Consider the following 56,333-nt stretch of genomic DNA (forward strand, 5'->3'; position numbering starts at 1 on the left):
GGATGCCGTTTCGAGGTAGAACGGATCGCCGTCCGGGTCGTACCAGTCGCCGAGCACCTGTGTGGAGACGCGTCCCCCCGCGGCAACAGTGGCTTTCGTGGAGCGCGCCTGAACCGGGGGCGAGTTCTCGTCGGGCTGACGGACCGTGACGGTAACGTGCGCCTCGGCCTGCCCGCCGCGCCCGTCGCTCACCGTGTAGTCGAACTCGATCTGGCCCTGAGCGTCGGCGGGCAACGTGATCTGCAGTGCCTGGTCGTCCGAGGTTCGTTGCACCTTCGCCGTCGCCTGGGGTACCGGCGTCACCGAGTCGATGACGAGTACGTCGCCGTTCGGGTCGAAATCGTTCAGCAGGACCGGCAACGGACTGGTCACACCCGGTCGTGCGCCGAACTTGTCGTCGACGGCGACGGGTGGCACCTGCGTCTTCTCGTAGGTCGGCGGCTTGTCCTCGGTGTTCTCCTCGGTCTGTTGCCGTTCGTCGTTCGGTTTCGCGAAGTCTGACCAGTTGTCGATCACGCCATTGCCGCGCTGCACCGACCACGAGGTGCCGTGGTTCGTGTCATTCAACACGACGGTGTCGCCGTTGACGCGGAAGGCGAGTTCGGCACCGGCATGAACACCCGCAAGACTCCCGGAGCGTCCGGCCGCACCATTCGTGCATGAGCGCCAAGTCTGGCCGGTGTTCCAAGCGGCGTACAGGCATCCGTCGACCCACACCGGCGAAGCCGCGCTCCCGAACCCGCCCTGCTTCGCCTTGCGAAGGTCACCGCTTGCGCCTGGCACGAGAAAGACACCGGACTCCGACGCGATGGCGAGGTCCACATCGGCATCGGATGCCTGCGCGAGCACGGCCTGATTCCCCACCTCGGCGGGCAGCGTGCGCGAGCCATCCTCGGTGCGCAGCACACGGGATCCGGAGTCGTAGAGCGCCCAGTGCCCGCCGTTGGACGTCAGCTGCACGTCGCCTGCCGACTCATGTCTGGCAAGGGCGCCCACGTGCCACGTGGATTCCACACTGTCGCCCTTGGCGGCATCGATGCGGTAGACGGCGCCGGCCTGCCGGGAATACGCGAACAGTGTGCCGTCGGGCGCGAGGGAGGTGATGACGCGGCTGCCAAGGTCGATCGTCGGGGTGGATGCCGAGGTGAACGACTGCAGATCGGTGAGCGGCACAAGCCAGACGCGCCCATTCGCCAGCGATTCGATGACCGCCCGCGAACCGGCGATGCCGACCTCGGGATCCTTCGGCGGAAGTGCGACGGGCTTGCCCGCGGTGACGGTGGCCGGGTCCACCTTGGACACCGTGTTGTTGCTGTGGTCGACGAGCAGCACCGACTTGCCGCGCTGGGCCACGTCGACGGACTCGTCTGCAGCCGTCACGGCGGAGTTGAGGGCATTCACCTGCGTGTTGGCTCGACCAAGGAGCTGTTTCGACGAGTTCGTGACCCACACCGCTGCGTCGCCGAGCACCATGCGTTGCTGCACGAATCCGCCTGAGGCGATCGCGACGGTGGCGACCAGCGCGACAACGACCACGCCGATGGCCACTGTCAGTGCGACAGAGCGATGAGCTGCGACGAACGAACGGATCACGGTGACCCCACCGGGTCGACGCATTTGGCGGCGCTCGTCTCACCCGTGCGTCCCGACCGGTTCACCGTCACGGTGAGGCACACCCGCTTGTCTGCGGCGTCGACCGTGAACGAGGTGCTGCGCTGCAGGCTGGAGGACACTCCGTCCACGCTCACCTGATATTCGTCGCCCGTGGCGAGGCCCGGGTCCTGCCAGCTGAACTCGACGGATCCGCCGGCCACACGTCCCTGGATGTCATGCACGACAGGGATGTCGGGCGGCGCTGCAATGCGCACGACCACGAACGACAGCGTGCTGATGAAGGCGACGCCGAAAACCACGCAGACGGCGATCAGCCACCTGGCCCCCGTGCTGAGCCCGGCCGGTCGCTGGTGCGTCTGCGCGGCACTCTCCCGCGATGCGCTGTGATCGCCTGTGGTGTCGCCCTCCCGCCTGCGTCTTCTGCGCTGCGTCGGAGTCACCGACTGAACCGCCTTCACCCTTGTGCGGTCTTCGTCGTCGATCGATGCCACAGCAACCCATTGGTCGGCGGCGACGTCGGCGGGAGTTGGGGTGAACCCGAGTTCCGCCTCGACGGACTGCAGGTCGCGGATCAGTTCGAGCACACTGTGCTGCCGCAGCTCTGGGCGCTTCGACATGGATCGCCTGAGCACGGCCTCCAGACTGGCGGGCACGTCGTCGCGGCCGATCGGCTCCGGTCGTGCGCGCTGGATGCGCGCGATCAGTTGCGCCGAGGAGTTGTCCGTGCCCTGCACCTCGAACGGGGAGCGCCCCGCGATCAAGGAATAGATGGTGGCGCCGAGGGCCCACACCTCGCTGGCCACGGTCCCCGTCGTCTCGTCGGTGACCACTTCGGGAGCCGACCAGGGCACCGAAAGGCCAACGGCATCCTTCAATTCGGCGTCGCCGATCGTGGCCGCTATACCGAAATCGGAGAGCACCGGATGCCCGTACGCGGTCGTGAGGATGTTCGACGGCTTCACATCACGATGCAGCACCCCTGCCCTGTGCGCAGTCTCGACGGCCCCGGCCACCTTGATCCCCACCGCGAGCGCCTCGGGCACGTTGAGCGGATCCGTTCGGTACCGCCTGTTCAGCACGGGCGAACACAGCTCCATCACGAGGTACGGACGGCCATCGGATGCCACGCTCGCCTGATACACGGTCAGCACGGCCGGGTGCGCACTCAGTTGCGCCATCAGGTTGGCCTCAGCCTGGAACATGGCACGAACGCTCGACGTCACCACCTCGGCCAGGAGCACCTTCACTGCGACCTGTCTTCTCGGCATGTTCTGCTCGTAGAGGAAGACGTCGGCGAAGCCGCCCGAACCGAGAGCGCGGACATAGGTGAAACCGGGCAGGGTGGGCGGCGCGGAGGGCAGTCTGGTGGCCATGCGCGCCTCCTGTTCTCGCGGTCGTCGAACGTCCCCGGCCAGGGAAACGTGCCCCCATTGTAGGCGGGCAATACGTGCCATCCCGGGCGGGCTCGAGCCGGATCGGTGCCCGTGAAACCCCCTGCGCCGACGCTATCCCGCCACGTGGGCCGGCTCAGTGCCGACGTGCGGCGCGGCGGCCAGGAAGCGGCGACTCCGGCGTCTCGAGCACGTCGACGACCACAACCGAGACGTTGTCGCGGCCGCCGTTGCCCAGTGCGGCGTCCATCAGCTGTCCTGCCGCGTCCAGGGGGCTGGTGCCGACCGTGAGGAAGTGGCGGATGCCGTGTTCGGTCAGTTCCTTGGTGAGGCCGTCCGAGCAGGCCAGCAACCGCGTGCCCGCCACGACGGGAACGAGGCTGAAGTCGGGTACCGGCTCTTCGTTGAATCCGACGGCTCTGGTGATGACGTTGGAATGCGGATGCACCTCGGCCTCCGACGGCGTGATGGCGCCGGCATCCAGGAGTTCCTGCACGATCGAATGGTCGACGGTGAGCTGCCTCAGTTCGCCGTCTTCGAGCTCGTACACCCGGGAGTCGCCGATGTTGAACACGAGCCAGCTCGGCTCCCCCTCGGCCAGCGTGAGTGCGAACCCGGTGACCGTCGTCCCTGTACCCAGGTCGGTCCGACCTGCGCCCTTGTCCATGTCTCCGACAGCTTCGCGCAGCGACGAGTCGATGGCCTTCTCGTCCACGAACGGTGTGGCGACCCGCTCGGCCAGCCGGTTCACGACCGCGGCGCTCGCGATGTCCCCTGCGCTGTGTCCGCCCATCCCGTCGGCGACGGCGAAGATCGGCGGCTTGGCGATCAGGCTGTCTTCGTTGACGGCACGGCGGTAGCCCTTGTCGGTGAGCGCAGCCCAGGTGATGGTGATGCGGGCGCCGTCTCGGCCGGGAACAACGATGTGGTGCCTCTTGTTGCTCCGCCCGATCTGTGTCATGCGGCATCCTCTCGGGTGGTCGGCATGACGGCGATCGTCGGGGTCGCCGCCTCGGTGCGCGGGAGCTCACCGTGCGAGGGTGGGCCGACGACGACACCTGTGCCGATCACGACAGCCACCCTACGGGGGTGATGTCGATGATAGTCCCGTCGCCGATCTCGACCGACGCGGCACCGGGAACCGCGAACGCCTCGCCAGGGCGAAGTCGTCGCGGCCTGTGACCCTCGAGGCTCACGGTCGTGCCGTTTCGCGATCTGAGGTCGGTCACGACCACCACGCGTCCCGTCCGCTCGATGCGCACGTGTGACGCCGAGATCTCCCCCGCAGGCGACGGTACGGTCACGAGCACCGGCTCGACAGCGGAACGCCGTGCAGCGCTCGGGCGACGGCCGTAGACGACGGGAGCATCGAGCGGTGCCCGCTCCTGACCACGGATGCCCACGAAGACGCGCATCGGCGCCTCATCGGGATCCTGGTTCTGTGACCGCGCACCTTCACCGCTTGGCCCCTCCCTGTCCGGGCCACGAACGACGGAGCCACGGTTTCCACTGGCGTCATCGGCAGTCAGCGCCGGGGCAGCCGAACCGATGGGCTCTCGCTCTTTTTGAAGACGGATCGGCGAGGATGCCCGTTCCACTGTGCGTTCGTCCGCCTCGCTACCGAGGTCGCGCGCGGCTGGCAGGTGTCGCCGTTCGACCGTCTCCTCGTCGAAGCCCTGCGGATGCCCGTCGTCCGCACGAAGGCGCCGCGACTGCTCCCCCGGTTCGTCGGCCGCGAGCGAGGAACCGATCACGGGACCGCCGGGCTGCTCACCGATGAGAACGGTGTCGTCGTCAAGCGCCGCGGGCGGTCTGACGTACATGTCTTGGCCTTCGGCGACGGCATCCTGCCGGTTCGTCGTCCACAACAGAGAACCGACGCGGCCCGAGCCCGTCTCGACCTGCAGCGCTCCAGGGCTGCGCCGTGCGACCGCCTCGAAACGCCTCGCCGGACCGCCGAGTTCGACGCCGACCACATCACGAAAGGTGGCGATCAACCACGGCTGCACGCCGGATGAGGAGAACCGTCTAGCGCCGCCGACCGAGTAGATGTCGGCGACCGCACGCCCCTTGGCAACCGCCGTCACCTGCCAGCCGCCGTCGACTCTGCCGTCGACGTGCACGACGGTGAAGGAGTCGACGCCGAGTTCACCTGCGGGAATCGCGGAAACGATGGCTTCCAGACGACTATGCCGTTCACCCCCGGACGGTGCGCCGGTTTCCTCACCTGGGTCGGCGCTCGGGCCCGCGACGCTGCGGGCGCTTCCGACAGGAGTCGCCGACGTGCCGACCGCGGCATGGTCCGCTTCGGCAAGCTCCGCGAGAGCGTCCAGACCGGCATCGCCAGCTCCGGGCTCGAGAAGTACGACGAAAGACTCGGCGACGACGGCGATCCAGTCATCCTCAGGCGGTCTCGGCGGAGCCGCGTACACGAACCCCATACGACGTCGTGACGAGTGCGCCTCGGCCAATCAAGCCTCCCTGCCGTCGTCGATGCGTTCGCCGCATCCCGATGCGGCACTTGCGAGAGTACTGCGACCGCACGGAACATCATCGCGCTCGACGCCGGCTCGCCCTGTCAATGGTGCCAGCCGAGCCCACGCTGCCGGCCCGGAATGCCCAGTCCGGAAGCAATCCTCGCTCGAGCATCGTTTCCATGAGTTCCGCGAACCCGTATTCGCCGTCGGCCTTGCGCGCGCGCCGCACGAGTTCTCCGGCCACGGAGCTGCGGCCGAGCGCCCAGTTGAGCCACGCCACCGCCGTGAGGCACGGTGCCCTCTCCGTCTCGTGCAGCCTCGCGGCCACCTGGCGGAGCAGCGCGATGCCCTGCTCGAGTCGCTCAGGAGAAGGACGCGGCATCTCGCCGAGTCCAGCAAGTGCCATCGCGATCTGCTCGTCTCGTGCAGGCTCTCCGCGGCTGAACTGCTCCTGGAACCGAAGCGCCCTCCTTCCAGCAGACGCTCCCCATGCCCACGTTAAGAGCAGCACGTCTCTCGCCCAAGGACGGCTCACCAGGTCAGCGGCCAGAGCCGCCGAGACGGGGCCGATCTGGCCTGGATCCCACTGAGCGGCGTACTCGGCGAACCATACAGGGTCGACGCCCGGCTCCTCGGCCTGCAGAGACGCGAGAGCGGACATCGTTCGCTCCATCTGACCGGCCCCGACCTCTGGAAGACTCGCTTCCTGTTCCGGCGACTGACGCACGCGACGGCTGTCCGGGTCGAGCCTTCTCAACCGCCACGCAGCATCCAGCTCTTCTCGCGGACCGCCCACGCCGGAATCCCGGCCCCAGCCGTCCGGCGCCACGAACAGCGCGTCGTGCACGGCGAATCCGGCAGCGGAGGCCGCAGTCCGCAACGCCGCGAAGAGGGCCGCGTGCGGCGGGCCGGACGCACAGGATTCGTCGGTGAACAGAATGGGAATCAGCGCATCGGCGCCACGCACCTTGCACGCGATTCCCACGACCGCGCGAGCGAAATCCACCCGATCCGTTGCGGCATGCCCGCCGTCCGGCAGGTCGACACGCAGCGTCCCACCCGTCGTGTTGCCGCAGAGCGTGACGAGCACGAGACTCCGCCGCGGTTCGAAGCCGACCAGCTCCGGAACGTAGGTGAGCAGGTCGAGCGGGCTGGAGGCGACGATCGAGAACGGCATGCCGATCACGCTCTCGCGCAACGGATGCCCGCGGGCGCGCCCGACGGGCATCCGTGCGTTCGTGCGATCTGTCGATGGTTGTGGACGGGAAGACGGCCGGGCTCAGACCTCGTCCGAGACCGCTCCGGCGAACTGCGCGTTGTACAGCGTGTAGTAGGCGCCGCCGGCAGCCAGCAGCTGAGAATGAGTTCCCTGTTCGACGATGCGCCCCGCCTCCATCACGAGGATGAGGTCGGCATCCCGGATGGTGGAGAGCCGGTGAGCGATCACAAAGCTCGTGCGTCCCTCACGCAACGCACTCATGGCCTTCTGCACCAGCAGCTCGGTACGCGTGTCCACCGAGCTGGTCGCCTCGTCGAGAATGAGCAGGCTCGGCCTGGCGAGAAACGCCCTTGCGATCGTGATCAACTGCTTTTCGCCGGCGCTGATGTTCGACCCCTCGTCGTCGAGCACCGTGTCGTAGCCGTCGGGCAGGGAGCGCACGAACCGGTCGGCGTAGCTCGCCGTCGCCGCCTCGACGATCTCCTCCTCGGTCGCATCGGGGCGTCCGTACGCGATGTTGTCGCGGATGGTTCCGCCGAACAGCCAGGTGTCTTGCAGCACCATTCCGATCCTGCTGCGCAGCTCCCGCCGCGTCAGCCGGGTGATGTCGGTGCCGTCCAGTGTGATCCTGCCCGAGTCGACCTCGTAGAACCGCATGATGAGATTCACGAGCGTGGTCTTGCCTGCGCCAGTCGGGCCGACGATCGCGACGGTCTGGCCGGGTTCGGCCACCAGCGAGAGGTCTTCGATCAGGGGCTTCTCGTCGACGTAGCGGAACGAGACATGGTCGAACTCCAGTCGCCCCTTCGTCTCGCCTGCGGAGTCGGGTGCATGCGGATCCGACGACTGCTCGTCGGCATCCAGCAGCTGGAAGACGCGCTCGGCGGATGCAACCCCCGACTGCAGCAGGTTCGCCATCGATCCGAGCTGGGCCAACGGCTGGGTGAACTGACGCGAGTACTGGATGAATGCCTGCACGTCGCCGATCTGGATGGTTCCGCTCGCCACCTGAAGGCCGCCGACGACCGCAATCCCCACGTAGACGAGATTCCCGACGAACTGCATCGAAGGCATGATGATGCCCGAGACGAACTGCGCGCCGAAGCTGGCCTGGTAGAGCTCATCATTCTTCGCGATGAACTTCTCGTTGACCTCGCGCTGCCTGCCGAACACCTTCACGATGGCGTGACCCGTGTAGGTCTCCTCGATCTGCGCGTTGAGCGCACCGGTGTTGCGCCATTGCGCGACGAACATCTTCTGCGACCGTTTCGCGATGACCATCGTGACGAAGACCGTGAGCGGAATCGACACCAGGGCGATCAGGGCGAGAACCGGTGAGATCACGAACATGATCACGAGCACGCCGACGACGGTCAGCAGCGAGGTGACCACCTGACTCATGGTCTGCTGAAGGCTCTGCTGAACGTTGTCGATGTCGTTCGTGACCCGGCTCAGCAGCTCGCCCCTCGGCATGGTGTCGAAGTACTTGAGCGGCAGGCGGTGAATCTTCTCCTCCACCTCCTTGCGAAGGCGATACACGGTGCGCATCGTGATGCCGTTGAGGATGTATGCCTGCAGCCAGCTGAACACGGACGCGAACACATACAGCGCGAGAACGATCATCAGCACGTGGGACAGCGCCGTGAAGTCGATGCCGTGCCCAGGCGTGAGGTTCATGCCGCTGAGCATGTCGGCGACCTGCCCCTGCCCGCTCTTGCGCATGCCCTCGAGCACCTGGGCTTTCGTGGCGCCCGCCGGGAGGCTCTTCGAGATGAAACCCGCGACGATGATGTTCGTGCCCTCGCCGAGCAGCTTCGGGCCGAGAACGCTGAACGTCACGCTCGCGACTGTGAGCAGCGTCATGACCACAAGGCCCACCGCCTCGGGACGCAGCCGCCCGAGCAGACGCTTCGCCGTCGGACCGAAGTTCATCGCCTTCTCGGCGGGCATGCCGGCACCACCGAACGGTCCCCCGCCACCTGGCCCGCGCCTGGGTGCAGGCATCCGCGCCGGCGTCTTCGTTTCACTCATGCCGCTTCCTCCGCAGTGAGCTGAGACGACACGATCTCCCCGTACGTCTCGGATGTCTCGAGCAGCTCCTCGTGCGTGCCCGCGCCGACGATGCGGCCGTTCTCCAGCACCACGATCTGGTCCGCGTCGGTGATCGTCGTGACGCGCTGCGCGACGATCACGAACGTTGCACCCGCCTCCTTCTCACGCAGTGCCCGCCGCAGACGGGCATCCGTGGCAAGGTCGAGCGCGGAGAACGAGTCGTCGAACACGTAGATCTCTGGCCGCTTCACGAGAGCCCGGGCGATCGCGAGCCGCTGCCGCTGACCTCCCGACACGTTCGTTCCACCCTGAGCTATCTCGGCCTCGAGGCCGCCCTCCATGGCCTGCACGAAGTCCTTCGCCTGAGCGATCTCCAGCGCACGCCACAGTTCGTCGTCTGTGGCGTCGGGCTTGCCGTACCGCAAGTTGGATGCCACGGTGCCCGAGAACAGGTAGGGCTTCTGCGGCACCAGGCCGATGCGCTCCCACAGCACCTCAGGGTCGAGCTCCGCTACGTCGGCGCCATCGATCAGAACGGAGCCACTCGTCGCGTCGAAAAGCCGCGGCAGCAGGTTGATGAGAGTTGTCTTTCCTGCGCCGGTCGACCCGATGATCGCCACAGTCTGGCCGCGCTCGACGCGCAGATTGATGTCGCTGAGAACAGGGTCCTCAGCACCCGGGTAGGCGAACCCGACCTCGAACAGCTCGACCGTGCCGCGCTCCTTGACCTCCCGGATCGCGTTTTCGGATGCCTTGACGCTCGATTCCGTGTCCAGCACCTCGCCGATGCGTTCGGCGCAGACCGCTGCGCGCGGCACCATGACGAACATGAACGTCGCCATCATCACGCCCATCAGGATCTGCATGAGGTAACTGAGGAACGCCGTCAGCGTGCCGACCTGGAGGGATCCGTCGTCGATGCGGAACGCGCCGAACCAGATTACGGCGACGCTGGAGAGGTTCAGCACCAGCATCACGGTCGGGAACATCAGCGCCATCAGGCGCCCGGCTTTCAGTGCGGTCTCGGTGACCTCCTCGTTCGCCGTATTGAACCTGCCGCGTTCGATGTCTTCGCGCACGAACGCCCGAACGACGCGGATGCCCGTCAGCTGCTCGCGCAGCACCCGATTCACCTGGTCGATGCGCTTCTGCATCTTGCGGAACTGCGGCACCATGCGGGAGATGATCAGCACGACGCAGACCAGCAGCACCGGCACACTGACGGCGATGAGCCAGGACATCCCGAGGTCCTGTTGAATGGCGAGCACGATGCCGCCGATGCAGAGGATGGGCGCAGAGACGAGCATCGTGCAGCTCATCAGCACGAGCATCTGAACCTGTTGCACGTCGTTCGTGTTGCGGGTGATCAACGACGGCGCCCCGAACTTTGTGACCTCTCGCTCCGAGAACGCGCCGACATGCGAGAAGACCCGCACGCGAAGATCCCGGCCGAGCCGCATCGAGGCCTTCGCGCCGAAGTAGACGGCGAGGATGTTGCAGGCCACCTGCCCGAGCGTGACGAGCAGCATGAATCCGCCGGTGCCGATGATGTATCCGGTGTCGCCTTTGATCACGCCCTTGTCGATGAGGTCGGCATTGAGCGTCGGCAGGTACAGCGAGGCGAATGACTGCAGCAGCTGAAACACGAGAACGCCGACGAGCAAGGACCAGTGCGGTTTGAGGTATCGCACGAGCAACCGCATCAGCATGCGATCACCTCCCGGTTCATGGCTGCGCGCCGCGGCCGTGAGATTTCAGGCATGGGTCTTCACACTTTCGTCGATTCTGGGTTCGTCTCTGTGTTCGTCGGAGCCCGATCCGGTAGCGCCCGCCTCGTCGAGTCCGTCGCACGCGTACCCCTCGGCCTGGCGCTCTCCGAGGCGGGCCTCCGATGTCCGGTTGTCTGCGGCCAGCGCGTGCGCGGCCCGCTTTCCTACGGCATCCTCGTGGCCGGCCGTCATGTCTCCGGCGATGCCGTAGACGATGAGCCGGGTCAATGTCTCGTCATCGAGCGAGGTCTCGACGGTGAAGCCCGGGATGGCCAGTGCGAACGCGATGAGCCGGATGAACGGTGCGACGTGTTCGGCCGGCACGTTGAGTCGCTCCAGTTCGGGTTCCACCAGGCGGGCGACGATCGAGGCGTATTCCCATTTCTGCCCCGGAGCCGGCGTACGGGCCGGGGGCTCTCCTCCGGTGTATCCGATTGCGGACATGATGCTGATCACGCCGTGGAATCGCTGCCTCAGCACTGCCAGGATGCGCGCCACCTTGTCCTCGAGAGGAAGGCTCGGGTCGATCTCGGCCAGGCTGGTTCGCACTGGCGACGGGTCAAGGTACGCGTCGGCCGCCTCGCGCAGCAGGGTGTCCTTGTCGCCGAAGACCCGGAAGATCGTTCCCTCTGCAACGCCGGCCGCCTCCGCGATCTGACGGGAGGTGAGCGAGGCACCGTGCTCGATCATCACGGGGATCACGGCCTGGATGATCGCTGCTCTGCGCTCTTCCGGGGGCAACGGGCTGGCGCGATTCGGGATGCGTGGCACGCAGGAATGCTAACTGAGTGTGCGCTCACTCCGCAACCATGGCGTCTCGTTCTGCTCCCCGTTTCGCTGTCAGAGGATTCCGCGACGGCGCGCTCGATCTCCTTCCGGTCAAACGGCATGGCGAATGGACCCTACCGGTCCACGTTCAAGCGTTGGGACGCGGCATGGGCGAAGCCGCACGATGCCCGACGCCCCAAGGATGCGCGTGGTGGCGCGAGGCGGTTGCCGCGAGGCCTCGGGGCGCGGCGAGGCGGTCGCCGGGAGACCTCGGGGCGCGGCGAGGCGGTCGCCGCGAGACCTCCAGGCGCGCCGCGGGGCGGTCAGGATGCGGCGAGAACGGTGAATTCGCGCGAGAACGCCGGGGAATCCGCCCCCTCGCGCCACGTCACCCTGATGCGCGGTGGCGGCCCGCCGCGCGCCGCCATCACCCGGAACTGCAGCACGTCGTCGCGCTCGACGTCACGCGGGATCACCTCGTCTGGACGCACGAACTTCGGCGGAACGGTGGCGTCCGAAAGCAGGGCGCCATGCGCCTTCGCCAACCCCGTGTTGCGCAACGCCCAGGTCGAATTGCGCACCTGCTCCAACCGCCACGACACCTGCACGACGCGTTCGGTGTCGCCGCTGTCGCCGTCGGCGACCTCGTGTGCTTCAGCCCGCTGCACGCTCGCCAAGGCCGGGGCATCGGCGGAGGCCGGTGCCGACGCACCCACGAGTTCCGCCTTCGTCGCGCCCGCGCGAGCCGCCTCGGCTCGCGCCACTCGATCGGACACCGCCTCGGCCTCCTGCCTGCTCGCCACCGCGGCCGCCTGAGCCGACGCGGCCGCTTGCGCGGCGCGAGCTGCTTGCTGCGCGGAGTTCGCCGCATCCTGGCGGGCTTGCGATGCCTTCGCCTCCAACTGCTCGAGTCCGGCAACGGCCGCCTGGGCGCTGCTTTCCGCCCTCGCGACTCCGGATGCCGCTGCCTCCGCCCGCTCTTCAGCCGCCCGGGAGCGCACCAGTGCGATCACCCCGAACGCGACGGCGACCAGCGCAACGATGAGACAGATGACATCAAGGAGAACCACGGCGAAATTCTAGGGTCCATGGCGCGTCCTCTTCCTCCCCAGGCTCTTGAATCACCGATGTATCCACTTCGGGATCAGTGCCGCATCCGGTGTCGGATGCCGGCCGTACTGTCGACTCATGAACGGATACCTGCTTCGGCTGCCGAGCCCGATCGGAAGACTCGAGCTCGTCTCAGACGGCGACGCCGTCACGTCCCTCACCATCGAGCGCGACGGCATGCTGCCGCACGACGGCCAACCGGACCGTCCGGACGACGTGGTGCTCAAGGCCGCCCGCCAACTCGATGAGTACTTCGGGGGCGAGCGTCGCTTATTCGACGTTCCCCTCGCGCCAGCGGGCACGCCCTTCCGGCGCGCGGTCTGGGAGCAACTTCGTCACGTCGGCTGGGGTGAGCACACCACGTACGGTGAACTCGGCATGGCCGTCGGCAAGCCGACCGCCGGGCGTGCGGTAGGAGGTGCGATCGGCTCCAACCCCATCCCGCTCTTCATCGGATGCCATCGCGTGCTCGGATCGAACGGCGCCGTCACCGGCTACAGCGGGGGCCAAGGCATTCCGACCAAGCTATGGCTTCTGGAGCATGAAGGGATCACGCTGGCGGCATGAGCGACGTGCAGACGGCAGGCGACGCGGCCGCGGCCGCCCGAGACCAGCGGCGGCCCGACATTCTGGTCGGCGACGACGGAACGGCGCGTTGCGCCTGGGTGGGCAATGACGAGGAGTACCAGCGTTACCACGACGAAGAATGGGGAACTCCGCTCCACGACGACCGCGCGCTGTTCGAGAAGATCTGCCTCGAGGGATTCCAGGCTGGTCTGTCGTGGCGAACAATCCTGCTGAGGCGGCCTGCCTTCAGGGAGGCGTTCCATGGTTTCGAGGTGGAGCGCGTCGCCGCCATGACCGAAGACGATGTCGAGCGGCTCTTGCTCAACGCCGCGATCATCCGCCATCGCGGCAAGATCCAGGCAACCATTGCGAACGCGCGCGCCACCACCGCTCTCGATCAGCCGCTCGGCGAAGTCATCTGGTCGTTTGCCCCAGAAGGCGCCCGCGACCGTGCGCCGGCCTCACTGGCCGACATTCCCGCGGTCACCACCGAGTCCACGGCTCTCAGCCGCCGACTACGCGGCCTCGGCTTCAGGTTCGTCGGACCGACGACCATGTACGCGCTCATGCAGTCGGCGGGGCTCGTCGACGATCACGTTGCGGGATGCTGGCGAGCAGCGAATGCGGCTGCCTGACTTGCGGGAACAAGGCCGGGTCGGCGGGATCCGGTGATCCTGACGGTGTGCCTCGTGAAGACCGGTATCGCACTTGCCCGACCGCAGGCGATCAGAAATCCGGTCATCGCACCGCGAACGATCACTCTGACGCGCGGAGGGGACGCGCGCCGACCTTTCTTCGCCGACCCGACTGTATTGCGTTCGCCCGCTGGAGCAAAGACGCGAGCGCCCTGATTGTGGCCACTTCAAAACTGTCTATGGCGTTAGCAGCTGCGAAACCGAACTTGCCGGCTGCTGTAAGTGATCTTATCTCAGCTCACCACGAGCCGGACCTCATGATCTGCTGCTGATTCCATACGGAAGCCAGCCGATCGAGCCCATTGCACGAAGCCGTCAAGCGAGCGCACGCGGGGCCGTTGGAGCGCGAAAGCGCGCACGAGCATCCCTTTCGCGTGCTTATTGAAGTGGTTGAGCGCACGCTGGATGCCGTCCGGCGTCTCGGATACGACGCGCACGAACACCGCATCGGGCCGTGAGCGCAGTGGCCCCAGTGCCACGTAGCCTTCCGATCGCAGGTCGATGACCGGACCCTGCACGGAGCCGAGAGCCGAGGTCACAGCCGGAGCCCAGAGGGAGCGGAGCCGGATGCCCGGAATGCGCGAGGTGGCCGACATGCGGTAGTCGGGAATGCGGTCAAGCGCGCCGACGGGTCCGAACACTGCGGAGTGGATGGCTACCGTTCGTGCAAGATGCCGGCGTGCCTCGGCAGGGAGAGTGGCGGCATCCAATGCGTCGTAAAGCACGCCTGTGTACCGGTCGATCGCCGGCATGACGGGCGACTCGAAAAGCAGGGCGTCACTCTGCAACTCACCGGCGAGAGTGCGCGGAATACCGAGCGCCTTGGCAGCAGCTTCCGGGTCGCTCCCACGGGCGAGTTCGACAAGAGCATGAGCCGTCTGCTCCCGCTGCTCCAACAACTCGGGAAACCGAAGGGAGTCGAGCCGCAGCCGTGCGCTGCCGCGCCCACCTGCGCGCTTCGACTCCGACGGAGGTAGGAGGATCAGCACGCGATGCCTCGAAACGAGCCGGCGCACTCCGCGACACCGTGCTCGGAGCCGTCATCGGGCGCCATCACGGCGCGATGAAGCGGATGGCTGCCTCGACGTTCTGTCCCAGAGAATTGGCGGTGTCGAGGGTGATGCGCGGCATCGACGCGCACTCCCCCTTCCACGGCTGATAGTCCTCGAGGCTCTGTTCGACCGCACGCCATGATGGCTCATCGAAATGAGGAAGGTTGCGCACGCGCTTCTCGAGCCGTTGGCGATGCAACTCGGGATCGGAGCATTCAACCTCGATGACTCGCAATGGCACGTTCAGGCGCAGCGCAAGGTCCCGCCACTGCAATCTGGCCGGTTCAACGGCGTTGACGGCATCGACGATCACGCTATGCCCCGACGAAAGCACCTGCTCAGCGAGGGTCTCCGCAACGAGGTACGCCGCTAGCCCGGTGGGCTGGTCCGCCTCGATACCCGCGTGCAGAATCGCCGACTCGATCGGGTCGACCGAAACGATCGTGCCGCTCAATCGTGCGCCTATCACTTCGGCGATCGTCGACTTGCCCGCGCCGGGCAGTCCCGCCATGGCGACGAGAACCGGAATGCGGATATCGCCGAACTGCCGGTCCACCGTGGTCTGCGCCACCTGAGATCCTCCCCGCTGAGCCGAGCCCGGCCCCGAGTCGATTAGACCAAGAAGCCGTGCTCCGCGCCACTAGCGCCGCTCGCGTCGACCCTACTGACCGATTCGCCGGCACCCGTTCTCCCGGCGGCAGCGGCGGTAAATCGACCCCGACTTTCGCTGACGCTGCCGACCTCATCGGTCGGCAGCGTCACCGCGAGTCGGCCGACATCACACCAGCGCGGCTTTGCCCGCCAGCACTGTGAGTTCGTTGTTCTCGAATGAGACGAATCCGTCGGCTGCGTTTGCGACGAGCCGCTCACCACCCGGCAGAGTGATGCGCACCTCTCCTTCGGCAAGCGTTCCAAGGAGCGGCGTATGCCCGGGCAGGATGCCTATCTCGCCGATGGTTGTACGCGCCACGACCATCGAAGCATCGCCCGACCAGATCTCACGATCCGCAGAGACCACGCTGACCTTGATGGTCGCCATGGTCAGCCGTTCTCCTTCTGGATCTTCGCCCACTTCTCTTCAACGTCGGAGATCGGTCCGACATTGAAGAACGCCTGCTCCGCGACGTGGTCGAACTCGCCACGGCAGATGGCATCGAACGACTCGATGGTCTCCTTCAGCGGAACTGTGGAGCCCTCGACGCCGGTGAACTTCTTCGCCATGTAGGTGTTCTGCGAGAGGAACTGCTGGATGCGCCGAGCTCGCGAAACAGTCACCTTGTCTTCTTCGCTGAGCTCGTCGACGCCGAGGATCGCGATGATCTCCTGCAGTTCCTTGTTCTTCTGGAGGATCTGCTTGACGGTAGTGGCGACGCGGTAGTGGTCCTCGCCCAGGTAACGCGGGTCGAGGATGCGGCTCGTCGAAGCGAGAGGATCCACCGCGGGGTAGAGACCCTGGGAAGCGATCTCGCGTGAAAGCTCCGTGGTGGCGTCCAGGTGTGCGAACGTCGTTGCCGGCGCAGGGTCGGTGTAGTCGTCAGCAGGCACATAGATCGCCTGCAGAGACGTGATCGAGTGTCCACGCGTCGAGGTGATGCGCTCCTGAAGCACACCCATCTCGTCGGCGAGGTTGGGCTGATATCCCACCGCGGAGGGCATGCGGCCAAGCAGCGTCGAGACCTCGGAGCCTGCCTGCGTGAACCGGAAGATGTTGTCGATGAACAGCAGCACGTCCTGCCTCTGCACATCGCGGAAGTATTCCGCCATCGTCAGAGCCGACAGCGCGACGCGCAGACGCGTCCCTGGTGGCTCGTCCATCTGTCCGAAGACGAGGGCCGTCTTGTCGAAGACACCGGCCTCTTCCATCTCATGGATGAGGTCGTTGCCCTCACGCGTACGCTCACCGACACCGGCGAATACCGAGACGCCACCGTGATCCTGCGCAACACGCTGGATCATCTCCTGAATCAGAACGGTCTTGCCGACGCCGGCGCCGCCGAACAGGCCGATCTTGCCGCCCTGCACGTACGGGGTGAGCAGGTCGATGACCTTGATGCCCGTCTCGAACATGGTCGTCTTCGACTCGAGCTGGTCGAACGCCGGCGCCTTGCGATGAATCGGCCAGCGCTCAGTGATCTCAAGCTTCTCGCCCGGCTGCTCGTCGAGCACGTCACCGATCACGTTGAAGACGTGACCCAGGGTGACGTCGCCGACGGGCACCGAAATGGCAGCGCCGGTGTCGCGTACCTCCTGGCCACGTACCAAGCCGTCGGTCGGCTTGAGCGCGATGGCGCGAACGAGGTCGTCACCCAGGTGCTGGGCGACCTCGAGAGTGATTTCTTGGGCTGTCTCTTCGTCGCCTACGAAGCTGATCGTCGTCTTGAGGGCGTTGTAGATTTCTGGGAGCGAGTCGTGCGGGAACTCGATGTCGACGACGGGCCCGGTGACGCGAGCAATGCGGCCGACGCCCGGCGTCGTCTCCGCTGCCGCGCCCTGAGTCTCGGCGGTGGCTGTCGGTGTCATTTCTTTCTCTCTCTGTTTCGTCTCGAGACGTCTACTGGGAGGCCAGGGCGTCGGCGCCACCGACGATCTCGGAGATCTGCTGAGTGATCTCTGACTGTCGTGCGTTGTTCGCAAGGCGCGTGTAGTTGGTAATCAGCTTGTCGGCATTGTCGCTCGCGGACTTCATGGCCTTCTGGGTGGCTGCATGCTTCGCCGCGGCCGATTCGAGCAGCGCGTTATAGAGCCGGCTATGGATGTATGCGGGCAGCAGCGCATCGAGCACAGTGTCGGCATCGGGTTCGAACTCGTAAAGCGGAAGCATCGACTTGTCTTCGACAGGTTCGATGCCCTCCACGAGCTCGAGCGGAAGAAGCCGCACGACGCGCGGCGTCTGCACCAGCATGCTCACGAAGCGGTTGTACACGATGTGAATCTCGTCGACTCCACCGTCTTCGGTGTCCTTCGTGAAGGCGTCGACGAGCTCTTCGCCGATCTCTTGTGCATCGTCGAATGTCGGGCCGTCGGTGATCCCGACCCAGTTGCGCACACTCTCGCGCTTGCGGAACGTGAAGAATCCAACGGACTTGCGTCCGATCAGATAGAACACCACCTCTTTGCCCTGAGCGAGGAGCAGGGACTCAAGCTCCAGAGCCTCTCTGATCACCTGGGAATTGAATGCTCCCGCGAGGCCACGATCCGAGGAGAAGATCACGATCGCCGCTCGGCGCACGTTCTCTGCCTCGGTCGTGAGGAGGTGCTTCACGTTGGAGTGTGCGGCCACAGCCGCAACGGCGCGGGTGACCGCCCGAGTGTACGGCGTCGACTCCTGCACGCGAGCCTGCGCCTTGTAGATGCGGCTCGCAGAGATCAACTCCATCGCTCGGGTGATCTTCTTCGTCGTCTGCGCTGAGCGAATGCGCTGCCGGTAGACCCGAAGTTGCGCTGCCATGGGACTCCTGTCTGAGTGTCAGCTGGTCGATGGGTCGCTCAGCGACGGCCCGTAACGATCTTCTCCTGGTCGATTTCCTCTTCTTCGATCGCTTGGTAGCGCTCGCTGCCCGGCTCGATGAGCGAGTGTCCAGAGCTGGTCTGGAACTCGAGCTTGAAGATGTCGATCTCACGATCGAGCTCAGCCACGGTGTCGTCGTCGAGAACGTTCGTGTCGCGGAGGGTGTCGAGAATGGTCGTCGTCCTGCGCAAGAAGTCGAGGAACTCGGCCTCGAACCGCAGGATGTCCTCGATCGGCACCTCGTCGAGCTTGCCATTGGTGCCGGCCCAGATGGAGACCACCTGCTCCTCGACGGGGAAGGGCGAATACTGCGGCTGCTTGAGCAGTTCGGTCAGGCGGGCGCCCCGCGCCAGTTGGCGACGTGACGCCGCGTCGAGGTCGGACGCGAACATCGAGAATGCTTCGAGCGCACGATACTGAGCGAGCTCGAGCTTCAAGGTTCCCGACACCTTCTTGATCGACTTCACCTGAGCGTCACCACCGACGCGGGACACCGAGATGCCCACGTCAACGGCCGGACGCTGGTTCGCGTTGAACAGATCGGACTGCAGGAAGATCTGACCGTCTGTGATCGAGATCACGTTCGTCGGGATGTATGCCGAGACGTCGTTCGCCTTCGTCTCGATGATCGGCAGACCCGTCATCGATCCGGCGCCCAGCTCGTCGGAGAGCTTCGCACAACGCTCCAGAAGACGAGAGTGCAGATAGAAGACGTCTCCGGGATACGCTTCGCGCCCCGGCGGACGGCGCAGCAGCAACGACACAGCGCGATACGCCTCCGCCTGCTTGGAGAGGTCATCGAAGATGATGAGCACGTGCTTGCCCGCATACATCCAGTGCTGGCCGATGGCCGACCCGGTGTAGGGAGCGAGGTACTTGAAGCCGGCAGGATCGGACGCCGGAGCGGCGACGATCGTCGTGTATTCCATGGCACCGGCATCTTCCAGCGCGCCCTTCACACCCGCGATGGTCGACCCCTTCTGGCCGATCGCCACGTAGATGCACCGCACCTGCTTCTTGGGGTCACCGGACTCCCAGTTGGCCTTCTGGTTGATGATCGTGTCGATCGCGATCGCGGTCTTGCCGGTCTGGCGGTCGCCGATGATCAGCTGACGCTGTCCGCGGCCGATCGGGATCATCGCGTCGATGGCCTTGATGCCGGTCTGAAGCGGCTCGTGCACGCTCTTACGCTGCATGACACCGGGGGCCTGAAGCTCCAACGCTCGCCGACCGTCCGTCTGCACCGCGCCGAGGCCATCGATGGGGTTGCCAAGCGGGTCGACGACTCGGCCGAGGTAGCCGTCACCAACCGCGACGGAGAGCACCTCTCCGGTCCTCGTGACCTCTTGGCCCTCCTCGATGCCCGCGAACTCGCCGAGCACGACGACGCCGATCTCGTTCTCGTCGAGGTTCAGCGCGAGGCCGAGGGTACCGTCGCCGAAGCGAAGCAACTCGTTGGCCATGGCGCCCGGAAGCCCCTCGACGTGGGCGATGCCGTCGGCGGCGTCGACCACGACACCGACCTCGGTAATCGCCGTGGTCTCGGGCTGGTACCCGTTCACGAAGTCTTTGAGAGCGGACCGGATCTCGTCCGGGCTGATGCTGATGTCTGCCATTTCGTATTCCTTGATGTGTGCGTCGTGCCGGGTCAGCCGGCCAGTCGGAGTCGCAGATCGGCGAGGCGGTTCGCCACGCTGCCGTCGATGACCTCGTCGCCGATCTGCACCCGAAGGCCGCCGATGAGCAGAGGATCGATGGTGATCGCAAAGCGGGGAGTGCGCCCATACCGTGTCGTCAGCGAAGAACGCAAACGGTCCAGTTGTGACGCCGTAGGCGGAGCGGCAGCAGTGATGGAGACGACCATCGCGCCGGCATCCTGAGCCACGATCTCGGCGATGTGTGCGATGACCTCGACGAGACGTCTGCCCCGTTGGGTCTGAACGGCATAGCTGACAAGCGCGACGGTGGCATCGCTCGCCTTGCCGGACAGGAGACTTTCGACGACCTCGACCCTTCGGCTCGTATCGCCCAGCTTGCTTCCAAGGGCGAGTTCGAGCTCGTCGTCGCTATCGACCGCGCGGGCGAAAGCGAAGAGCTCGGCCTCGATCGTCCCGTCGTCGCCCGATGCGCGCGCGATCGCTCGGATTCCGATCTCCTCGATGCCGTCGATCAGCTGCGCCGGACTCGACCAGCGCGATTGGACGATGCCGCTCAGAACGCGCACAGCAGTGTCGTCGAAGGATCCGAAAATACGGTTGACGAGCGCGCCCTTCTCGGCGGATTCCACGGAGGGATCGGCAACGAGGGCCTTGAGCTGCGGTGTGCCGTCGATGGCACGGCCGGCAGCGAGAAGCTGCTCGCCCGTACGCAGGGTGACCTCCTGCGCCTGCGCCAGTTCAGCCTTGGCTCGATCGAGAGCTTCGCGGGTCGCAGATCCCACCTATTCGCTCGCCTTCGATAGCTGAGCCTGCTCCAAATCGGCGAGGAATCGGTCGACGACGGCTACAGCACGCTTGTCGTCGGCGAGCACCTCTCCGACGATGCGAGACGACAGGTCGAGAGCCAGGCTTCCGACCTCTGCACGCAACGACGCCAGCGCCCCTGCGCGTTCGGACTCGATCTGGGCCTGCGCGTTCGCAGTAATGCGGGCCGCCTCCGCGTTAGCGTTCTCCCTGAGCTCTGCCAGGATCGCCGCGCCCTCTGTGCGAGCCTGCTCGCGGATGCGCCCGGCCTCCGCACGAGCCTCGGCGAGCTGAGCGGTGTAGCGTTCCAGCACCGCATTGGCCTCGGCCTGCTTCTTCTCGGCACGCTCGATGCCGCCGTCGATGGCGTCGCGTCGCTCATCGAGCAACTTGTTGATCGCCGGCAGTGCCTTGACGATGAAGAACACCAGCACGATGACGAACACGATCGTGCCCCAGAGCAGATCGGGGATCGTCGGCAGAAGCAGGTTTCCTTCGGCGACGACGGCTGCGGAGAGCATTCGTACTCCTTCGTTGTTGCTGTGACCGACCGCGCGTTACGGCTTGGGGAACGGAATGAACGCCACGGCGATCGCGATGAAGCAGAGAGCCTCCGTCAGGGCGACGCCGAGGAACATGAGGCTCTGCAGGCGCCCCTGCAGTTCGGGCTGACGCGCGACCGACTCGATGGTCTTGCCGATGACGTAGCCGACGCCGATACCGGAGCCGATGACGGCCAGACCGAAGGCGAGCGGAGCGAGTTGTCCGACGATGTTCACGTGATTGTTCCTTTCAAGGGGTGGATGATGCGGTGGCGCGAGCGGATCAGTGCTCTTCGGCCACGGCGAGCTGGATGTAGATGGCAGACAGGATCGTGAAGACGTAAGCCTGCAGGGCGGCGACGAACAGGTCGAGAAGCGTGAACGCGATGCCGAAGGCGAAAGAGCCGATGCCCAGCAGACCGATCAAGTTGCCATTCGCGAGCACGGTGAAGAAGAAGAACTGCGTCGCCGCGAAACAGAGCACGACGAGCATGTGACCGGCCATCATGTTCATCGTGAGCCGGAGGGTCAGCGTGACGGGCCGCACGATGAACGTGGACAGGAACTCGAGTGGTGTCAGCAGGAAGTAGAGGGGCCAGGGTACGCCCGGCAGGAAAAGCGAGTCCTTCCAGAACCGCACACCCTTTTCGCGCATTCCGGCATAGATGAACATCACCCATGCGATGAGCGCCAGAACCAGCGGAAGACCGATGATCGACGTCGGAGCGATCTGGAAGCCCGGTATCGAGCCCATCAGGTTCATCCCGAGGATCACGAAGAAGAACGTCATGAGGATCGGCTCGTAGCGCTTGCCGATGCGAGTTCCGAGGTTCTGGTAGATGATCCCGTTGCGCACGAAACCGACCAGGTATTCGAACGCGACCTGCGTGCGCGAGGGCCGCAGCTTCATGTTCCGAGTGCCGAGCCAGAAGACCAGGATCACCAGCGCCAGCACAAGGATGCGAATAAGCATTATGCGGTTGAGCGCGAACGGTGTGCCGGCGAACAGCACATCCGGGGGGAAGAAGTCACTGATCGAAGGGCCTTCGAAGCCGCCGGAGTTGTCGCCTTTGACGGACAGCACTGTGGAAAGAAGCATGGGCGTTATCAGGGCATTCTCCGGCATCGGTGTTCTGTGACGAACGGGGTCGGGGTCCCAACTACTCTAGCAAAAGTCACGGGACCCTCCGTACGCGCTGTCAATCCGTCCAGAGTCGCCGAGCGACCAATGAAACCCCGGGCTAGGGCTGTCCGCCGGGTGCGCCACCCACGGCCCCTGAGCCGCCATTGGGGTCAGCCGAGGACGGAAGATCGACGTCGACATAGGGCACCCGCGCACGAGCGTAGGCGACGCAATCGAGCACCAGTGAGCCGAGGACGGCAACGATGATCGTGAAAAACATCACACGTCCGTCGACCCATCGTTGCGACCCCACGAGAAGCACGACGATGACGAAAACGATCACCTTCAGCAGCCACGCGCCCATCACCGTGCCGAAGTAGATGGGCGACGTGAGATCTCCGTTCGCCAACCGATACGCGACGAGCATCGTCAGGGCGGTCAAGCCGAGATAGACGGCGGCGACAACTGCGCCGAGCAGCCCACCGAGCAGGCCGGGCACACCGGAGACGGCAAGGCCGATCGCTCCGGCGACCACGGCGACCGCGAGGGCGAAGATCGCGCCGTACTTCAGCGCCAGCATCAGCATGGGCCGCGCCCCCATCGGCCGCGGCTTCTGGCGCTGAGCAGACGATGCGCCTGAGTCGGTCATGGAGCGGATTCCTTTCGGGATGAGTTCGAGCCTGAGGGCGAGGCCCCCGGCGAAAGAGGTTGCGACGCCGTGGTCCGTAGTGATTCGGGCTGGGCACCCCCCGGCACGTGTGGGCGGTGCACTTCGGATGCCGCGTCAAGGGGGTCGAGACGGGCCGCGTCGTCTGCTCCATGCGCATCCGGCGGGGTGAGCTCTGCCGCCACCTCCGAGCTCTTGCGCCTGCTGAGCGGAGCAAGCGTGACGGCCGTGCACACCACGACGCCGACGAACAGGAACACGACGGCGGGCCAGACGGGCTGGAAGTAGAAGAGCAGGCATCCGATCGACACCACGGCCGTCCACGCGTAGAAGATCAGCACGGCGTGCAGGTGCGTGTGCCCCATGTCGAGCAGCCGGTGGTGGAGGTGCTTGCGGTCAGCGCTGAACGGGGACTTGCCCGCGCGCACTCTGCGGAACACGGCGAGTCCGAAGTCGAGCAGCGGGACGACGAGCACTGCGAACGGCAGGATGATCGGGATGAACGCGGGGAAGAGTGCTCGCGCTCCGCCCTGCTGAATGGACGCCGGGTCGATCTGTCCGGTCACCGCGATGGCCGAGGACGCCATCAGCAGGCCGACCAGCAGCGCGCCCGTGTCGCCCATGAACATGCGGGCAGGATGCCAGTTGAGCGGCAGGAATCCGGCGCACGCGCCCACCAGGATGACCGCGATCACCGAAGCGAGGCTGAAGTAGTTGGAGGGGCTCGTCTTCACCGTGATCAGGTAGCTGTACAGGAAGAACGCCCCGTTGGCGATGAGCGCGACGCCTGCGACCAGTCCGTCCAGACCATCGATGAAGTTGATGGCGTTCATGACCAGGACGATGGCGATGACCGTCATGGCGACGCTCATCCACGGGGAGCCGACCGTCACTCCCCCGCCGAGCGGAAGCGAGTAGATCTGAACTCCGAGCCACGCCACGAGGCCGGCCGCAACGAACTGGCCCGCCAGCTTGGTCATCCAGTCCAGGTCCCACAGGTCGTCGGCGACGCCGATCACGACGATGAGAAGCGCAGCGCCGAGGATGGCGAACACCGGCGTTGGGTCGGAGAAGACCACCCCCAGCAGCGCGCCTCCCGGGAACGGAAAGACCGACGACACGAGGTACGCCACCCCGAAAGCGATCACGATGCCCAGGAACATCGCGACGCCGCCCAGGCGCGGCGTTGGCCTCGAGTGCACGTCTCGCTCGCGGATGCGCGGGTACAGCTTGTACTTCAGTGCCACCCGCCACACCACGATCGAGAGCACGAAGGTGACGATCGCGGTGATGAGGCCGATGACGAGAAGAAGGGTCATGTGGGCTGCTGGCCCTCTGCGGCCTCGGACTCGAGTGCGTCCCCGACGACCTCGCGGAGCTGCTCGTCGGAGATGACGCCGTGTCTCAGGATGCGCAGCTTTCCGGACCCGGAAGCGAGAGCCGTGGCATCGACGATGGTGGAGGACGTCTCGGTGAGGCCCGTCGCGGTGTAGTCGATGCCCGTCTTGCCGCCGTCCAGGTAGACCTGAACGCTGTCGCCGAGCATGGCCTCGGCTTCTTGTGCGGTGGTGGCGGCGGGCATCCCGGTCTTGTTGGCCGATGAGACGGCGAGGGGCCCGGTGGAGCGCAGCAGTGCGAGGGCGACCGGGTTGTTCGGCATGCGCAGCGCGACCGTGCCCTGGGTCTCGCCGAGGTCCCAGGAGAGCGACGGCTGGGCAGGGAGCACGATCGTGAGCCCGCCGGGCCAGAAGGCGCCGGCGAGATCGCGGGCTTCCTGCGGCACGGTCTCCGCCAGCGCGTCGAGCGTTGTGAGCGCTGGGATGAGCACGGGCGGAGGCGACTGCCTGCCCCGTCCCTTCGCGGCGAGCAGGCTCGCGACGGCCGACGCACTGAAGGCGTCGGCCCCGATGCCGTACACGGTGTCGGTCGGAAGAACGATGAGGCCACCGCTCTCGATGGCGGATCGGGCTTGCCTTGTGCCCTCGGCGAGGCCGTCGTCGTCTGAGCAGTCGTAGAAGGTGGTCATGACCGCTTGATTCTAGGGGCGATTGAGGCTTGGGGTTTGTGAGCTGGCTCACAAACCCCAAGCCGATTGAGCCCCTGAGCGGCGAAGCCGCGATAGAGGTGATTGAGGGGAGAGCCTTGTGAGCTCGCTCACAAGGCCGACCCGATTGAACCTCTGAGCGGCGAAGCCGCGATATGGGCGATTGAACACCCAGTGCTTCTCGTCCCTCAGCGGCAGAAGAGGTCGTTGGCAACGGCCGTGTTTCTGAGCGGCGAAACCGCGGTGAGCGGGAAGACCCTCACCGCGGCAGAGAGGCAGGCAACGCCCTCTTGCACCTCTTCTGTTTACATCACATACTGTTTATGCATTACACTTCGAGTACGAGATACACAGTGAGCGTGCGCAGATGGTCTTGACGCTCCCGGACGAGGAAGGACGACGCCGACATGGCGATCAATTACAGCGGCCCCGCTATCGAAGTGGCAGGCCTGCGCAAGTCATACGGAAGACACGACGTGCTCGACGGCGTCGACTTCGCCGTGGGACACGGTGAGATCTATGCCCTGCTCGGGCCCAACGGGGCGGGCAAGACGACGACGATCAACATCCTCTCCACGCTCGTGCGGCCAGATGCCGGCACCGTGCGCATCGCGGGGGTCGACGTGCTCGCCCGACCCGCGGATGCCCGCAGCAGGTTCGCGCTCACCGGCCAGTACGCGTCGGTCGATCCGTTCCAGACCGGGGCGGAGAACCTCGCGATGATGGCAAGGCTGAACCATCTCGACGGCGCTTGGAGGCGAGGCCGTATCGAGGAACTGCTCGAGGCATTCGACCTGCGTGAAGCGGCGAACCGCACGGTCTCGGGATATTCGGGGGGCATGCGCAGGCGTCTGGACCTGGCGATCAGCCTGGTCGCGGCGCCCGCGGTGCTCTTCCTCGACGAACCGACGACCGGCCTCGATCCGCGTAGCAGAGGGCAGCTCTGGTCGCTCGTCGCGGGTCTCGCGGCAGGCGGCACGACCATTCTGCTGACGACGCAGTATCTGGAGGAAGCCGAGCGCCTCGCCGATCGAGTTGGTGTCATCGACGACGGACACATCGTCGCCACCGGCACACCTGACGAGCTCAAGGCTCAGGTGAGCGGCGACCACATCGTCTTCTCGTTCGGGTCCCCCGCCGATGTGGCGAAAGCGGCGGCGCTCGGTCGCGGCACGTTCGGCCTCGAGGTCGACGACGACTCGTTGGCAGTGCGGATGCCGTCGGCGAACGCGGTCGCGGATATCCGTTCCTTCCTCGCGGAGACCGCAGCGCACGACATCCCGGTCACGGACATCGCGATCATCGGGCCGACGCTCGACGATGTGTTCCTCGCCTTGACCGGCAGGAGCTCGGACCTGCGCGACGACACGAACAGCGACAAGAGCAAGGAGAAGGCAGCATGACGACCATCGGCTGGGCACCTGCACCCACGAAGGCCCGCTCGAAAGGCTTGGGCACGGCTCTGTCCGACATCGCGACCATGTCTACCAGGGAGCTGCGGCGCACCCTGCGCAGTGTCGACTCGCTGATCACCGCGTTCGTCATTCCAGTGAGCATCATGCTCGTGTTCGTCGTGATCTTCGGCGGAGCACTGGAATCCGACGGGGATTACGTCAACTACGTCGTTCCCGGAACGCTCGTGCTGTGCCTCGGATTCGGCTCGGCGTCCACCGCCATCGCCGTCGCGCAAGACGTCACCAGCGGCACGGTCGACCGGTTCAGGACTCTGCCAGTGCTCGGTTCGGCCGTGCTGCACGGGCACGTGATCGCGAGCGTTCTGCGGAATATCGCAGCCTGCATTCCGGTGATGGGCGTTGCACTCCTGCTCGGATACCGCCCGGCCGCAACTCTCGGCGGATGGCTCGGCGCGCTGCTGTTCGTCGTTCTGGTGATCCTCGCGTTCACCTGGCTGAGCGCCCTCGCCGGACTCTTTCTCAGCGTAGACGCGGCGTCGTCGATCAACTTCGTGTTCCTGTTCCTGCCGTACATCTCCAGCGGGTTCGTGCCCGTCGACACCATGCCGGCCTGGTTGCGCGGGTTCGCCGAGCACCAGCCGTACACGCCGATCATCGAGACACTGCGGGACCTGATGTCGGGAACGGCACCCGGAGGAACCCTTTGGGTTGCGCTCGCCTGGCTCGGGGGCATCCTGCTCGTAGGCATCGCGGGCTCGGCCGTCGCGTTCGGCCGACGCGTGAAGGAGTGACGCACTGATCGACGCGATACCGCCCGACGCGGCCCCGGCTGCGGCTCATAGACTGACCGCGGCGGGGCCGCGTCGCCGCATCACGCGAGGCGAACCGCGCCCCGCCTTCCCGCACGCACCATCGCAACGCCCTGGAGCAGCATGACCGACGAGCCCGTCAGCCAAGATCCGGCGCTGCCGCACGCCGTCGCGCTCTCCTGGGGTGTTGCCGAGCGGCCGCAGCGCGGGCCGAAACGCGAGCTGAGCATCGAGCGCATCGTGGAGACGGCCATCGAGATCGCCGATGCGGAAGGACTCGGAGCCGTGTCGATGGCCCGGGTCGCATCGGCGCTCGGCTTCACGACGATGTCGCTCTACCGCTACGTGACGAGCAAAGACGACCTTCTGCTCCTCATGCAGGATGCCGTGGCCGCCGTCGAACTCCCCGAGCCGCCCGAGAACGATTGGCGTACCGGGCTCAGGCAATGGATGCTCGCCAGTCTCGACACTTTCCAGCGCCACCCGTGGTACAGCCGCATCCCGGTCGACGGGGTTCCCAAGACGCCGAACGTGATGAGGCTCATCGATACCGCCCTGCGAACCCTGCGATCCACGCCGCTGCGGGACGAGGAGAAGATGGCGTGCGTGCTGCTCATGGCCTCGTACGTGCGAGGTATTGGAGACGTTCTGAGCGACATCGCGCTCTCGGGTGCCAGCGACGACGAGGTTAGCGGGCAACGATTCGCTGCTGCGCTCGCTCAGCTGGTGACGCCCGAACGATTCCCCGACCTCGCGCCCATCATCAGCTCTGGTGCGTACACGTCGAACGAGTTCGACGACTTCGACTTCGGTCTCGAGCGCATGCTCGACGGCATCCAGCGCTACATCGAGGAGCGCGAAGCAGGTGGCGCGGCCTCCCCCGCTGACCAGCCGGCGGAGGTTGCGGGCACCGACGTGGACGACGCAGTGCTCTACGGGTCGGACAAGCGCGTCAAGGAAGCCGCGAAGGCGCGTCGGGAGGCCGAGAAGTCGTTACGCGATGCGCGCAAGCGTGAGCGTGAGGCGCTCCGCGCCGCCAGGGAGCGCGTCGCCAAGGAACGGGAGCGCAAGGCACGCTGACGGGTCGGCCTTCTGGCGGGCTTGGGTGAGGTTCAGCGCACCGCTGTCGTGACCCGGTCGCGCAGGGTGAGATCCCGGTGCGTCGTAGGGGCGCGCCATCCGTCGGCGGCGAGGATGCCCCGCACCGCTTCGCCCTGATACTCGCCGTGCTCGATGGCGACGAGGCCACCCGCCCGAACGAGCAGCAGGGCGCGCCGCGAGATGATGCGCACCACGTCGAGGCCGTCGCTGCCGCCGTACAGCGCTGCCGGCGGATCGAAGAGCCGCACCTCGGGGTCGCGAGGGATCGCGTCATCGGGAACATACGGCGGGTTCGATGCGACGACGACGCATCGTCCGGCGAGCTCGGGGAAGGCATCCGCGAGGTCGCCGTTGACGAGGTCGACGTCGGCGTTGCCCGTCAGCGCCACGTTCCGCCGCGCCCAGGCGTACGCCTCCGGCGATCGCTCGACGGCGAAGATTCGCGCGTGCGGGACCTCGGATGCCATGGCGAGCGCGACTGCCCCGCTCCCCGTCCCCAGGTCGACGCCGATCGGTTCGGGCTCGGCGGCCGAACGGAGCGCGTCGATCGCCACTTGCGCGAGCAGCTCGGTCTCGGGCCTGGGCACGAAGACGCCTGGCCCGACGAGAAGCTCGAGCGAACGGAACGGGGCTCGGCCGGTGATGTGCTGCAGCGGCTCCCTGGCGGTGCGCCGTCGCAGGAGTTCGCGAAGACGAGCGGCTTGTGCCGGCGGAACGGAGACGCCCATGACCGCCTTGGCCACCACGCCGCCTCTGCTCTCCCCCAGCACATGGCCGGCAAGCAGTTCGGCGTCCACCGTGGGATCGGCGATGCCGGCCCGCTCCAGCGCCTCGGCCGCCTCGTTCAGCAGTTGCCGTAGCGGCACGTCCGCGGACGTGCCCTGGTCATCCTGCTGCATGCGCTGATGCTCCTTGTGTGTCGGCCGGTCGAAGGCATCCGCGAACGCAGAGCTCACATGCGATGCCGCGCCGCGTCATGAAGTGCCCGCAGCCCGAGCGTCAAGAATAGGCTTCCATGGGCGCACCAATCGCCCGTTCGTTCTCGAGAACGCGAACTCAGTGGAAAGGTCGACGATGACAGGCAAGATCTACACCGACATCACCCAGGCGGTCGGTGGCACTCCCCTCGTGCGATTGAACCGGGTGACCGACGGCGCGGATGCCACTGTGCTCGCCAAGCTCGAGTTCTACAACCCAGCGGCGAGCGTCAAGGACCGCATCGGCGTCGCCATCATCGACGCGGCCGAACGGGACGGCGCTCTCAAGCCGGGCGGCACCATCGTGGAGGGCACGAGCGGCAACACCGGAATCGCATTGGCCTTCGCTGCTGCAGCCAGGGGATACCGCCTGATCATCACGATGCCCGAGACCGCCAGCAAGGAGCGCCGCGTTCTGCTGCGCGCATTCGGCGCCGAGGTCGTGCTCACGCCGGGGCCGGATGGCATGCGCGGCGCCGTCGAGAAGGCGCAGGAGATCGTGGCGAACACCGAGAACGCGATCTGGGCGAGACAGTTCGCCAACGCCGCGAACCCCGAGATCCACCACCAGACCACTGGCCCGGAGATCTGGTCCGACACGGAGGGGGCCATCGACATGCTCGTCGCCGGAATCGGCACGGGCGGCACCATCACCGGTGCCGGAAGGTACCTGCGCGAGCAGAAGGCGGACATCCGAATCGTGGCCGTCGAGCCAGAGGAGTCCCCCATCCTGAACGGTGGCAAGCCAGGGCCGCACAAGATCCAGGGCCTCGGCGCCAACTTCGTGCCTGAGGTACTCGACACGACGATCTATGACGAGGTGCTCGACGTCAACGCGGACGCCGCCGTGGCGATGGCTCGGAGACTGGCGGCGGAAGAGGGCATCCTCGGCGGCATCTCGTCGGGTGCAGCCGTGCACGCGGCCGTCGAGGTGGCGAAGCGAGCGGAGAATGCCGGCAAGACCATCGTCGTGGTCCTTCCCGACTTCGGCGAGCGTTACGTCTCAACGGTGCTGTATCAAGACCTTCTCGACTGAGAATGAGCGTTCTCTCGCGCATGCGCGAGGACGTCGCGGGCGCCAGGCGACATGATCCGGCGGCCCGCGGCGGCCTCGAGATCGTGCTGTCGTACTCGGGTCTGCACGCCATCTGGTTGCACCGTGTCGCGCACCGCTGGTGGATATCGCCCGGGCTCAAGCTGCCTGCTCGCCTGCTGTCGCAGTTCGCGCGGTTCCTGACGGGTATCGAGATCCACCCAGGGGCTCGCATCGGGCGCAGGTTCTTCATCGACCACGGCATGGGCGTTGTGATCGGCGAGACCGCCGTCGTCGGCGACGACGTGATGCTGTACCACGGCGTCACGCTCGGCGGAAAGGCGCGGGGTCGCGGCAAGCGGCATCCGACGCTCGGCGACGGTGTGGTGGTCGGCGCGGGCGCGCAGGTGCTGGGCGACATCGTCATCGGTGCACGAAGTGTGGTGGGCGCGAACGCGGTCGTCGTGAAGTCGTCGGCCGCCGATTCCGTGCTCGTCGGCATCCCGGCGAGGCCGAAACGGCAGGATGCCACGCATCACCTCGCGCAGACCCGCTCCGACGAGACGTGGCTCGATCCCGGCATCTACATCTGAGTCCCGGCCTCAGTCCTCACCGATGGCCGCAAGCTGCGCTTCCTCATCAGCCTGGACCGCCGACTCGATCACGGGATCGAGTGCGCCGTTCATGACCTGGTCGAGGTTGTATGCCTTATAGCCGGTGCGATGGTCGGCGATGCGGTTCTCGGGAAAGTTGTAGGTGCGAATGCGCTCCGAGCGGTCCATGCCTCGGATCTGCGACTTGCGTGCATCCGATGCGGCAGCGTCGAGTTCCTCCTGCTGCTTGGCCAGCAGGCGGGCACGCAGCACTCGCATGGCCGCCTCGCGGTTCTGGATCTGCGACTTCTCGTTCTGCATCGACACCACGATGCCGGTCGGCAGGTGGGTGATGCGCACGGCGGAGTCCGTCGTGTTCACCGACTGACCGCCCGGACCCGATGAGCGGAAAACGTCGATGCGGATGTCGTTGGGGCTGATCTCGACCTCCTCGGGCGCGTCCACCTCGGGGAAGACGAGCACCCCGGCCGTCGAGGTCTGGATGCGTCCCTGCGACTCTGTCACGGGCACACGCTGTACGCGGTGCACGCCGCCCTCGTACTTGAGATGCGCCCACGGGCCGTCCGCCGGATCTGAGGAGTTGCCCTTGATGGCCACCTGCACATTGGTGTAGCCGCCCAGGTCGGTGTCGTCGTGCTCGAGTATCTCGGTCTTGAAGCCCTTCGACTCCGCGTAGTGCAGGTACATGCGCAACAGGTCGGCGGCGAACAGCGCAGACTCCGCTCCCCCTGCGCCCGCCTTGATCTCCATGATCACGTCGCGTCCGTCGTCCGGGTCGCGCGGGATGAGCAGGCGGCGCAGCTTCTCCTGCGCGCCGGCCAAGGCATCCTCGAGCGCGGGAAGCTCCTCGGCGAACGCCGCATCTTCCTTCGCCAGCTCGCGCGCTGCATCCACATCGTCGACGAGTCGCCTGTAGTGCTCGTATGCCGCCTTGATCTGGCTCAGCTCCGCGTACCTGCGGTTGAGCTTCTTGGCGCGTGCGGCATCCGCGTGCACGGCGGGGTCTCCGAGCTGCTCCTGCAGAGCCTCGTGCTCGTCGAGCAGGGACTGGATGGAATCGAACACTTCGTGGCTTCCCGTGATGGTGGCGTGCTGCGTTAACGTGCGGATGCCCGCCGCGGCGCCCCCGAGCTGGTCGGTGGGCCGCCGCGGCGGGCATCTGACGTGCTATCGGTGGTCGTTCTCGTGCGCGTGCGAGTGCGCAACGCCGTGGCCACCGGTCGGTGCGGGCATCGACTTCTGCATCTGCACGAGGAACTCCACGTTCGAGCTCGTCTCCTTGAGCTTGCCGAGCACGACCTCGAGTGCCTGCTGCTGGTCGAGGCCGGCGAGGGCGCGACGCAGCTTCCAGGTGATCTTCACCTCGTCCGCGCTCATCAGCATCTCTTCCCTGCGCGTGCCGGACGCGTTCACGTCGACGGCCGGGAAGATGCGCTTGTCTGCCAGCTGGCGCGACAGACGCAGCTCTGAGTTGCCGGTGCCCTTGAACTCCTCGAAGATCACCTCGTCCATCTTGGATCCGGTCTCGATGAGCGCCGTGGCCAGTATGGTCAGCGATCCACCGTGCTCGATGTTGCGCGCGGCGCCGAAGAAGCGCTTCGGCGGGTACAGGGCCGAGGCATCCACTCCACCGGAGAGGATGCGACCGGATGCCGGTGCGGCCAGGTTGTAGGCGCGGCTCAGTCGCGTGATCGAGTCGAGCAGCACGACGACGTCGTGTCCGAGCTCTACCAGGCGCTTGGCACGCTCGATGGCCAGCTCGGCGACCGTCGTGTGGTCCTCGGCCGGACGGTCGAATGTCGACGCGATGACCTCGCCCTTGACGGTGCGCTGCATGTCGGTCACCTCTTCTGGCCGCTCGTCCACCAGCACCACCATGAGGTGAACCTCTGGGTTGTTCGTGGTGATCGCGTTGGCGATCTGCTGCATCACGATGGTCTTGCCGGCCTTCGGCGGCGCCACGATGAGACCGCGCTGGCCCTTGCCGATGGGGGCCACGAGGTCGATGATCCGCTGCGTGAGCTTGGTGGGCTCGGTCTCGAGCCGCAGGCGCTCCTGGGGGTACAGCGGAGTGAGCTTGGTGAACTCGACGCGGTTCTGCGCCTCGTCGACGCTCTGACCGTTGACCGAGTCCACCTTCACCAGCGCGTTGTACTTCTGACGCCCGCTGTTCTCGCCCTCACGCGGCTGGCGGATGGCGCCGACCACGGCGTCGCCCTTGCGCAGGTTGTACTTCTTGACCTGCCCGAGCGACACGTACACATCGCTGGTACCCGGCAGGTAGCCGCTGGTGCGCACGAAGGCGTAGTTGTCGAGCACGTCGAGGATGCCTGCGACCGGGATGAGCACGTCGTCGTCGAGGATCTCCGGCTCGATGTCATCCGAGACACCGGCGCCCCTGCGCTTGCGGTCACGGTAGCGGTTGCGGCCGCCGCGCTCGTCGTCCTGAGCCTGCTGCTTCTGCTGGTTCTGGTTCTGGTTCTGGTTCTGGTTCTGCTGGTTCTGCTGGCCGTTCTGGGCGCCCTGCTTCTGCTGCTGGCCCTGCCTCTGCTGGTTCGCCTGAGCCTGCTGGTTCGGCTGAGCCTGCTGGTCGTCGCCGGCCTGCTGGCCGTTCTGCTGCTGACCGTTCTGGTCGCCCTGGGCGTTCTCGCCTCGACGGTTCTTGTTGCGGCCGCGGTTGCGACGACCCTGGCGGGGCTGCTCGCGCTGCCCGTCGTCGGATGCCTGGCCGTCGCTCGCGCCGTGCTCGGAGCTCGTGGCGTCTGCGGCGCGGCTCTCCGCGTCCGGCTCGCCGGCACTCTGCTGAGCGCCCTCGTTGCGATCGCCGGCCGGGACGGTCTCAGCGGCATCGGCAGTCTGCCGCTCGGCGTCCTCGCTGGGCTGTGCGGCGCGACGGGCGTTACGGTCGTTCCGCGCCGACACATCGTTGTTCGACGCGGCAGCGAGCTCGGCGGGTGCTGCATCGTTGTGCTGCACGCCCTGCTCCTGAACGGGCAGGCCGGGGAGCCCGGCCTCGCCGGCGTTCACGTGAGCTGCGGCCGACATCGTGCGGCCGCCGTCGACGCTGGTGACGCGACGCGACCCGCGCCGGGTACGCGTCGGGGGTGCCTGCAGGTCGAGGGCCGCCTGAAGGGCGGCCTCTGCCTCGGCAGCGCTGAGCGCGCTTTCGTCGTGCTCAGAGACCGCGACATCTGCAGTCGTCTCGGCCTGAGCGACGGGGACGGCGACGTCCTCGCTCGCTACGGGCGGCTCGGCGACTGCAGTTCCGGAGCCGGCTGCGGCATCCGTGGCCCGCGCTGCGTCGATCGCGGCGATCAGTTCGCCCTTGCGCAGCTTGGCGGCGCCGGCGATGCCGAGCCCGACTGCGAGCGACTGCAGCTGCGGAACGCGCAGAGCCGACAAGTCTGTTGTGGAGTCCACGCTCTCGGCGTGGAGATTGACATCAGTCACTTAAGAGGATTCCTTTCCTCCGGCGGGCATAGATGCGCCTCGCCCGGAGTGCGTGTCATGAGAATGTCGCCCGAACTGTTTTCGACCGAGAGGGTCGGGGATCGCCTCACGGATTCGGGCAGGCAACGACAGCAATGAGTTACAAGAATTTCACCCGAACACCAGATTCGCGTCTACTTCCGCGGCGTCTGGCGAGTGCGGCCAGTCTACCACCCCCACGCCATCGAACCGGCCAGGCACACGCCGTGCCACGGCGTGAACCACGAGAGACCGCCTCGGCCTACGGCGTGCCGTCGACCCGGTGCACCGTGGCACCGAGAAAGTCGACGGCGAGCATGAGCGGCTGCCACGGCGTCGATTCGGATTCCGCCACGAGTCGCGCGGCGGCAAGACGCTGCCCCGGATCGCTGCACAACACGAGGATCGACGGTCCTGCACCCGAGACGACGGCCGGGAATCCGGCAGCGCGCAGTTCAGAGATGAGGTGATGCGTCTCGGGCATCGCCGTGGCCCGGTAGTTCTGGTGCAGTTTGTCTTCCGTGGCCGCCAGCAACAACTCAGGGCTCTGCACGAGGGCGGCGACGAGCAGCGCGGAACGCGACACGTTGAACACCGCGTCTTCGTGCGGAACCGACTCCGGTTGCAGGCTGCGCGCGAGCGCCGTGGACATCGCGTGTTCGGGCACGAACACGAGCGGCGATACGCCCCGATGAACGATGAGCTTCTTGTGCGACGGCCCGGTGTCCGACATCCACGCGATCGTCAGTCCGCCGAACAGTGCGGGCGCAACGTTGTCGGGATGCCCTTCGAGATCCGTGGCGAGCGCCAGCAGCTTGTCGGCGCCCAGCTCGGCGATGCCCTCCAGCAGCCCTTTCGCCGCGACGATGCCTGCAACGATGGCCGCCCCTGAGGATCCGAGACCGCGACCGTGCGGGATGGCGTTCTTCGCCACCAGATGCACACCGGGCATGGGGATGCCGGCTGCCGCGAAAGCGTACGCTATCGAGCGCACCACCAGGTTCGACTCGTCGGTCGGCACCTCGCCCTCGCCGACGCCGTGAACCTCGACGGAGGCGCCAGATGCTTCCCGGACGGTGACCGTGAGGTCGTCGTACAGGGCGAGTGCGAGCCCGAGGGTATCGAAGCCGGGTCCGAGGTTCGCGGAGGTCGCTGGTACCTTCACCTGCACGCTCCGTCCGACGGGAACCGTCGAATGGCCAGGCGCGATGTCCGTCGGGTCTGACGGTGTCTTCACGGATGCCGCAGTCACGACGCACCCGAAGGCGCGGCCCCGGCCGCTCCCCCGGTCTGAGCGGACAGGCCGAGGACCTCGGCGATGGCACCGGTGTCGACGGGCACGACCGTCGGTTGCACGTCGCCGCCGCCGGCCGTGCGCAGCGCCCACTGCGGATCCTTGAGGCCGTGACCGGTGACGGTCAGCACGACGCGAGCGCCGGCGGGGATCACACCCGCCTCCGCGCGCTCGAGCAGACCTGCGACGCTGATGGCGCTGGCTGGTTCGACGAAGATGCCCACCTCGGCGGAGAGAATGCGATGCGCCTCGAGGATCTTGTCGTCGTCGATGGAACCGAAGTAGCCGTCCGTGGCATCCCGGGCCTGCAGCGCGAGCTCCCATGAGGCGGGGTTGCCGATGCGGATGGCGCTGGCGATCGTCTCCGGATCTTTGACCGGGTGCCCGAGCACGATCGGCGCACTGCCGGATGCCTGGAAACCGAACATGCGCGGCAGCTTCGTCGTGATGCCGCGGTCCGCCTCCTCGGTGTAGCCACGCGTGTACGCCGTGTAATTGCCCGCGTTGCCGACCGGGATGAAGTGGAAGTCGGGCGCATCACCGAGCACCTCGACGACCTCGAAGGCCGCGGTCTTCTGCCCCTCGATGCGATCGTTGTTGACGGAGTTCACGAGGTGCACCGGGTAGTTCGCGGCCAGGTCACGGGCGATGTCCAGGCAGTCGTCGAAGTTCCCTTGCACCTGCAGCAGCTGCGCATTGTGCGCGATCGCCTGGCTCAGCTTGCCCATGGCGATCTTGCCCTCGGGGACGAGCACGACGGCCTGGATGCCCGCGTGGGTCGCGTACGCGGCAGCGGACGCCGAGGTGTTACCCGTCGACGCGCAGATGACCGCCTTCGCGCCGTGCTCGATCGCCTTGGAGATGGCCATGGTCATGCCGCGGTCTTTGAAGGATCCCGTCGGGTTCATTCCCTCGAACTTGACGTAGACATCGGCGCCCGTTCGGCGAGACAGAGCACCGGCGGGAATGAGCGGTGTGCCGCCCTCCCCAAGGGTGACGACGGGGGTCGCCTCTGTAACGTCGAGGCGGTCTGCGTACTCGCGCAGAACGCCCTGCCATTGGTGCGCCACGTCAGGCTCCTTCAACTCGAATGACGGAGGTCACGGACACGACCTCATCGCTGTCGCGGAGTGCCGCGACCGTCGCCGCAAGCGCGGCCTCGAACGCCTCGTGCGTTCCGATCACAAGCGTAGCCGTGCCGGGTGGGGCGTCCTGACCCGCTGGGGGCGCCGACGCCGCGGCGAACGCGGCTCGTGCGGCGGGCGCGGAAGCCACCGTCTGGGTCACGGTCTCCACCGATACGTCGTGCGTCGCGAACACCGCCGCGATGCGCGAGAGCACGCCGGGGGCATCCGTCACGAGCAGCGTGATCTGATAGCGGGTGCGCACGGCACCCACGTCGAGCACAGGCAGGTCGGCATGGGTCGACTCGGCCACTCCAGGTCCTCCAACGACATGTCGACGCGCCGCCGAGACGACGTCGCCCAGCACGGCGGACGCGGTCTGCAGCCCGCCCGCCCCCGCCCCGTAGAACATGAGGTCGCCCGCGGCGGCGGCCTGCACGAAGACGGCGTTGTGCACGCCGCGCACGGCACCAAGCGGATGCTCGCGCGGCACGAGCGCGGGATACACGCGCGCCGAAACGCCCTCGCGGCCGTCGGCATCCGTCACCCGCTCGCAGATGGCGAGCAGCTTGATGACGTATCCGCCTGCGCGAGCCGCCTCGACCTGCTGCTTCGTGATGGCCGTGATACCTTCGCGGTGCACGGATGCCAGTGGAACAGTCGTGTGGAATGCGAGGCCCGCCAGGATCGCGGCTTTGGCCGCTGCGTCGTATCCCTCGATGTCGGCCGAGGGGTCGCTGCGCTCCGCGTAGCCGAGCGCCGTTGCGGTCTCTAGCGCGGACTCGAGGGTCTCCCCCGCCGTGTCCATGCGGTCGAGGATGAAGTTGGTGGTGCCGTTGACGATGCCGAGGATGCGCTCCACCCTGTCGCCGGCGAGGCTGTCGCGCAGCGGCCGGATGATCGGAATCGCTCCGCCGACGGCGGCCTCATAGTAGAGCTGCGCGCCCACCTGCTCCGCGGCGGCGAACAGCTCTGGTCCGTGCTCGGCGAGCAGCGCCTTGTTGCCCGTGACGACGTCGGCTCCCGAGGTGAGCGCGAGAAGCACGTACTCACGTGCAGGGTCGATGCCGCCCATGAGTTCGACGACGATGTCGGCGCTGAGGATGAGGGAACGAGCGTCGGTCGTGAAGAGCTCGCGTGGAAGGTCTTCTCGACGCTGCGCGTCGACGTCGCGCACGGCGATGCCCACCAGTTCGAGTCCTGCACCGATGCGTGCCGCCAGTTCGTCGCTGTGGTTCAGCAGCAGCTTTGCCACCTGCGATCCGACCGAGCCTGCGCCGAGCAGTGCGACCTTGAGCGTTCTGTACTCGATCATCGTGCAGACTCCTGTCGCGTGTCGGCGTGCAGGCCTAGGTCGCGGGCGAGGAGGTCGTCCACGGTCTCGCCGCGCACAAGGATCCGTGATTCTCCGTCTCGCACGGCGACAACAGCCGGCCTCGGCAGGTAGTTGTAGTTGCTGGAAAGCGACCAGCAGTACGCGCCTGTAGCCGCGACGCCGAGCAGGTCCCCTGGCGCCACGTCGCCTGGGAGGTAGTCGGCGTTCACCACGATGTCGCCCGACTCGCAGTGCTTGCCTGCGACACGCACGAGCACCGGCTCGGCATCGGACGTGCGGCCAAGGATCCGCGTCGAGTAGTCGGCGCCGTAGAGCGACGGGCGGGCGTTGTCGCTCATGCCGCCGTCGACGCTCACGTAGAGCCGTTGCGCTCCGACGCCGCCGGCGTCCAGCCGGACCGGCTTGGTCGTTCCCACTGTGTAGAGCGTGATGCCCGCTGGGCCGACCACATACCTGCCCGGTTCGAACGCCACGATGGGCAGCGGGATGTCTGCGGCCTCGCACTCGGCAGCAAGCACAGCAGCTACGTGCTCGGCAAGCTCCTCGATGCGATCCGGCCGGTCAGCGCTCGTGTAGGCGATGCCGAATCCACCGCCAAGGTTGAGCTCAGGAACCGGTCCGCCGCTGAGCAGCCTGGAGTGGACGGCGACGAGGCGTGCGGCCGACTCCACGAACCCATCAGCACCGAAGATCTGCGATCCGATGTGGCAGTGCAGGCCGACGAACTCGAGGCTCGCGTGCGTGCGGATGCCTGCGACCAGCCGCTCGGCATCCTCGAGCGCTACCCCGAACTTCTGGTCTTCGTGCGCGGTTGCCAGAAAGTCGTGAGTGTGGGCGTGCACACCGGTGCGAACCCGGAGCCGTACCCGCTGCGCCCGGCCGTGGGAGGCAGCGGCCGCCGCGACGCGGTCGATCTCCTGCTCGGAGTCGATGACGATGGTGCCGACTCCCGCCTCAACGGCGGCGTCGAGCTCCCGGCTGGACTTGTTGTTGCCGTGGAAGCCGAGCCTGTGCGCATCCACTCCCGCGGCGAGCGCCACGGCCAGCTCACCACCGCTCGCGACGTCGATGCGCAGGCCAGCCTGCGTCATCCAGCGTGCGATGTCGCCGGTCAGGAGGGCCTTGCCCGCGTAGTACACCTCGGCGGTCGAGCCGACGCGCTCGAAGGCGTCCGTGAATGCACGACGCACCCGTTCGGCCCGCGACCGAACATATTCCTCATCGAGTACATACAACGGAGTGCCGTACTGCTGCGCGAGCTCGTGGACGCGGACACCGCCGATCGTCGCGACGCCGTCTGCGTCGCGACGCATGCCCGCAGGCCAGATGTCCGGCGTGAGACCGTTCGGATCGTCGGGAAGCTGCAGCCATTGGGGCGCAAGAGGGTTCTCGGGCACGGGGTCACCTCGAACTAGTGGGAGTGTCTGGCGAGCGGACCCGGATTGGCCCCTGAAGCCGAGGGGATGTGCGCGTATGCGCGTCGGGGCATTCTATCGGCGGCCGTCAGCCCGGCAGAAAACGCGGCCGTCACATTGCAGCGGCATGATTGCGCGGCGTGCGCGAATCGGGCAAAGCGGCACGGTCACGAACACGAACCTCGCTTCTGCAGCGCGTTGCCCCCGAGCACAAGATCGTCTCCGACAACCGAAACGGTCGCCGCACGCTTGTCCACTGAGAGTCCGGTGGCATCCACTCGTGCGGGCAGGTACTGCGCTATGCAGATCGGGATCCTCGAGGGAACCAAATCCTTGGCGAACCTCGTCACGTCGAACGCCCCCCCGCCGGCCGTGACGTTCACACTGATCGGCGTCAGCACGACCGTGTCACCGTTCTGCAGGCTGGGTGTGACGGATGCCGTGTAGCCGACGTCGATGCCGAGGATCTGCCCTGTTCCCTTCAGTCCGACCTCATCCGGATTCAGCGTCACGGTGGTGTGGTTCGGCAGGTCGACCAGGTTGTTGACGGCATCCTGGCTTATGCGCATGGTGCCTTCCACGCGTTGCACCGGCTTATTGAAATCGAGCGGGATGCCGTGCGCCACGACTCGGGCGGTCAGCGGGTTGCCCTGGATGCGCACATTTGACGACGACAGCTCCACCTTGTCGAATCGCCCGGCCATGAATTGTGCGATCACCGAGAAGCCGTCGATCTTCACCGACAGATCCTTGGCGGTCACGTCCGCCGGCAGCTCGTTCTGGATCTGCTCGCGTACGACGTTCTGAGCGACCTGCCGCAACACCGCATCCGTGACGAAAAAGACGCCGATCAACACGATCAGGGCGCTCGCGCTCCACAGCACAAGGCGCTGCGCCCCGTTGAAGCGCACCTGGACGTTCCGCTGATCCGAGCCGGACCTGCCGGGGTGGGCGCCGTCGTGCGCGCCGGCGGTGGATTCCGTCAGCGGCTGCGTCGGTTGATCCTGCATCGACATACTTGCCGTTCGCCTCCCTCGGTCGTGCGCTCCCGCGGAGTCTTGCGCGGGCATCCGCGCCGTCGTCTCACATCCGCTCGGGTGCAGACACCCCCAGCAGTCCCAGCCCGTTGCGGATGACCTGTCCCGTCGCGTCGTTGAGCCAGAGCCTCGTGCGGTGCAGATCGGTAATCGGCTCTTCGCCCAGCGGGATGACCCGGCAGTTGTCGTACCACTTGTGGTACAGGCCCGCCACCTCTTCGATGTAGCGGGCAACGCGGTGCGGCTCCCGCAGCTCGGCCGCCATTGCGACGATGCGCGGAAACTCCTGCAGGCCGCCGAGCAGAGCCGACTCCGTCTCGTGCGTGAGCAGCTGAGGCGCGAATGCGCTGCGCGTCACGCCGGCCGTTTCGGCGTTGCGCGCCACGGAGCGCGTCCGAGCGTGCGCGTACTGCACGTAGTACACGGGGTTGTCGTTCGAGTGCTTCGCGAGCAGGTCCAGGTCGATATCCAGCGGCGAGTCGCTCGACGACCGAACGAGGGCGTATCGGCCCGCGTCCACGCCGACCGCGTCGACGAGATCGTCGAGCGTGACGATCGTTCCCGCGCGCTTGCTCATGCGCACCGGTTCACCGTTCTGGAGCAGATTGACCATCTGCCCGATCAGCAACTGCAGATTTACCCCTGGTGTGTCGCCGAACGCCGCCGCCATCGCCATCATGCGGCCCACGTATCCGTGGTGATCGGCGCCCAGCATGATGATGTTCTGCTCGAACCCTCGCTCCCGCTTGTTCAGGTAGTAGCCGAGGTCGCCCGACATATAGGCCGGTTCGCCGTTGCTTCGGATGATGACTCGGTCTTTGTCATCACCGAACTCGGTTGTGCCAAGCCAGACAGCGCCGTCCTTCTCGTAGACATGACCGAGTTCGCGCAGTCGCTCGACCGCACGGTCGACGGCACCCGATTCGTGCAGGTCGTTCTCGTGGAAATACACGTCGAAGTCGACTCCGAAGCCGTGAAGCTTCTCTTTGATCTCGTCGAACATGAAGTGGGTGCCGAGATCGCGGAACACCTCTTGCTGCGCCTCTCGGTCCAGCGCGGCGAGGTCCCCTTCGTATGCGGCAACCACTTTCGTTGCGATGTCCCCGATGTACGCGCCGCCGTAACCATCCTCCGGCGTCGGCTCACCGAGATAGCTGGCCAGCAGGCTACGCGCGAAGCGATCGATCTGCGATCCGTGATCGTTGAAGTAGTACTCGCGCGTCACATCCGCGCCCTCGGCTTTGAGCAGCCGAGCGAGGCTGTCGCCCACGGCCGCCCAGCGCACACCCCCCATGTGAATCGGCCCCGTAGGGTTTGCCGAGACGAACTCGAGGTTCACCTTGACGCCCTTATAGACGTCGCCGTGCCCGAACGCGTCGCCCTCCTCGACGATCGTCTTGGCGAGGGCGCCGGCCGCTGCGGCATCCAGGCGGAAGTTGATGAATCCTGGGCCGGCAACCTCGGCGGACGCGACCCCGTCGAGGCGCTCGGCCTCGAGGGCGATCTCTTCGGCAAGCTCCCGAGGGTTGGTGCCGAGGGGTTTCGCCAGGCGCATGGCTGCGTTGGACGCCCAATCGCCGTGCTCCCGGTTCTTGGGACGCTCGAGACGGATGTCGGCGCGCGCCAATACCGGCTGCGTTTCGGTCGATCCCTGCTCACCCCGGCGTCGCTCGACCAGACGCGTGACGATGGCGTACAACTGGTCGGCGAGCTGATCGGGATTCACGACGGCCAAGTCTATCGGCGCATCCTGCCGCCCTCGGCCCACGCTCGCGACTACTCCGCACCTGGCCTTGCTATCCTCGTGCCCACGCGCCACCGACCGCCCCCATCGGAAGCCTTCCTCATGCGCACACCTCGCCCCGCCCTCCTCAGCCGGCGCGTGATGCCCGGCGCACGCCGTTCGGCTCCGGTCGCGGCCACCGTGCTCCTGGCGGCCGTTCTGCTCCTCACCGGATGCCAGGCCTCGCCGACGTCGACGACCACCACCACGGGACCGCGCGGGTCGATGGCATCCGGTTCGCCTGTTCCCGGCAAGGCTTCCTCGACACCGAAACCCACTCCCACCCCTGTCGGCATGACGTGCGATCAGCTGATCACGTCCGAGCAGGTGGCGGCGGTGCTGCCGAAGATCGCCCAGGCGAAGGACTTCACACCGACGAAGGGGTCGGATGCCGCCAAGGCCGTCTCCTCCTACGGCGGCGTGGCCTGCGGCTACACGAGCGCGTCGACGGGCGACATCGTCGAGGTGTCGGTGGCTCGGCCAGCCCAGAGCGACTTCACCTCGCTGAACAACAAGGCCGTCACCGACAGCCACGTCGTTCCGACGTACGGTGTGCCGCCAAAGGTCATGGGCTACTTCACCATCAGCGGGTCCATGGGAGTCGCGCAGGCCTTCACCGGCGGGTATTGGGTGGTCGCGGAGTCTAAGGACTACCTCGAGCCGGGCGACGCCAGCCAGGTGATCGCGGCGGTGCTGTCCAACCTTCCGAGCTGACCCCGGCATCCCGTTCTGTCGCTCACGCTCGGGCCGAAATACGCACGATCGGCCGCATCCATTCGCGGTTTCTTTCCGGCCGAACCTTCGACTTCCGGCCGAGCGTGTGCCGGCATGCCGAAGACAACGAGGCGACGCTGCGCTGATCGGCGCGGTTCGATCGGTGCAGCCGTCGGATGCTAGCCTTGACGCGCACTGAGCCCCCATAGCTCAGGGGATAGAGCGTCTGCCTCCGGAGCAGAAGGCCGAAGGTTCGAATCCTTCTGGGGGCACAAACGATTGAGGCGAGAGCCGCTAGAGCTTGCTCTAGCGGCCGAGCCGATTGAGTTTGTTGAGCGGCAAAGCCGTGAGCACCGAGCCTTCAGCGCCGGCGCAGCCCACCGAGTACACCGATCATGTCGAGTCCCCCGTCGCCGCGCTCGACGGCCGCCTGGAACAGTTGGCGGCAGGCATCCATGAGCGGGACCCGAACGGATGCCTGCACCGCGGCATCCGCAATCAAGTCGCAGTTCTTGAGCACATCCGCCACACCCGCCTGCGGGCTGAGATCGCCGGCGACGAGCTTCGCCGTCTTCACGCGCGAGATGGGCGACGACATCTGCCCGGCATCCAGGATGCCCCGCAACTGCTCGGCATCGAGTCCCTGGGCCTCCGCGAATGCGAAGGCCTCGGCAAGACCCGTGACGAGGGTCACCAGAAACACGTTGATGGCGAGCTTCATCGTGAGCGCAGCCGGGACGGCACCGCACACCGTCGTCGAGGCGCACAGCAGCTCCACGATCGGTCGAACGCGCGCCACCGCGTGCTCGTCGCCCGCGAGCATCCCAACCAGCTCGCGACGCCTCGCCGGCTCTCGGGACCCCGACACAGGTGCCTCGACGTAGAAGCCGCCCGCCCGCTTCACGTCCGCTTCGAGCTCCGCGGAGTATTGCGGCGAGGTCGTGCCGAGGTGCACGAGCGTTGTGCCCTCGAGCATTTCGTCGAACTGTGCCGTTCCTCTGCGCAGGGTCGCGTCGATGACGTCGTCGGTCGAGAGCATCATGAGCACCACGTGGCACGACACGAACAGGTCGCGCACCGTGGCGGCCACGCGTGCCCCCTGCGCCGCAAGCCGCTCGAGTGCCGGCGTCGAACGATTCCACACCCGCAGCTCGACGTGCGACGCCAGCAGGTTGGCGGCCATCGGCTCCCCCATGAGCCCGGCGCCCAGGAATCCCACGCGCAGTTCGGGGTCGATCGTCATGCTCGCTCCGTTCGTCGAAGGCTTGAGCCGATTCGACAATCGTGCGCCGGCCCTGCGGAACCGACAACGACGGAGAACGACAAAGAACACGCAGATCCGGCCGTCGACCAAGCGCCAGCACGGCGCGGATCATTCCGTGACGAAGTCGATGAGCTCCTCGACGCGGCCCAGGAACGTGGGCTCCAGGTCCCGGTACGTCGTCACTCTGGAGAGAATGCGCTGCCACGCCCTCGCGATGTCCGCCTGGTCGGCGTGCGGCCAGCCAAGCGCCGCGCAGATACCCTTCTTCCACTCGATATTCCTGGGAATCTGCGGCCACGCCTTCAAGCCAAGGCGCTCCGGCTTCACCGCCTGCCACACGTCGACATACGGATGCCCCACGATCTTCACGTGGGCTCCGTGCGGGCCGCGCGCGACGGCATCCGCAATCCTGGTCTCCTTCGAGCCGGGCACGAGGTGGTCGACCAGAACACCGATGAGCTTGCCTGGTCCGGGGCGCGTGTCGCGCAGGATGGCTTCCAGGTCGTCGATGCCGCCGAGGTACTCGACGACCACGCCCTCGACACGCAGGTCGTCGCCCCACACCTTCTCGACGAGCTCGGCGTCGTGCCTGCCCTCGACGAAGATCCGGCTCGCGCGTGCTACGCGAGCGCGCGCCCGGGAGACGGCGAGCGATCCAGATGCCGTCCGCACAGGTCCCCGTGGCTTCGACGCCTGAGGAGCGACGAGCACGACCGGTCTTCCGTCGATGAGAAAACCGCCGCCCAGCGGGAACGCCCGCACCTTGCCCAGCCGGTCCTCCAGCTGCACCAGACGATTCTCGATGCCCACGATGGCACCCGTGAAACCCGTATCCGCCAGCTCGACGACGAGGTCGTTCTCGGCCGCTACGGTCTTCGGCTGCACGATGCCACGCGATCGCCAATTGCCGGAGAGCACGTCTGAGCCGTATCGGTCGTCGAAGTCCACCCGTCAACGGTACGAGGAGAACGCACTGCGGCACCGTCGACTCGCTCGCGTGGCTCAGCGATCCGGCCGGGGCAAACACGGCCGGTGCACGGATGCCAGGATCGAACCATGGCCTCGAAGACGATCCTTTTCATCGGCGGTACCGGCACCATCAGCTCGGCGTGCGTCGCCCGGGCGGTCTCGCGCGGAGCATCCGTCACCGTTTTGAATCGCGGAAGATCGCAGGTGCGCCCACTGCCCGAGGGCGTGGAGGAACTGAACGCAGACATCCGTGATGCCGCGTCGGTGGATGCCGCGCTCGGCTCTCGCGAGTTCGACGTCGTCGCCGAGTTCCTCGCCTTCACCCCTGAGCATGTTGCCGCAGATGTCGCGAGGTTTGCCGGCCGCACCGGCCAGTACGTGTTCATCAGCTCGGCGAGCGCCTACCAGACGCCGCCGCAGCGGCTTCCCGTGACGGAATCGACTCCGCTGCGCAACCCGTTCTGGAAGTACTCGCGAGACAAGATCGCGTGCGAAGACCTGCTGGTACGGGAGTATCGCGAGAACGGCTTTCCTGCCACGATCGTGCGGCCGTCGCACACGTACGACGCCACGTCCATCCCGACATCGGGTCACTGGACCGACATCGCGAGGATGCGCGCGGGTAAGCCGGTCGTCGTGCACGGCGACGGAACGAGCCTGTGGACGATCACGCACAGCACCGACTTCGCCGTGGCGTTCGACGGATTGCTGGGCAACCCGGTTGCCGTAGGCGACACCTTCCACATCACGGGCGACCACGCGCCGACCTGGAACCAGATCTACACCTGGCTCGGCGACGCTGCCGGGGTCGAACCGACGCTCGCGCATGTTGCCTCCGAGACCATCGCTCGAGTCGTGCCAGACCTCGGGCCCGGACTCGTTGGCGATAAGGCGCACTCCATGGTTTTCGACAACAGCAAGGTGAAAGCACTCGTGCCCGAGTTCGCCACCACGGTCACGTTCGACCAGGGGGCCGCCGAGATCGTCGAATGGTACGACGCTCATCCAGAACAGCAGCGCTTCGACTCCGATCTGGATGCTGCCTTCGATCGGATGATCGCAGCGATCCCAGAGGCCTGAGGCTGGGGCCGGCGCTGGCGCGATTGCTCGCCCTGAACGCAGCGCCCGGGGCCGGACGGTGCGCTCCGACTGCACCGCGGGCATCCGCGGGTGCGGCCGCCTGACGAGAAACGCCGAGGCGGGAATGATCGTGCCTGGGCCGAGGTTGTGCGTGCCATGACGACAATCGGGCTCATCGGAGCAGGACACATCGGATCGCAGATCGCCCGCCAGGCCGTGGCGCACGGGTATGACGTTGTGGTGAGCAACTCGCGGGGTCCCGAGACCTTGACGGACTTGGTCGCCGAACTGGGCGAGCACGCGAGAGCCGCTACCTCCGCGGAGGCGGCGGAGGCGGCCGACATCGCCGTCGTCACCGTGCCGTTCAACGCGATCGACCAGATCCCCGTCGAGCCGCTGGCGGGCAAGCCGGTCATCGACACCAACAACTACTACTGGGAGCGCGACGGGCACCGCGCAGAGCTCGATGACTTCAGCGAGACGAGCTCCGGACAGTTGCAGCGCCACCTGGCCGGCGCTCACGTGGTGAAGGCGTTCAATCACATCTTCGCCTCCGCCATCACCGAGGACGCTCAGGATGCCGGCACCTCCGGGCGCCGCGCACTCGCGGTCTTCGGCGACGACGACGGCGCCAAGCAGACGGTGACGGAGTTCATCGACACGATCGGCTTCGACGTGGTCGACGGAGGGCCGCTGAGCGAGAGCTGGCGCATCCAGCGAGACACGCCGGCGTATGGCCCGAGGCTCACCGCCGAAGAGCTGCGCATAGCCCTCGCGGCGGCCACGAAATAGCGCGCGCGAGCCGGCGGCGCAGGCTGACCTGGCACGACACGGCCTAAGGTGAAGCCCGTGCCGACTCGCTTTCTGATCGTCCCGCAGTGGCAAGGCTCCAGCTCTTCGCGGGCCATGCAGCTCCTCGACGGTGCTGCCGCCATTGCGGGCGATCTGCCCGCATCCGCCACCACGACGGTCGACGTGCCGATGGAGGCCGGCGAATCGTTGGGCAGCGGCGTGCTCAGGCTGTCGTCCATCACGACGATCAGGGCCAGAGCCGGGGCAGCCCTCACCGAGCTCTCAGCCATCGGCGAGGGCGCCATCGTGACGATCGGCGGGGACTGCGGTGCCGAGCTGGCAAGCGTGCAGCATGCCGTGGCATCCCGCTCACCCGGCACGGTGGCTCTCGTGTGGCTGGATGCCCACGGCGACCTGAACACGCCAGACACCTCCCCGTCCGGCGCCTTCCACGGCATGGTGTTGCGCGCCCTGCTCGGCGAGGCGCCCGAGCCGGTTGCCGCCATGGGCAACAGCACGTTGTCGCCGAACTCGGTCGTGCTGGCTGGAACACGCCAACTCGACGATAGCGAGGCGGCGTACATCGACGAGACAGGCATCCGCATGCTGTCGCCGGAGAAGTTGCACACGCCCGATGCGCTCGTGGCGGCCGTGGCGGAGACCGAGGCGGACGCGGTGTACGTGCACATCGACCTCGACGTGCTCGACCCAGGCGCCATCTCGGGTGTGCAGTTCCCGGAGCCGTTCGGACTCGAGCCCGACGAGCTCGTGGCAGTCATCCGCGCCCTGCGTTCCCGCTTCGAGCTCGCGGGCGCCGGCATCACCGAGTTCGCGCCGCGCAGCCCCGATGCCGCGTCGGACGATCTCCCCGTGATTCTGCGCGTGCTCGGCGCCCTGACGAGGCCGAATCAAGGGTCCTGATCGGGGCCAGTGGAGGATAGTCTGCCCGGATGAGCGAGATCGAATACGACGTCGTCGTCATCGGTGGTGGAGCGATCGGCGAGAACGTTGCGGATCGTGCCGTTCAGGGCGGAATGCGCACCGTGCTGATCGAGTCGGAACTGGTCGGCGGCGAGTGCTCGTACTGGGCATGCATGCCCTCGAAAGCGCTGCTGCGCAGTGGCGCCCTACTGCGAGCCACCCGGAATGTCGACGGAGCGAAGCAGGCGGTGACGGGCGACCTGGACGTGGCCGGAGTGCTGCGTCGTCGGGACAGCGTCACGAGCCATTGGAAGGACGACGGACAGGTCGAGTGGCTGAACGGCGCCGACATCGATCTGCTGCGCGGGCACGCCCGGCTCGTGGCACCCAAGCGGGTCGAGGTCACGGGCACCGACGGTACGATCACCACCGTTTCCGTCAAGCACGCGGTGGCGCTCTGCACCGGATCCGCCGCGATGCTGCCGGACATCCCGGGTCTGATCGAGGCCGACCCGTGGACGAGCCGTGACGCCACGAGTGCCCAGGAGATTCCGTCGTCGCTCGCGGTGGTCGGCGGCGGCGTCGTTGCTGCCGAGATGGCGACGGCGTATGCGGGGTTCGGTGTCGAGGTGACGGTGATTGCACGAAGCGGTCTGCTGGGCAAGAACGAGCCCTTCGCAGGTGAGCTCGTGCAGGAGTCGCTGGAACAGCTCGGGGCCAAGGTGCTCGTTGGAGTCTCGCCGGTGCGCGTCACCCGGGAGGACGACGTGGTGACCATCGAGCTCGACGACGGCTCCCGGGTCACCGCCGACGAGGTGCTTGTTGCGACCGGCCGCATTCCCCAGACCCAGGACATCGGTCTGGAGAGCGTGGGCCTCACGCCCGGCGACTGGCTGAAGGTCGACGATTCCATGCGCGTCGTCGGCCCGGACGGCTCTCCGTTCGGCGGCTCGGACAGCGCAGGAGAGGATGCCTGGCTGTACGCGGTCGGCGATGTCACGCATCGCGCACTGCTCACGCACCAGGGAAAGTACGACGCACGCATCGCGGGCGACGCCATCGCGGCGCGTGCGAATGGAAAGACGCTCGCCTTGACCCCGTGGTCCACCTACGCTGCGACGGCCGACCATGCGGCAGTGCCGCAGGTGACGTTCACCGACCCGGAGGTGGCATCGGTCGGGCTGAGCGCAGCCGAGGCGGAGAAGGCTGGCATCCGCACGCGCGTGGTCGACTACGACATCGCGTCCGTCGCGGGCGCCACTATCGCGAGCGACAAGTACGTCGGTAAGGCTCGCATCGTGGTCGACGAAGATCGCAAGGTTCTCGTCGGCGCGACATTCGTGGGCCTCGATGTCGGCGAGCTGCTGCATTCTGCGACGGTCGCCCTCGTCGGCGAGGTCACGATCGACCGGCTCTGGCACGCGGTGCCGTCGTATCCCACACTGAGCGAGGTGTGGCTGCGCCTGCTCGAGGCGTACGGCCGGCCGACGGAGTGAGCGGCGCAGCGGGGACCGGACGGGCTGTCACTCAGGTCCTGGATGCTCTGCGCCGCGTCCCGCATCTGCTGGTCGTCGACTCCGGCTTGTCTCGCCTCGGCTACTGGTATGCGACAGCTGTCGGGTTCTTCTGGGGCTTTCTCTGGAGCGTCGGCCGCGTTGAGCGCCGCTCGGGGCTCTGGGTGTTCAGGGGCATGCCTCGCAGCACCTTCGGCCGCGGCGGGTCGTGCATCGGCGGCTGCTACCTCACGCACGACAACGTCTCGGACCAGGTGCTCGAACACGAGGCAGTGCACAAGCGGCAGTGGCAGCGTTACGGCATGCTGTTTCCACTGCTGTATCTCGCAGCAGGGCGCGATGCGCTGCACAACCGATTCGAGATCGAGGCTGGCCTCGAGAAGGGCGGGTACGTGTGAACCGCACCATCGTGATCACGGGCGCGAGCTCCGGAATCGGCGAGCGCGCCGCTGAGGCGCTCGCGGGGCAAGGTGCACGTGTCGTCGTTGTGGGCCGCAACCCCGAGCGCACCAGTGCCGTCGCCGAACGCATCGGAGGCGACTCGTTCGTCGCCGACTTCGAGCGCCTCGACGACGTGCGCCGGCTGGCATCCGACCTGCTCGACCGGCTCGACCGCATCGACGTGCTGGCCAACAATGCAGGGGGCTTGTACCACGAGCGGGCCGTGACGGTGGATGGCCACGAGCGCACAATCCAGACCAACCACTTCGCCCCGTTCCTGCTCACCCGGCTGCTCTGGGACCGTCTCGTGGAAAGCGCGAAGGATGCCCCGACCCGCGTCATCAACACCGCGAGCATGGCGAACCGGTTCGGCAAGCTCGACCTGGACGACCTCGATTGGGCGAAGCGGCCGTGGCGGGGCGGATGGCAGGCATACGGCACGTCGAAGCTCGCCTCGATTCTCTTCGTCCGCGAACTCGGCGAACGGCTGACCGGCACGGGCGTCACCGCATACTCGTTCCACCCGGGCACTATCGTGACGAGATTCGGCGAGCAGTCGCCTTTGATCAGGTTCGGCACGGCCGTGACCGGCGGCAGGTACGGCCGGACGGCGGCTGTCGGCGCCGCGCCGCTCATTGCGCTGGCCGGCGCGTCGACCATCGGCGAGCCGACAGGCACCTATTTCGACCGGTTCACGGCGTACGGGAAGGTCAACGGGCAGGCGCGCGATCCGCAATTGGCGCGCGATCTGTGGACGGTGACGGAGGGAGTCCTGGGCCTGACCGTCGACGACACGCCAGGTTCGGCTTGAACCGGCCGCTGGACGGCGGCCGTCAGCTGGCGGGCGACCGGCGGTGGAGCCCGTAATTCTCCGGAGCGACGATGTGCTCATCAGGCATGCCCGCCTCGGCGACGAGCACGTCGTAGACCTCACTCACCCCACGGAAGTCCCCGGTCAGAACGGCCTGCGTGCCGCCTGGACCGTCGCACAGCATCTCGGCAGCCCAGGCGCGAACCGCCCGGCGCAATGCCTGACCGGGTGCGCAGCGCTCGCCCGTGCCCGGGCGGCCACCGCGCACGGAGCGCGGCAACCACGTGACCGTCATGCGCATCGGCACCTGGAGCGCGAAGGCATCCTTCGGCTCTTCCACCTCCACGAACACGCGGCCCTTCGCGCACAGCGGCAGGAGCGCAAGCTCACTCTGCAGCTCGGCGAGCGACGTCTCATCCGCAGTCATCAGAAACTGCACGCGATCATCCAGATGCGCTGTGGCACCGGTGTGCGTGGAGTGAGCGGCGAGTTCGGGTTTGCGCATGGTGATTCCAGTATAAGGGCAGCCTTACCTAACGATGACCGGCTCCAAGCGCTTGCCCAGCAGCCGCCCGGGCGCGCTCACCAGACGGGGGGCCGCCGATCCTGCCAGCGGACGCGCCGCTGCAGTTGAGCGCCCAGCGAGAGCAACACGGCCTCCCCGCCGGGGCGCCCGATGAGCTGCACGCCCATCGGCAGGCCATCGGATGTCTGCCACACGGGCAGCGTGATGGCGGGCAGGCCGCTCACATTCACCATCGACGTGTACGGGGTGTACTGCACTTGCTGCGCGAAGTTGCGTTCCGCATCGTGTGAGTCGTACCAGCCGAGCGGACGCGGCGTCATGGCGAGTGCCGGTGTAAGAACAGCATCGAACGACGACAGCTGTCTGATGAACGAACGCTCGTATTCGGACAGGGCGAACAGAGCCTCGCCCAACTCGCGGGCTCCCGTCGCCCTGCCCTGCTCGACGAGCCACTTGGTGAGCGTCTCGAGCAACTCGAGGCCTTCCCCTTCGGCCGGAATGCGCGCCGCCGCCGCCTTCCACAGCGTGATGAACGCGGGACCGTACGTGGCATCGGGAGCGAGCGCCGCCTCCTCGATTCCATGACCGAGCGCAGCGAACGTGTCGGCTGCGTACTCGAGGGCGGCGCGAGCATCGAGATCCAGCACGATGTCGTAGTCGAGATCCCAGGCACTCGTGGTCATCACGCCGAGTTGAAAGCGCCCCTCGCCTCGCACGGCGCTGCCGAGGAAGGCGGTGTCGTCGCCGGGGGCGACCACCGCGAAGCGATGGTCCACCCGTCCGTTGCGGCGCGCGATCATGCCGTCGAGCAACAGAGCGGCATCCTCAACGGTGCGTGCGATGGGACCGCCGACCACGAGGCCGCCGAGCGATTCAAGGCCGCTGCCGGACGGCACCCTGCCCCGTGAGGGTTTGAGACCGACGAGGCCACAGGCGGCAGCGGGAATGCGGATCGAGCCGCCGCCGTCCGACCCTGGGGCGAACGGCAGCATGCCACTTGCAACGGCCGCCGCCGCTCCCCCGCTGGATCCGCCGGCGCCGAGCTCCAGGTTCCACGGGGTGCGAACGGGCGGCGCGACGAGCGTCTCCGTGTACGACGGCAGACCAAACTCCGGGGCTCCCGTCTTGCCGAGGCTCACAGCGCCCGCATCGTCGAGGTCGCGCACGATCTCGTCCGACTCGTCTGGCACATAGCCCGTGAGCAGCCGCGAGCCGAAGCCCGCCGGAACGCCGGCTCGCCGCCACAGATCCTTCTCGCCCACCGGAAGCCCCCAGAGCGGAGCCGACCGGGGCACGGATGACTGCACCCCGCGCGCGCGCTCTCGTGCGGCATCCGGCGTCACGGTCACGAAGGCACCCAGCCGCGGGTTGAGCACCTCGATGCGTTCGAGGTAGTGGTCGGCGAGTTCGAGCGGTGTGATCTCGCCTCGCTGCAGCAGCCGCCACTGCTCCAGAGCCGTCAACTCGTGCAGGTCTTGCGACATGTCTCGAGCCTAGAGGCGTTCACGTTCCCGGATCTGTTGACACGACCTCCCTGGTTAGTTACTGTACCAACTAACCAACGAGGAGTCCGGTGATCGACGAAGGCAAGCCGATCTTCCAGCAGATCGCTGAGCAGATCGAGAACGACATCATCTCCGGCGCGCTGCCGGAGGAGAGCCAGGTGCCGTCGACGAACGAGTTCGCCGCCTTTCATCGCATCAACCCGGCAACTGCCGGGAAGGGGGTCGGACTGCTTGTGGACGAAGGCATCCTCTACAAGAAGCGCGGCATAGGGATGTTCGTCGCAGCCGGCGCTCGAGAGCGGCTGCTGGCGAAACGACGCGAGAGCTTCCGCACCGACTTCGTTCTTCCGCTCATCGCCGAGGCGAAGCGGATCGATCTCCCCCCTGCGCAACTCATCCAACTCATCACGAAAGAAGGAGGAGCATCGTGACCGATGCGGCCACCAGCGTGGTCGAGGTCAAGGGCCTCACCAAGCGCTTCGGCGACGTCACAGCACTCGACGACGTGAACCTCAGGGTTCGGCCGGGCACCATAACCGGCCTGCTCGGGCGCAACGGCGCGGGCAAGACCACGCTCATGCAGACCATCACCGGCCAGGACTTCCCCAATTCAGGCGAGATCCGCGTCTTCGGCGAACACCCCGTGGAGAACGCCAAGGTGCTCTCGCGCATCTCGTTCATCAAAGAGGGCCAGAAGTACCCCGACGAATTCAAGCCGAAGCACGTCTTCGCGTGCGCACCCTGGTTCTACGAGAACTGGGACGCCGACTTCGCGGCCCAGCTCATCGACGACTTCCAGGTTCCGGTCAATCGACGCATCAAGAAGCTGTCGCGCGGCCAGCTCTCCGCGGTGGGAGTCATCGTGGGGCTCGCCGCTCGTGCTCCACTCACCTTCTTCGACGAGCCATACCTCGGGCTCGATGCCGTCGCACGCCAGATCTTCTACGACCGCCTGCTCGCCGACTACGGCGAGCACCCGCGCACGATCATCCTGTCCACGCACCTCATCGATGAGGTGGCGAATATGCTCGAGCACGTCGTCGTGATCGACAAGGGTCGCATCATCATGGACGTGCCGGCCGAGGAGGCACGCGAGTCCGCCACAACGGTCGTCGGCCCCCGAGGTGCGGTCGACGCATTCGTCGCAGGGCGCAAGGTGCTGCACCGGGAGGGGGTCGGCGGACTGGCATCCGTGACCGTCGAACGGCTGGATGCCGATGAGCGACGGGATGCCGTCAACGCCGGCCTCGAGCTGGCTCCGGTATCGCTTCAGCAGCTCATCGTGCGCACGACCAATTCCGTCACCGCCGAGTTCGGCGCATCAGAGTCGCCGTCGATCGAGAAAAGAGCCGGGTTATGACCGCCATCACCCCAACCGCGACACTCCAGGACACCATCGCTGTCCCTAGTGCGACCCGGCGCATCTGGAACGTCACCCGCCTGCATTTCGCAAACAGGTTCAGCATGATCGCGCTGCCGTGGATCATCATCGGCTTCGTCTACCTGGTGAACATGGTGATCTGGATCTCGATCTTCGCCTCGACGCACCAACAGCTGACGGGAACGCAGTGGTCGGGTTCGACGATGTACATCTTCGTGTACTTCGGCATCGCCGCCGCTCAGGCCATGAGCCTCACCTTCAGGTTCGCGATGGGCATGTCCGCAACCAGGCGCGACTATTACCTCGGCACTGTCGTCGCGTTCGCGCTGCAAGGACTGCTGTTCACCGCCGCGTGCACGTTGCTGTCGTACATCGAGGATTGGACGCGCGGTTATGGCATGAGCGCGCACATGTTCAGCAACGTCTACATGGGCTCGGGCTCCGTCTGGGAACGGCTCTTCACGACATTCGGCGCTTTCATGTTCTGCTTCGCGCTCGGCGCGCTGGCCGGCAGTGTGTTCGTGCGGTGGCGCGCCAACGGTCTTTACGCGCTCGGCGCGATCATCGCGCTGTTGGCCGTCGGGTTCATCGCCGTGACGACCCTCACGGAATCCTGGCCGGCCGTGGGAGCGTGGTTCGTCGACGCACGCACGGTGGGCGTCGTCGCCTGGCTGCTCATCCCCATGATCGTGAGTGCGGTGATCGGATTCTTCGTACTGCGCAGGGCGCCTTCGCGGGCCTGACGCGGAGCGCGTCCCACCAGCCACACCAGAAACTGGACGAGGCCTGCCGCATCCCTTCGAATACGGCAGGCCTCGATTCGTACAGCGCCTTCTCGACCTCCCGTTCGGGCGACCGGACTGTGGCGGTGCGATCACTGTATGGCGGTCCCGCGGCATCCGATAGCGATTATGACGAACTGATAACGCGAACGGCGTGAACTCATAGCAGGGACCGAAGAAGCGGCCCCGCAAGGTCTGAAGCTATTTCAAGCTCTTCTGCATGAGCACCGTGCCCAGCCAGCGCTCGAACTTGAAACCCACATGCCCCATGCTGCCGATCTCCTTGAAACCGAAGGTCTTATGCATGGCGATGGATGCCTCAGCCCCCTGGTCGGCGATCACGGCGATCATCTCCTTGAGGCCCGCCTGCTTCGACGCGTCGATCAGCGCCCGCATGAGCGCCGTACCCAGCCCCTTGCCCGTGGATGCCTGACCGAGGTAGATCGAGTTCTCCACCGTGAACCGGTAGGCCTTCTTCTGCTTCCACGGCGTGACGAGCGCGTAGCCGAGGATCTGGCCCCTTGGCGATTCGGCAACCAGGAACGGCATCCCGAGTTTGCTCAGGTACGCGTACTTCGACTTCCACTCCTTCAGCGACATCGTGTCTTCGTCGAAGGTGACGGTGCTGTTCGTTACGTAGTAGTTGTAGATTTCGCGAATGTACGGGAGGTCGGCCGGCTTGGCCGGGCGGATCGAGTATTTGAACGGCGGCTCGGGAGGTTCCTGCTTACGCAGGTGCGGCGGCGGCACGCGCCGCGTCTCGTATTCCTCTTCCAGCACGCAGACCAGCGTAATCGCCGCGTGTTGCACCGCTGTTTCGTGGTGGAGGTCGAGCCGCGCCTCCGTCGGATCCTGCGCGAGATGCTCGTCGGCATGCTCTCCGGCTAGTCCAGAGACCAGTCGACCGGGTCGGCGCCCTGCCCCACGAGCAGCTCGTTGGCACGACTGAACGGCTTCGATCCGAAGAACCCGCGGTCTGCCGAGAGCGGGCTCGGGTGGGGCGAGGTGATGGCCGGCGTCTGGCCGAGCAGCGGACGAAGGTTGGCGGCATCCCGTCCCCAGAGAATCGCAACGAGCGGAGTGCCACGGCCCACGAGCGCACGGATGGCGTGCTCCGTGACCCGCTCCCACCCCGCCCCGCGATGGGATGCCGGCGAACCCGGGCGC

General features: G+C 66.6%; 54 protein-coding genes and 1 tRNA gene (2 of these 55 running past the window's edge). 18 read left to right on the forward strand and 37 right to left on the reverse strand.

Going from position 1 to position 56,333, the window contains the following annotated elements; all coding sequences use genetic code 11:
• From ACO2Q7_RS15770 to ACO2Q7_RS15810, 9 genes are all read right to left on the reverse strand, one after another.
• Positions 1-1,617, reverse strand: the 5' portion of a protein-coding gene (locus ACO2Q7_RS15770) for an Ig-like domain-containing protein (protein WP_423356665.1). 4,197 nt of this gene lie to the left of the window's left edge; 1,617 of the gene's 5,814 nt are visible here — the first part of the coding sequence; the start codon lies at positions 1,615-1,617; its stop codon lies off the left edge, out of view.
• A complete protein-coding gene (locus tag ACO2Q7_RS15775; RefSeq protein WP_423356666.1) occupies positions 1,590-2,987 on the reverse strand; it encodes a serine/threonine-protein kinase in 1,398 nt (465 codons plus the stop codon). The genes ACO2Q7_RS15770 and ACO2Q7_RS15775 overlap by 28 nt, the downstream gene beginning before the upstream one ends.
• A gap of 154 nt (positions 2,988-3,141) precedes the next feature.
• Positions 3,142-3,966, reverse strand: coding sequence for a PP2C family protein-serine/threonine phosphatase (locus ACO2Q7_RS15780; protein ID WP_423356667.1), 825 nt, complete (start codon positions 3,964-3,966; stop codon positions 3,142-3,144).
• A gap of 106 nt (positions 3,967-4,072) precedes the next feature.
• A complete protein-coding gene (locus ACO2Q7_RS15785; protein ID WP_423356668.1) occupies positions 4,073-5,476 on the reverse strand; it encodes an FHA domain-containing protein in 1,404 nt (467 codons plus the stop codon).
• 79 nt (positions 5,477-5,555) lie between these two features.
• Entirely contained in the window at positions 5,556-6,710 is a 1,155-nt protein-coding gene (locus tag ACO2Q7_RS15790) for a DUF4192 family protein (protein WP_423356669.1), read from the reverse strand.
• Between the two features lie 51 nt (positions 6,711-6,761).
• Positions 6,762-8,732 (reverse strand): ABC transporter ATP-binding protein, encoded by a 1,971-nt coding sequence (locus ACO2Q7_RS15795; protein WP_423356670.1) that lies wholly within the window; start codon positions 8,730-8,732, stop codon positions 6,762-6,764.
• Positions 8,729-10,462: an ABC transporter ATP-binding protein gene (locus tag ACO2Q7_RS15800; protein ID WP_423356671.1), complete on the reverse strand. Its 1,734-nt coding sequence runs from the start codon at positions 10,460-10,462 to the stop codon at positions 8,729-8,731. The genes ACO2Q7_RS15795 and ACO2Q7_RS15800 overlap by 4 nt, the downstream gene beginning before the upstream one ends.
• Positions 10,463-10,507: 45 nt before the next feature.
• Entirely contained in the window at positions 10,508-11,293 is a 786-nt protein-coding gene (locus ACO2Q7_RS15805; protein WP_423356672.1) for a TetR/AcrR family transcriptional regulator, read from the reverse strand.
• Between the two features lie 320 nt (positions 11,294-11,613).
• Positions 11,614-12,360 carry a hypothetical protein gene (locus tag ACO2Q7_RS15810; protein ID WP_423356673.1) on the reverse strand — a complete coding sequence of 249 codons (747 nt, stop codon included), beginning with the start codon at positions 12,358-12,360 and terminating at the stop codon, positions 11,614-11,616.
• A 118-nt stretch (positions 12,361-12,478) separates the two neighbouring features.
• Here ACO2Q7_RS15810 and ACO2Q7_RS15815 point away from each other — a divergent pair, with 118 nt between their 5' ends.
• Both ACO2Q7_RS15815 and ACO2Q7_RS15820 read left to right on the forward strand, forming a co-directional pair.
• Complete coding sequence (locus ACO2Q7_RS15815; RefSeq protein ID WP_423356674.1) at positions 12,479-12,967, forward strand: methylated-DNA--[protein]-cysteine S-methyltransferase; 489 nt, start codon at positions 12,479-12,481, stop codon at positions 12,965-12,967.
• Complete coding sequence (locus ACO2Q7_RS15820; RefSeq protein ID WP_423356675.1) at positions 12,964-13,602, forward strand: DNA-3-methyladenine glycosylase I; 639 nt, start codon at positions 12,964-12,966, stop codon at positions 13,600-13,602. The genes ACO2Q7_RS15815 and ACO2Q7_RS15820 overlap by 4 nt, the downstream gene beginning before the upstream one ends.
• A 293-nt stretch (positions 13,603-13,895) precedes the next feature.
• On the opposite strand, the gene ACO2Q7_RS15825 is transcribed toward ACO2Q7_RS15820, so the two are convergent.
• The 13 genes from ACO2Q7_RS15825 to ACO2Q7_RS15885 all read right to left on the reverse strand — a co-directional run bounded on the left by ACO2Q7_RS15825 (position 13,896) and on the right by ACO2Q7_RS15885 (position 25,042).
• A complete protein-coding gene (locus ACO2Q7_RS15825; RefSeq protein WP_423356676.1) occupies positions 13,896-14,651 on the reverse strand; it encodes a YaaA family protein in 756 nt (251 codons plus the stop codon).
• 64 nt (positions 14,652-14,715) lie between these two features.
• Positions 14,716-15,285, reverse strand: a complete 570-nt coding sequence (locus tag ACO2Q7_RS15830; protein WP_423356677.1) for an AAA family ATPase — start codon at positions 15,283-15,285, stop codon at positions 14,716-14,718.
• Between the two features lie 207 nt (positions 15,286-15,492).
• Complete coding sequence (locus ACO2Q7_RS15835; RefSeq protein ID WP_423356678.1) at positions 15,493-15,753, reverse strand: F0F1 ATP synthase subunit epsilon; 261 nt, start codon at positions 15,751-15,753, stop codon at positions 15,493-15,495.
• A gap of 2 nt (positions 15,754-15,755) precedes the next feature.
• On the reverse strand, positions 15,756-17,234 hold the full coding sequence (gene atpD, locus ACO2Q7_RS15840) for a F0F1 ATP synthase subunit beta (protein WP_423356679.1): 1,479 nt from the start codon (positions 17,232-17,234) through the stop codon (positions 15,756-15,758).
• A gap of 31 nt (positions 17,235-17,265) precedes the next feature.
• Complete coding sequence (locus ACO2Q7_RS15845; protein WP_423356680.1) at positions 17,266-18,162, reverse strand: F0F1 ATP synthase subunit gamma; 897 nt, start codon at positions 18,160-18,162, stop codon at positions 17,266-17,268.
• A gap of 38 nt (positions 18,163-18,200) precedes the next feature.
• Positions 18,201-19,838, reverse strand: coding sequence for a F0F1 ATP synthase subunit alpha (gene atpA, locus ACO2Q7_RS15850; RefSeq protein ID WP_423356681.1), 1,638 nt, complete (start codon positions 19,836-19,838; stop codon positions 18,201-18,203).
• 32 nt (positions 19,839-19,870) lie between these two features.
• A complete protein-coding gene (locus ACO2Q7_RS15855) occupies positions 19,871-20,662 on the reverse strand; it encodes a F0F1 ATP synthase subunit delta (RefSeq protein WP_423356682.1) in 792 nt (263 codons plus the stop codon).
• Positions 20,663-21,205 carry a F0F1 ATP synthase subunit B gene (locus ACO2Q7_RS15860; RefSeq protein ID WP_423356683.1) on the reverse strand — a complete coding sequence of 181 codons (543 nt, stop codon included), beginning with the start codon at positions 21,203-21,205 and terminating at the stop codon, positions 20,663-20,665.
• 36 nt (positions 21,206-21,241) lie between these two features.
• Positions 21,242-21,463: a F0F1 ATP synthase subunit C gene (gene atpE, locus ACO2Q7_RS15865; RefSeq protein ID WP_286289434.1), complete on the reverse strand. Its 222-nt coding sequence runs from the start codon at positions 21,461-21,463 to the stop codon at positions 21,242-21,244.
• A gap of 46 nt (positions 21,464-21,509) precedes the next feature.
• Complete coding sequence (atpB, locus tag ACO2Q7_RS15870; protein WP_423356684.1) at positions 21,510-22,325, reverse strand: F0F1 ATP synthase subunit A; 816 nt, start codon at positions 22,323-22,325, stop codon at positions 21,510-21,512.
• 142 nt (positions 22,326-22,467) lie between these two features.
• The gene (locus ACO2Q7_RS15875; protein WP_423356685.1) at positions 22,468-22,998 is read right to left on the reverse strand and encodes a hypothetical protein; all 531 of its coding nucleotides are present in this window, start codon (positions 22,996-22,998) and stop codon (positions 22,468-22,470) included.
• Complete coding sequence (locus ACO2Q7_RS15880; RefSeq protein ID WP_423356686.1) at positions 22,995-24,335, reverse strand: MraY family glycosyltransferase; 1,341 nt, start codon at positions 24,333-24,335, stop codon at positions 22,995-22,997. The genes ACO2Q7_RS15875 and ACO2Q7_RS15880 overlap by 4 nt, the downstream gene beginning before the upstream one ends.
• Positions 24,332-25,042: an L-threonylcarbamoyladenylate synthase gene (locus tag ACO2Q7_RS15885; protein ID WP_423356687.1), complete on the reverse strand. Its 711-nt coding sequence runs from the start codon at positions 25,040-25,042 to the stop codon at positions 24,332-24,334. The genes ACO2Q7_RS15880 and ACO2Q7_RS15885 overlap by 4 nt, the downstream gene beginning before the upstream one ends.
• Before the next feature lie 425 nt (positions 25,043-25,467).
• Between ACO2Q7_RS15885 and ACO2Q7_RS15890 the strand changes: the two genes are divergently transcribed.
• The 3 genes from ACO2Q7_RS15890 (at position 25,468) to ACO2Q7_RS15900 (ending at position 28,364) form a co-directional block, all read left to right on the forward strand.
• Positions 25,468-26,463: an ATP-binding cassette domain-containing protein gene (locus tag ACO2Q7_RS15890; RefSeq protein WP_423356688.1), complete on the forward strand. Its 996-nt coding sequence runs from the start codon at positions 25,468-25,470 to the stop codon at positions 26,461-26,463.
• Positions 26,460-27,266, forward strand: coding sequence for an ABC transporter permease (locus ACO2Q7_RS15895; protein WP_423356689.1), 807 nt, complete (start codon positions 26,460-26,462; stop codon positions 27,264-27,266). Before ACO2Q7_RS15890 ends, ACO2Q7_RS15895 begins: the two co-directional genes overlap by 4 nt.
• A gap of 141 nt (positions 27,267-27,407) precedes the next feature.
• Positions 27,408-28,364, forward strand: coding sequence for a TetR/AcrR family transcriptional regulator (locus ACO2Q7_RS15900; RefSeq protein ID WP_423356690.1), 957 nt, complete (start codon positions 27,408-27,410; stop codon positions 28,362-28,364).
• A gap of 32 nt (positions 28,365-28,396) precedes the next feature.
• On the opposite strand, the gene prmC is transcribed toward ACO2Q7_RS15900, so the two are convergent.
• Positions 28,397-29,284, reverse strand: coding sequence for a peptide chain release factor N(5)-glutamine methyltransferase (prmC, locus tag ACO2Q7_RS15905; protein WP_423356691.1), 888 nt, complete (start codon positions 29,282-29,284; stop codon positions 28,397-28,399).
• 175 nt (positions 29,285-29,459) lie between these two features.
• On the opposite strand from prmC, the gene cysK reads away from it, so the two are divergent.
• The gene (gene cysK / locus ACO2Q7_RS15910; protein WP_423356692.1) at positions 29,460-30,398 is read left to right on the forward strand and encodes a cysteine synthase A; all 939 of its coding nucleotides are present in this window, start codon (positions 29,460-29,462) and stop codon (positions 30,396-30,398) included.
• A 2-nt stretch (positions 30,399-30,400) separates the two neighbouring features.
• The gene (gene epsC, locus ACO2Q7_RS15915; RefSeq protein ID WP_423356693.1) at positions 30,401-30,988 is read left to right on the forward strand and encodes a serine O-acetyltransferase EpsC; all 588 of its coding nucleotides are present in this window, start codon (positions 30,401-30,403) and stop codon (positions 30,986-30,988) included.
• 9 nt (positions 30,989-30,997) lie between these two features.
• Here the strand turns inward: epsC and prfA are convergent, their stop codons facing one another.
• From prfA to argS, 8 genes are all read right to left on the reverse strand, one after another.
• Positions 30,998-32,074 (reverse strand): peptide chain release factor 1, encoded by a 1,077-nt coding sequence (prfA, locus tag ACO2Q7_RS15920; RefSeq protein ID WP_423356694.1) that lies wholly within the window; start codon positions 32,072-32,074, stop codon positions 30,998-31,000.
• A gap of 102 nt (positions 32,075-32,176) precedes the next feature.
• Positions 32,177-34,459, reverse strand: coding sequence for a transcription termination factor Rho (gene rho, locus ACO2Q7_RS15925; RefSeq protein WP_423356695.1), 2,283 nt, complete (start codon positions 34,457-34,459; stop codon positions 32,177-32,179).
• A gap of 280 nt (positions 34,460-34,739) precedes the next feature.
• Positions 34,740-35,687 (reverse strand): homoserine kinase, encoded by a 948-nt coding sequence (gene thrB, locus ACO2Q7_RS15930; protein ID WP_423356918.1) that lies wholly within the window; start codon positions 35,685-35,687, stop codon positions 34,740-34,742.
• 38 nt (positions 35,688-35,725) lie between these two features.
• Entirely contained in the window at positions 35,726-36,841 is a 1,116-nt protein-coding gene (thrC, locus tag ACO2Q7_RS15935; protein ID WP_423356696.1) for a threonine synthase, read from the reverse strand.
• Position 36,842: 1 nt separating this feature from the next.
• Positions 36,843-38,210 (reverse strand): homoserine dehydrogenase, encoded by a 1,368-nt coding sequence (locus ACO2Q7_RS15940; RefSeq protein ID WP_423356697.1) that lies wholly within the window; start codon positions 38,208-38,210, stop codon positions 36,843-36,845.
• Entirely contained in the window at positions 38,207-39,628 is a 1,422-nt protein-coding gene (gene lysA / locus ACO2Q7_RS15945) for a diaminopimelate decarboxylase (RefSeq protein ID WP_423356698.1), read from the reverse strand. The genes ACO2Q7_RS15940 and lysA overlap by 4 nt, the downstream gene beginning before the upstream one ends.
• 185 nt (positions 39,629-39,813) lie before the next feature.
• Positions 39,814-40,656, reverse strand: coding sequence for a DUF2993 domain-containing protein (locus ACO2Q7_RS15950; RefSeq protein ID WP_423356699.1), 843 nt, complete (start codon positions 40,654-40,656; stop codon positions 39,814-39,816).
• A 73-nt stretch (positions 40,657-40,729) separates the two neighbouring features.
• On the reverse strand, positions 40,730-42,409 hold the full coding sequence (gene argS, locus ACO2Q7_RS15955; protein WP_423356700.1) for an arginine--tRNA ligase: 1,680 nt from the start codon (positions 42,407-42,409) through the stop codon (positions 40,730-40,732).
• Positions 42,410-42,529: 120 nt separating this feature from the next.
• Between argS and ACO2Q7_RS15960 the strand changes: the two genes are divergently transcribed.
• Together ACO2Q7_RS15960 and ACO2Q7_RS15965 are read left to right on the forward strand one after the other, a co-directional pair.
• The gene (locus tag ACO2Q7_RS15960) at positions 42,530-43,180 is read left to right on the forward strand and encodes an iron ABC transporter ATP-binding protein (RefSeq protein ID WP_423356701.1); all 651 of its coding nucleotides are present in this window, start codon (positions 42,530-42,532) and stop codon (positions 43,178-43,180) included.
• 199 nt (positions 43,181-43,379) lie between these two features.
• Positions 43,380-43,452 (forward strand) — tRNA-Arg (locus ACO2Q7_RS15965).
• Between the two features lie 89 nt (positions 43,453-43,541).
• On the opposite strand, the gene ACO2Q7_RS15970 is transcribed toward ACO2Q7_RS15965, so the two are convergent.
• Entirely contained in the window at positions 43,542-44,423 is an 882-nt protein-coding gene (locus ACO2Q7_RS15970) for an NAD(P)-dependent oxidoreductase (protein ID WP_423356702.1), read from the reverse strand.
• 129 nt (positions 44,424-44,552) lie between these two features.
• Positions 44,553-45,392, reverse strand: coding sequence for a DUF3097 domain-containing protein (locus tag ACO2Q7_RS15975; protein ID WP_423356703.1), 840 nt, complete (start codon positions 45,390-45,392; stop codon positions 44,553-44,555).
• Positions 45,393-45,500: 108 nt separating this feature from the next.
• On the opposite strand from ACO2Q7_RS15975, the gene ACO2Q7_RS15980 reads away from it, so the two are divergent.
• The 6 genes from ACO2Q7_RS15980 to ACO2Q7_RS16005 all read left to right on the forward strand — a co-directional run bounded on the left by ACO2Q7_RS15980 (position 45,501) and on the right by ACO2Q7_RS16005 (position 50,972).
• On the forward strand, positions 45,501-46,493 hold the full coding sequence (locus tag ACO2Q7_RS15980; RefSeq protein WP_423356704.1) for an SDR family oxidoreductase: 993 nt from the start codon (positions 45,501-45,503) through the stop codon (positions 46,491-46,493).
• Positions 46,494-46,649: 156 nt separating this feature from the next.
• Positions 46,650-47,285, forward strand: coding sequence for an NADPH-dependent F420 reductase (locus tag ACO2Q7_RS15985; RefSeq protein ID WP_423356705.1), 636 nt, complete (start codon positions 46,650-46,652; stop codon positions 47,283-47,285).
• A gap of 57 nt (positions 47,286-47,342) precedes the next feature.
• On the forward strand, positions 47,343-48,206 hold the full coding sequence (locus tag ACO2Q7_RS15990; protein ID WP_423356706.1) for an arginase family protein: 864 nt from the start codon (positions 47,343-47,345) through the stop codon (positions 48,204-48,206).
• 29 nt (positions 48,207-48,235) lie between these two features.
• On the forward strand, positions 48,236-49,702 hold the full coding sequence (locus ACO2Q7_RS15995; protein ID WP_423356707.1) for a dihydrolipoyl dehydrogenase family protein: 1,467 nt from the start codon (positions 48,236-48,238) through the stop codon (positions 49,700-49,702).
• 38 nt (positions 49,703-49,740) lie between these two features.
• Positions 49,741-50,118, forward strand: coding sequence for a Fe-S oxidoreductase (locus ACO2Q7_RS16000; protein WP_423356919.1), 378 nt, complete (start codon positions 49,741-49,743; stop codon positions 50,116-50,118).
• Positions 50,115-50,972: an SDR family NAD(P)-dependent oxidoreductase gene (locus tag ACO2Q7_RS16005; protein WP_423356708.1), complete on the forward strand. Its 858-nt coding sequence runs from the start codon at positions 50,115-50,117 to the stop codon at positions 50,970-50,972. Before ACO2Q7_RS16000 ends, ACO2Q7_RS16005 begins: the two co-directional genes overlap by 4 nt.
• 22 nt (positions 50,973-50,994) lie before the next feature.
• Here ACO2Q7_RS16005 and ACO2Q7_RS16010 read toward each other — a convergent pair whose 3' ends face one another.
• Together ACO2Q7_RS16010 and ACO2Q7_RS16015 are read right to left on the reverse strand one after the other, a co-directional pair.
• Positions 50,995-51,477, reverse strand: a complete 483-nt coding sequence (locus ACO2Q7_RS16010) for an SIP domain-containing protein (RefSeq protein WP_423356709.1) — start codon at positions 51,475-51,477, stop codon at positions 50,995-50,997.
• A gap of 77 nt (positions 51,478-51,554) precedes the next feature.
• Positions 51,555-52,982: an amidase gene (locus tag ACO2Q7_RS16015; RefSeq protein ID WP_423356710.1), complete on the reverse strand. Its 1,428-nt coding sequence runs from the start codon at positions 52,980-52,982 to the stop codon at positions 51,555-51,557.
• Between the two features lie 89 nt (positions 52,983-53,071).
• Between ACO2Q7_RS16015 and ACO2Q7_RS16020 the strand changes: the two genes are divergently transcribed.
• The 3 genes from ACO2Q7_RS16020 to ACO2Q7_RS16030 are packed head-to-tail and all read left to right on the forward strand — an operon-like array spanning position 53,072 to position 55,127.
• On the forward strand, positions 53,072-53,434 hold the full coding sequence (locus ACO2Q7_RS16020) for a GntR family transcriptional regulator (protein ID WP_423356711.1): 363 nt from the start codon (positions 53,072-53,074) through the stop codon (positions 53,432-53,434).
• Entirely contained in the window at positions 53,431-54,363 is a 933-nt protein-coding gene (locus tag ACO2Q7_RS16025; RefSeq protein ID WP_423356712.1) for an ABC transporter ATP-binding protein, read from the forward strand. The genes ACO2Q7_RS16020 and ACO2Q7_RS16025 overlap by 4 nt, the downstream gene beginning before the upstream one ends.
• Positions 54,360-55,127 (forward strand): hypothetical protein, encoded by a 768-nt coding sequence (locus ACO2Q7_RS16030; protein ID WP_423356713.1) that lies wholly within the window; start codon positions 54,360-54,362, stop codon positions 55,125-55,127. Before ACO2Q7_RS16025 ends, ACO2Q7_RS16030 begins: the two co-directional genes overlap by 4 nt.
• A 240-nt stretch (positions 55,128-55,367) precedes the next feature.
• On the opposite strand, the gene ACO2Q7_RS16035 is transcribed toward ACO2Q7_RS16030, so the two are convergent.
• Positions 55,368-55,946 (reverse strand): GNAT family N-acetyltransferase, encoded by a 579-nt coding sequence (locus tag ACO2Q7_RS16035; protein WP_423356714.1) that lies wholly within the window; start codon positions 55,944-55,946, stop codon positions 55,368-55,370.
• 104 nt (positions 55,947-56,050) lie between these two features.
• Positions 56,051-56,333 carry the 3' end of a uracil-DNA glycosylase gene (locus ACO2Q7_RS16040; protein WP_423356715.1) on the reverse strand. 407 nt of this gene lie beyond the right edge of the window, so 283 of the gene's 690 nt are visible here — the last part of the coding sequence; its start codon lies off the right edge, out of view — the gene reads right to left on this strand; the stop codon is at positions 56,051-56,053.

The sequence above is a fragment of the Rathayibacter sp. KR2-224 genome (genome assembly GCF_049446075.1).
Taxonomy (GTDB): domain Bacteria; phylum Actinomycetota; class Actinomycetes; order Actinomycetales; family Microbacteriaceae; genus Humibacter.

What these genes read in the sequence shown, in the direction of transcription:
- ACO2Q7_RS16010 (WP_423356709.1), bottom strand. Translation starts at nt 51,477, where the DNA reads ATGCGCAAACCCGAACTCGCCGCTCACTCCACGCACACCGGTGCCACA.
- ACO2Q7_RS15845 (WP_423356680.1), bottom strand. Translation starts at nt 18,162, where the DNA reads ATGGCAGCGCAACTTCGGGTCTACCGGCAGCGCATTCGCTCAGCGCAG.
- ACO2Q7_RS15800 (WP_423356671.1), bottom strand. Translation starts at nt 10,462, where the DNA reads ATGCTGATGCGGTTGCTCGTGCGATACCTCAAACCGCACTGGTCCTTG.
- ACO2Q7_RS15790 (WP_423356669.1), bottom strand. Translation starts at nt 6,710, where the DNA reads ATGCCCGTCGGGCGCGCCCGCGGGCATCCGTTGCGCGAGAGCGTGATC.
- ACO2Q7_RS15890 (WP_423356688.1), top strand. Translation starts at nt 25,468, where the DNA reads ATGGCGATCAATTACAGCGGCCCCGCTATCGAAGTGGCAGGCCTGCGC.
- ACO2Q7_RS15970 (WP_423356702.1), bottom strand. Translation starts at nt 44,423, where the DNA reads ATGACGATCGACCCCGAACTGCGCGTGGGATTCCTGGGCGCCGGGCTC.
- atpA (WP_423356681.1), bottom strand. Translation starts at nt 19,838, where the DNA reads ATGGCAGACATCAGCATCAGCCCGGACGAGATCCGGTCCGCTCTCAAA.
- ACO2Q7_RS15940 (WP_423356697.1), bottom strand. Translation starts at nt 38,210, where the DNA reads ATGATCGAGTACAGAACGCTCAAGGTCGCACTGCTCGGCGCAGGCTCG.
- atpB (WP_423356684.1), bottom strand. Translation starts at nt 22,325, where the DNA reads ATGCTTCTTTCCACAGTGCTGTCCGTCAAAGGCGACAACTCCGGCGGC.
- ACO2Q7_RS15815 (WP_423356674.1), top strand. Translation starts at nt 12,479, where the DNA reads ATGAACGGATACCTGCTTCGGCTGCCGAGCCCGATCGGAAGACTCGAG.
- ACO2Q7_RS16030 (WP_423356713.1), top strand. Translation starts at nt 54,360, where the DNA reads ATGACCGCCATCACCCCAACCGCGACACTCCAGGACACCATCGCTGTC.
- ACO2Q7_RS15985 (WP_423356705.1), top strand. Translation starts at nt 46,650, where the DNA reads ATGACGACAATCGGGCTCATCGGAGCAGGACACATCGGATCGCAGATC.
- cysK (WP_423356692.1), top strand. Translation starts at nt 29,460, where the DNA reads ATGACAGGCAAGATCTACACCGACATCACCCAGGCGGTCGGTGGCACT.
- ACO2Q7_RS15980 (WP_423356704.1), top strand. Translation starts at nt 45,501, where the DNA reads ATGGCCTCGAAGACGATCCTTTTCATCGGCGGTACCGGCACCATCAGC.
- ACO2Q7_RS15835 (WP_423356678.1), bottom strand. Translation starts at nt 15,753, where the DNA reads ATGGCGACCATCAAGGTCAGCGTGGTCTCTGCGGATCGTGAGATCTGG.
- ACO2Q7_RS15950 (WP_423356699.1), bottom strand. Translation starts at nt 40,656, where the DNA reads ATGCAGGATCAACCGACGCAGCCGCTGACGGAATCCACCGCCGGCGCG.
- prmC (WP_423356691.1), bottom strand. Translation starts at nt 29,284, where the DNA reads ATGCAGCAGGATGACCAGGGCACGTCCGCGGACGTGCCGCTACGGCAA.
- ACO2Q7_RS15960 (WP_423356701.1), top strand. Translation starts at nt 42,530, where the DNA reads ATGCGCACACCTCGCCCCGCCCTCCTCAGCCGGCGCGTGATGCCCGGC.
- ACO2Q7_RS15895 (WP_423356689.1), top strand. Translation starts at nt 26,460, where the DNA reads ATGACGACCATCGGCTGGGCACCTGCACCCACGAAGGCCCGCTCGAAA.
- ACO2Q7_RS15780 (WP_423356667.1), bottom strand. Translation starts at nt 3,966, where the DNA reads ATGACACAGATCGGGCGGAGCAACAAGAGGCACCACATCGTTGTTCCC.
- ACO2Q7_RS15885 (WP_423356687.1), bottom strand. Translation starts at nt 25,042, where the DNA reads ATGACCACCTTCTACGACTGCTCAGACGACGACGGCCTCGCCGAGGGC.
- epsC (WP_423356693.1), top strand. Translation starts at nt 30,401, where the DNA reads ATGAGCGTTCTCTCGCGCATGCGCGAGGACGTCGCGGGCGCCAGGCGA.
- atpD (WP_423356679.1), bottom strand. Translation starts at nt 17,234, where the DNA reads ATGACACCGACAGCCACCGCCGAGACTCAGGGCGCGGCAGCGGAGACG.
- ACO2Q7_RS15820 (WP_423356675.1), top strand. Translation starts at nt 12,964, where the DNA reads ATGAGCGACGTGCAGACGGCAGGCGACGCGGCCGCGGCCGCCCGAGAC.
- ACO2Q7_RS15795 (WP_423356670.1), bottom strand. Translation starts at nt 8,732, where the DNA reads ATGAGTGAAACGAAGACGCCGGCGCGGATGCCTGCACCCAGGCGCGGG.
- ACO2Q7_RS15880 (WP_423356686.1), bottom strand. Translation starts at nt 24,335, where the DNA reads ATGACCCTTCTTCTCGTCATCGGCCTCATCACCGCGATCGTCACCTTC.
- ACO2Q7_RS15775 (WP_423356666.1), bottom strand. Translation starts at nt 2,987, where the DNA reads ATGGCCACCAGACTGCCCTCCGCGCCGCCCACCCTGCCCGGTTTCACC.
- ACO2Q7_RS15995 (WP_423356707.1), top strand. Translation starts at nt 48,236, where the DNA reads ATGAGCGAGATCGAATACGACGTCGTCGTCATCGGTGGTGGAGCGATC.
- ACO2Q7_RS15900 (WP_423356690.1), top strand. Translation starts at nt 27,408, where the DNA reads ATGACCGACGAGCCCGTCAGCCAAGATCCGGCGCTGCCGCACGCCGTC.
- ACO2Q7_RS15860 (WP_423356683.1), bottom strand. Translation starts at nt 21,205, where the DNA reads ATGCTCTCCGCAGCCGTCGTCGCCGAAGGAAACCTGCTTCTGCCGACG.
- ACO2Q7_RS16015 (WP_423356710.1), bottom strand. Translation starts at nt 52,982, where the DNA reads ATGTCGCAAGACCTGCACGAGTTGACGGCTCTGGAGCAGTGGCGGCTG.
- ACO2Q7_RS15875 (WP_423356685.1), bottom strand. Translation starts at nt 22,998, where the DNA reads ATGACCGACTCAGGCGCATCGTCTGCTCAGCGCCAGAAGCCGCGGCCG.